Consider the following 52710-nt stretch of genomic DNA (forward strand, 5'->3'; position numbering starts at 1 on the left):
CGAAGGCGGCGGCGGTGATCTCCCCGACGCTGTGGCCCGCGACGGCACCGGGGACCGTGTCACCGAGTGCCGCGGCGGACAGCAGACCGGCGGCGACCAGCAGCGGCTGGGCCACGGCGGTGTCCCGGATGGCCTCGGCGTCGGCCTGGGTGCCGTAGTGGGCGAGGTCGAGGCCGATGGCGTCCGACCACGCGGCGATACGGTCGGCGGCACCGGGCAGTTCGAGCCAGGGAGTCAGGAAGCCGGGCGTCTGGGCGCCCTGGCCGGGAGCGACGAGTACGAGCACTCTCACACTCTCTCTTGGGGACGGCCACGGCCGCCCGTGGGGACAGGGACGAAGAACGGCAGGGGGTTTTGTGGGCCCCCGACAAAAGCCTAGGTCTGCGGATCCCCCTCGGTGAGCCGTCCCAGGATCAGCGCGATCCGCAACGTGAACGCGGAGCGTACATCAGAGGGCGACCAACCGGTGACGTCAGTCACACGTCGGAGCCGGTAGCGCACGGTGTTCGGGTGAACGAACAGCATTCGGGCGGCACCCTCGAGACTCGACGCCTGCTCCAGATAGACGCTGAGGGTTTCCAGGAGCGCGGAGCCCGCCTCCTCCAGCGGTCTGTAGATCTCCTCCACCAGCTGCGCGCGGGCGCTGGGGTCACCGGCGATCGCGCGCTCGGGGAGCAGGTCGTCCGCCAGCACCGGGCGCGGTGCGTCCTGCCAGGCAGAACACGCCTTGAGGCCCGCGGCGGCGGCCTGCGCGGAGCGGGTGGCGGCGAGCAGATCGGGCACGACGGGACCGGCGACCACGGGCCCGGCGGCGAAGGGGCCGATCAGTGACCTGGCGACGGCGAGCGGGTTGTCGCTGCCTCCGGCGATCACCACGAGCCGGTCCCCGAGCACCCCCGTGAGGACCTGGAGCTTGGCGTGCCGTGCGGCCCGCCGGATGGCCTCGACCGTCAACTCGCTGTCACCGTCGGGCGCCGTTCCCAGCACCACACACACATGTTCGGGTGAGTTCCAGCCGAGCGCCGCGGCCCGGCTGACGGCTCCCTCGTCGGCCTCGCCGCTGAGCACGGCGTTCACGACCAGCGACTCGAGCCGGGCGTCCCAGGCACCGCGTGCCTCGGCGGCCTGCGCATAGACCTGGGCGGTGGCGAAGGCGATCTCGCGGGCGTACACGAGGAGCGCCTCGCGCAGCACGGACTCGTCGCCCGGAGCGGCCACCTCGTCGATGGCGGACTCCATGACCTCGATGGTGGTCCGCACCATCTCCACGGTCTGCCGCAGAGTGATGGCGCGCGTCAGTTCGCGCGGCGCGGTGCCGAAGACGTCGGTGGAGATCGCCTGGGGCGCGTCCGGGTGCCGGAACCACTCGGTGAAGGCGGCGATGCCCGCCTGGGCCACGAGACCGATCCAGGAGCGGTTCTCCGGTGGCATGGCCCGGTACCACGGCAGCGTCTCGTCCATGCGCGCGATGGCCTGCGCGGCGAGGCTTCCGGAGGACTTCTCCAGCCGCTTCAGGGTCGCGGCGTGGGGATGGACGGAACGTACTGCGTGGTCTGCGTGGCTGGCTTCGGGTTCGGGCACGGGGACAAGACTGCCTTATCGGGCCCGGCGCGTGCGGTGGGGGTCCCGGGGGGCGGGAAGGACGGGGCTACGGTGGTTGCCGTGATGGACGTACGGCGCGCCGGCGAGCGCTACCGGGGAGGGGACCCGGTCGCCGGGATCGAGTCCCTGCACGCCTTCAGTTTCGGCCCGCACTACGACCCCGACAACCTCCGCTTCGGCGCCGTGCTCGCCTGCAACGAGGAGCGGCTCGCTCCCGGGGCGGGCTTCGACGAGCACCCGCACAGCCACACCGAGATCGTCACATGGGTGGTGGAGGGCGAGCTGACCCATCGCGACTCGACGGGTCACGCCTCGGTCGTCCGGCCCGGAGACGTCCAGCGGCTGAGTTCGGCGGGCGGTGTGCGCCATGTGGAGCGCAATGACGCCGACGTCCCGCTCGTCTTCGTCCAGATGTGGCTGGCGCCCCTGGAACCGGGCGGCGAGCCCGCGTACGAGGTGGTCCACGGCATCGCCGACTCCACGCCGTACGCGGTCCCCCAGGCGGGAGCGATGCTCCATGTACGCCGCCTCGGGCCGGGGGAGCGCACCGCGGTGCCGGACGCGGCGTACGCCTACGTCCATGTGGTGCGCGGCGAAGTGCTCCTTGGCGGAGCGGAGTTGGGGCCGGGCGACGCGGCGCGGATCACGGACGTGAAGGACATGGAGGCCGTGGGCCTGACGGAGGCGGAGCTGCTGGTCTGGGAGCTGGCCGGTTAGCCGGGCGCCTCAGCCGCGCAGTTCCGCCAGCACCGCGTCCGTGAACGGTGTCCACGCCTCGACGGCCCACGGGCCGAAGGCACGGTCCGTCAGCGCCACGCACGCCGCGCCGGCGTCCGGGTCGATCCACAGGAACGTGCCCGACTGCCCGAAGTGACCGAACGTCCGCGGCGAGGACGAACCGCCTGTCCAGTGCGGCGACTTGGAGTCCCGGATCTCGAAGCCGAGCCCCCAGTCGTTGGGGTTCTGGTGCCCGTACCCCGGCAGCACGCCCTTCGTGCCCGGGTACTGCACCGTCATCGCGTCCGCCACCGTCCGCGGGTCCAGCAGCCGGGGCGCCTGCACCTCGGCCGCGAACCGTACGAGGTCGGCGACCGTCGAGACACCGTCCTTGGCCGGGGAGCCGTCGAGGCTCGTGGAGTCCATGCCGAGCGGCTCGAGGAGGGCCTGGCGCACGTACTCGAAGAACCGGATGTCCGTCGCCTTCGCCACATGATCGCCCAGCACCTCGAACCCGGCGTTCGAGTACAGCCGCCGCTCGCCGGGTGCGGACGTGACGCGGTGTTCGTCGAACGCCAGCCCGGAGGTGTGCGCGAGGAGGTGCCGGACCGTGGCGCCGGGCGGCCCGGCGGGCTCGTCCAGCTCGACCGCCCCCTCCTCGTACGCCACGAGCACCGCGTACGCGGCGAGCGGCTTGGTGACCGACGCCAGCGGGAAGCGGTGGTCGACCGGGCCGTGCATGCCGAGCACGGTGCCGTCCGCGCGGACGACCGCCGCGGCGGCGGCGGGGACGGGCCAGTTCTCGATCAGCGCCAGACTCTGCAGGGACATGCCTCCGACACTATGCGCTTCCCAGGTGCAGCCGCATCGAGGGGTCCGGCTTGCGGACGAAGCCCAGCGAGGCGTAGAGGGGTTCGGCCTCGGCGGAGGCGTTCAGATCGACCTGGCGTACGTCCTGCGCGCGGAACCAGTCCAGCAGCGTCTCCATGCAGGCGCGTGCATAGCCCCGGCGGCGCGCGTCGGGGTCGGTGGCGACGCTGAAGACGTGCCCGACCCGCCCGTGCGGGTTGCCCAGTCGGCCGATCCGGTACTCGACGGTCCCGGCCACCAGCGCGGCCAGCGCCCCCGGCCGCTCGGGATGGTCGATCACGAATGCGACGAAACCGCCTGCCGGATCGGCGAGCCGGTGGCGCACGGTGGGCAGGGACTCCGTGTGCCAGTGTGTGGAGGTGTCGGCGGAGAAGACCGAATCGATCATCACCTGGCGCAGTCGCAGCAGCTCTTCGGCGTCCTCGGGCACGGCCCGGCGTACGAGACTCATGGCGCGCACGCTAGTGGCGCCCGGCCGGCGGGGCTCGGCATTTTCCCCTTGTTCCGCTTGCTTGGAGTGCACTCCAAGGTTTTAGCGTGGGGTTCATGACGGTGATGGAGACCTTGACCGAGGCGGCCGACAACGGGACCGACATCTGCTCCGTACCGCCCGGGAGGCATCCCCGTCCCGACGGGCAGGACAGCTACACCATCAGCGAGGTCGTCGCCTTCACCGGACTGACTGCGCACACCCTGCGCTGGTACGAGCGGATCGGGCTCATGCCCCACGTGGACCGCTCGCACACGGGCCAGCGCCGCTACTGCAACGCCGACCTGGACTGGCTCGACCTCGTCGGCAAGCTCAGGCTCACCGGTATGCCGGTGGCCGACATGGTGCGCTACGCGGAACTGGTGCGCGCCGGTGACCACACGTACGGCGAGCGCTACGAACTCCTGGAGGCGACCCGCAGGGACGTGCTCGCCCGGATCGCGGAGCTCCGGGACACGCTCGCGGTACTCGACCGCAAGATCGACTTTTATGGGGACGCCGGGCGCGCCCTCGCGTCGGAGAGGCCCCGATGACGGACAGCAGGATCGCCGAGGCGCGGCTCGGCGACGGGCCGCAGGTGGGGGTGCAGGGCCTCGGCTGCATGGGCATGAGCTGGGCCTACGGCCCCTCGGACGCCGGAGAGGCGCGTGCCGCCCTGGAACGGGCGCTGGAACTGGGCGTCACGCTTTTCGACACGGCGGACGCCTACGGCGCGGGGGAGAACGAGAAGTTCCTGTCCCCCTTCTTCCGGCGGCACCGCGACGAAGTGGTCGTCGCCACGAAGTTCGGGATCTCCTCGTCGCCGTACGAGCCGTACAAGCGGATCATCCGCAACGACCCGCAGTACATCCGCCAGTGCGTCGAGGCGAGCCTCAAGCGACTGGACGTCGAGGTGATCGACCTCTACTACATGCACCGGCGCGATGTGACGGTTCCGATCGAGGAGACCGCCGGCACCATGGCGGAGCTGGTGCGCGAGGGGAAGGTCAGGCAGCTCGGCCTGAGCGAGGTCACGGCCGGTGAACTGCGCGCGGCCCACGCCGTCCACCCGATCGCCGCCGTGCAGTCGGAGTGGTCGCTGTTCAGCCGGGACATCGAGGCGAACGTGGTGCCCGCGGCCAAGGCACTCGGCGTGACCCTGGTGCCGTACTCGCCGCTGGGGCGCGGTTTCCTCACGGGTTCCTTCTCCAACGCCGACACCGACCTCACGGACGAGGACTTCCGCCGTACGATGCCCCGCTTCACAGGGGAGAACGCGGCCGCCAATGTGGCGTTGCTGGAGCCGATCCGGGCCGTCGCCGAGGCGCACGGCGCCTCGCCCGCGCAGATCGCCCTGGCCTGGGTCCAGCAACAGGCGGGGGTGCACGGGCTCCCGGTGGTCCCGATCCCGGGCACCACCAAGCGCACACGCGTCGAGGAGAACGTGGACGCGACCCGCGTGGTGCTGACCGCAGACGAACTGGGCCTCCTGGATCCGATCGCCGCGAGGGTCGCGGGCGACCGCTACCCGGACATGACCTTCTCGTCGGCCGGCCGGGAGTAGCGGGCTCCGCGCCTCGCCACGGGCCGCGGGGCATCGTGCGGGCACGCACATCCGACCCGCGGCCCGGGACCGCCCGCGGGCGGTCCGACTAGAGCTCCGCCAGCAACTCCGCCTTCTTCATGGAGAACTCCTCGTCCGTCACGAGTCCGGCCTGGTGGAGTTCGCCCAGATGGCGGATCCGTTCGGCGATGTCCGCCGGGTCCCGCCGCGCGGCCGGCACCGCGATCGGGCCCGAGCCCGCGGCCCGCACGGCGGCGAGCACGGACGCGGCGAACGGCAACGACTCGTGCACGGGGCCGTAGCCGAGGCCGAAGACCACGGCCGCCGGATCCTGGTCCGGTTGGGCCGGTTGTGTGCCGCCGGCGGGATCACGCCGCAGCAGCCGCAGATGCCCCTCGAAGACCTCCGGGGAGCGCCACTCGACCCCGCTGAGGCCGGTGACCGGGAAACTCTGGTCGCCGGCCTTCCACTTGGCGGACGACGCGCCCGTCCAGAACCAGCGGAAGGACACCGACGTGCCGTCGAAGGACGCCTTCCCGTCGTACGCCTTGAACTGGGCGGGCGCCTTGGGCGGATCGACCAGGAACCGCTCGGCCGGCTCACCGTTCCCGCCGAGTCGCGCGCGCAACTCGTCGGCGTAGTACTCGGCGAGGGTCTCGCGGTCGGCGGGCAGAACCAGCCGGTACGGGTCGGACGACTCCTTCAGCTGTCCCGCCGCCGCCTCCATCAGCGGGTCGGCTCCGGGCCTGGGCACCGCGTGCAGGACCGTGGTCCCGCGCTTGCCCCGAGTCAGTGTGACCCCCGTGATCGCCTCCAGGGGGACACGGCGTTCACCGAGCGTCTGGAACAGCTTCGGTGTGCGGATACCCCGTTCGAAGCGGATGAGCACGGAGTCGGACTCGAACTCCCAGGCGGCATGAAATCCGGCCAGTACGTCACCCATGCGGCTCATCGTATGCGGCACGTGCTCCTCCGTCGCCTCCCCTGGCGGACCGCAATTCCTGTTTTTCTACGCGCGTCCGACCGACGCCGTGTCGGGCAGATCGGTCCGGCAGACGTCATCGTTGTGGACGCAGTCCACCGCGCGATATGCGCCGACACCGATCTCGGCGAAGTTGCGCAGGCTCTCGGTGCCGGGCGCGAAGTATCCGGCATGACCCTTCGCCCCCTGCGCCGACAGCACCCGCGCCCCGAAGGCACGGGAGACCGGGTCGGCGCCGTGGCCGATACCGCCCACCTCCAGATAGGGCACGTCCTGGATCCAGTCGTCGGCGTCCCGCATCGCCCACACCCGGGCGGCGGTCCGCAGACCGGCGGCGGTACCGGTGCGCATGCCGGGGCTGCCCGCCACCGCCAGGTCGGACACCCGGGACGGCAGGGTGTGCGCGGCGACCCCGCACACCACCGAGCCGTAGCTGTGGCAGTACAGCTGGACGGGGGCGCGGCCGGGCAGGGCGCGGACGAGGGCGTCGAGCCGGACGGCCCCCTCCTCGGCGCGCATCGCCGTCGCCGCCTCCACACCGAGGCCGCCGGGCGCGGTGTAGTCGGCCCAGGCGATCACGGCCGTACGGGTCAGGGGGGCGGCCGTCCGCTCGGCCGCGTAGAGCGCCTTGGCCATGCCGACCGGCGCCGAGTACGGGCGGAAGGTGCGCTGGAAGGTGAGCAGATCGGTGTCGACACCGGGGACGACGACGGAGATCCGCCGGGCCCGGTCCAGGTTCCCGAGGACTTCGGCCACGCGCCCCGAGCCCTCCGGATCGAAGGCCAGGATCTGCCGGTCCGTCCGCATCAGCGCCTCGAAGCGGTGCATGAGCCGCCCCGCCTCGCGCTGGCCGACGGCCGACAGCCGGTCGTCGTGCATCCGTGCGCGCTCGACCTTGCGCTGCTCGTCGAGGGCGATGCGGTTGGCCGCGTAGCGCAGACGTACCGGCGCCCCGTTCATGTTGCCGACCGCGAGCGGGAAGCGGTGGACGAGCCGGGAGCGCTGGTGGGCGCTGAGCGAGGCGAAGAAGTGCGTGATCCGGCCCGGGGACGCGTCGGCGTCCGGCAGTTCGCGTCCGGCGATCGTCCCGTGCTCCCACGCCGAGCGTGACTCCTGGAGCGGTGTGGGACCTCGGTGGTTGCGAACGGCGGTCCAGCCGGTCGTCGCGAGCATCACGAAGACAACGGCCAGAGCGAGCAGCGCGCGCCAGACGTTGAGTTGCGGGGAGGTGTCGAAGGAAGTCACTGGAAGGACACACTAGGAGAACGGGAGTGTCTCGCGTTAACCGAGTGATGCGTCTCACGTTTCTGTGACGCCAATTACGGCAAAACGGATGGGTCTTACGTCCGATCGTCACGCTGGGTCGATGAGGCACACGTCACTTGACACTCCACGTGGCCGCAGCTTCACTCCGACGGCCGTGTCCGGCCCTCGGGCGCCCGGAATTCAGTTGACGGCGGCGGGGGAGCCGTCCGTGTCGTCCGTGCGCCACTTCTCCGCCAGCGCCGGGCGCACGGCGTCCAGATGCGAGACCGTCAGCTGGTGGATCGCGGCCACGCTGATGTCCTCGCCCGTGCCCCACAGCCGCTCGGTGACGCGCATCACTCCGCCGAACACGGCCACTGCGACGCGCGGTCGGGGGTCCGTGTCCACGTCGAGGCCCTCGCGTTCGGCGATCACGCGTGCGATCTCCTCCTCCACCTCGGCCGAACGGCGCAGGTGGGTGGCGAACAGGGCGGGCGTCGACTCGATCAACTGGTAGGTGCGCAGGTGGAGTTCGACCGGGACGATCCGCTCGATGGTCTCACCGATGTCGTCCCAGCCCTGCAGCACCGCCTGTCGCAGCGCCTCCAGCGGGGCCTCGTCCCGGGGGCGCGCGCGCACCGCGTCGACGAAGTGCGACGCGGCGACGGAGTGGGTGAAGAAGACCGCCTCCTCCTTTCCGGCGTAGTAGCGGAAGAAGGTGCGCTGGGAGACGTCCACGGCCGCGGTGATCTCGTCGACCGTCGTGCGTTCGTACCCCTGGGTGAGGAACAGCTCCAGAGCGGCGCGAAGCAGCGCGTCGCGGATGCGTTGTTTCTTGCGCTCACGCAATCCTGGTCGCGACGCCGTCTCCATCGGTCCTCTTTCTGGTCGTACGGCCCGGTTGGGTCAAGCCGCGAGTAGCGTGACAGTTACCGACTTGTGAATTGGTTTGTCAATTGTCAGCGGCTGTCACTAACCTCCACCATATGACTAGTCAGACCACCGTCCATGCGACGGAACCGGGGGACAAAACGGCCGGGGCGCCGACGGTCCCGGCGGAGCGGGCGCCGGACCGCGGGCTGCGCGGGCACCCGTGGTTCACCCTGATCACCGTGGCGGTCGGCGTCATGATGGTGGCCCTCGACGGCACCATCGTGGCCATCGCGAACCCGGCCATCGCCAAGGACCTCGGCGCCAGCTTCTCCGACGTCCAGTGGATCACCAACGCGTACTTCCTCGCCCTCGCGGTCACCCTGATCACCGCGGGCAAGCTCGGTGACCGCTTCGGTCACCGGCAGACCTTCCTGATCGGCGTGGTCGGCTTCGCGGCCGCCTCCGGTGCGATCGGCCTGTCCGACAGCATCGCCCTCGTCGTGACCTTCCGTGTCTTCCAGGGCCTGTTCGGCGCGCTGCTGATGCCCGCCGCGCTCGGTCTGCTGCGGGCCACCTTCCCGGCCGAGAAGCTGAACATGGCGATCGGTATCTGGGGCATGGTCATCGGCGCCTCCACCGCGGGCGGCCCGATCCTCGGCGGGCTGCTCGTCCAGCACGTCAGCTGGCAGTCGGTCTTCTTCATCAACGTGCCCGTCGGCGCGCTCGCGCTCGTCCTCGGCCTGCTGATCCTCACCGACCACCGTGCGAAGAACGCGCCGCGCTCCTTCGACCTGCTCGGTATCTCCCTGCTGTCCGGCGCCATGTTCTGCCTGGTCTGGGCGCTCATCAAGGCGCCGGCCTGGGGCTGGGGCGACGGCAAGACCTGGCTGTTCATCGGCGCGTCCGTGCTGGGCTTCGTCCTCTTCTCCGTGTGGGAGAAGCGGGTGAAGGAGCCGCTGATCCCGCTGGGGCTGTTCCGCTCGGTGCCGCTGTCCGCGGGTGTCGTGCTCATGGTCCTCATGGCGATCGCCTTCATGGGCGGCCTGTTCTTCGTCACCTTCTACCTGCAGAACGTGCACGGCATGAGCCCGGTCGACGCGGGTATGCACCTGCTTCCGCTGACCGGCATGATGATCGTCGGCTCCCCGCTCGCGGGTGCCGCGATCACCAAGCTGGGCCCGCGTATCCCGCTGGCGGGCGGCATGGCCGCCACCGCGATCGCGATGTACGGGATGTCGACGCTGGAGGCGGGCACGGGCAGCGGCGTCATGTCGATCTGGTTCGCGCTGCTCGGTCTCGGTCTCGCGCCCGTCATGGTCGGCGCCACCGAGGTCATCGTCGGCAATGCGCCCATGGAGCTGTCCGGCGTCGCCGGCGGACTGCAGCAGGCCGCGATGCAGATCGGCGGCAGCCTCGGCACCGCGGTGCTGGGCGCCGTGATGGCCTCCAAGGTCGACAACGACCTCGCGGGCAACTGGACCGACGCCGGACTTCCGCCGCTGACCGGGTCGCAGCTCGACCAGGCATCCGAGGCGGTGCAGGTGGGCGTGGCCCCGGTGACCCCGGACACCCCGGCCGCCGTCGTCCAGAAGATCACCGCGGTCGCGCACGACACGTTCATCTCCGGCATGAGCCTGGCCTGTCTGGTCGCCGCGGGTGTCGCGACGGTCGCGGTACTGGTCGCGCTGCTCACCAAGCGCGGCGAGAACGCCGATGCGGGCGCGGGGGCCGCGCACATCTGACCCGGATCCGAGCGCGTTCGTCCGCCGGGGCGAAAGCGCTCGGATTCCTCACAGCCGGCGGACACCGCAGGTCGCAGTGGGTCCGTCCGCCGCCGTGCGACCGGGAGGCCGGACGGACCGCGGCGTGCTGTCCAAGGGAGCCGCGTGTGGGAAGGACTTGCCGCGGGAAACCGGGGTACCCGCTCATCACGCCCGAACTGACCGATGAGTTCAGGGAGTTGATGATGGCGGGCTTCGGAAACGGCACGCGCAGGTACCCCCGCTCACGCGGCCGGACGTGGTCGCGGACCGGGCCGGATCGCGCGACGCTCGGGATCATAGGTGTCATCTGCGCGGTCGCGGGCTTCTTCGCCCTCGGCATCGTCCTGGGACCGGTCGCGGTCGTGTGCGGATGGCTCGCGATGGGCCGCAACTGGACGGGCAGCCGCTCGATTCCGGCTCTGGTGGCCCTGGTCCTCGGCGCGATCGACACACTGCTGGCGATCGTCTGGCTGGCCGGAACCGCGACCACCGGGAACGGACTGCTCTGATCCTGGAGAGCGAGCGCCGGGCCCCGGCCACGGCCGGGGCCCCGTCCCCGCGGGGGCGAGCGGGCGCGGCACGGACGGACCGGACGACGCGGCCACCTTGCCCGAAGCGCCCGTACCGCTTCGGTGAGCGCCTCGATCGCCGCCGTGGCGGCGGTGTTCGCGATCACCGCACCGAGCGGCGTGATGCCCGGGAGCATCAGGCCCGGGGCGAGCATCCGCCGGAGGCCGTGGTCGGTGCGTGATCGCCGTGGCCCACGGTCGTCATCCTGGTGAACGACCAGTACACCGCGTCGCCGGCGTCTCGATGTTCCTGTGTGCGAGTCCCGCTCCACCGAGACCACGGCCGGCGACCCGGACATCGGCGAGGGGCGGCACCACGGCGCACAGGTCGAGCCAGTGGGTGCGGACGAACTCCTTGCGGTACGGGCTGATCGCGAGGCGCACGCGATGGTCCGCGGCGGACGCTTCCCCCACCACCAGCTCGGTGACCGTGCACGCGACCGGCTCGCCGAGCTGTGCGCTGAGCGGCACGGCGTAGGGGACGGCGAGCGCCGGCGCGAGCGCCGGCGCGAGCGCCGGCAGTGGCCGCCGGATGTGCCGCTCGCAACGGGTCCGCATCGTACGGAACGCGCAAGGGCGGCGAGGCCGTCGGCCTCGCCGCCCATCGGCCACCGCGGCCGGGCGATGCGGGGGGTTACGCGTCGCCGCCCGCCGCTCCCGGGTCGGCCGCCGTCACGTCGAGCAGCTGGTAGCGGTCGATCGCCTGCTTGAGCACCGAGCGGTCGATCTTGCCCGACCCGGCCAGCTCGGCGAGGACCGCCACCACGATCGACTGCGCGTCGATGTGGAAGAAGCGGCGGGCCGCGCCCCGCGTGTCCGCGAAGCCGAAGCCGTCCGCGCCCAGCGACTGGTAGGAGCCGGGCACCCAGCGTGCGATCTGGTCGGGAACGGATCGCATCCAGTCGGACACGGCCACGAACGGACCCTCGGCACTGCTGAGCTTCTGTGTCACGTACGGCACCCGCTGCTCTTCCTCGGGGTGCAGCAGATTGTGCTTCTCGCAGTCCACGGCCTCGCGCCGCAGTTCGTTCCACGAGGTCGCCGACCAGACGTCCGCACGGACGTTCCAGTCCTCGGCGAGGAGCTGCTGCGCCTCCAGCGCCCAGGGCACGGAGACGCCGGAGGCCATGATCTGCGCCCGGACGGTGCCCGAGGTGCCCTCGGAGATCCGGTGGATGCCCTTGAGAATGCCCTCGACGTCCACGCCGGCGGGCTCGGCCGGCTGCCGGATCGGCTCGTTGTAGACGGTGAGGTAGTAGAAGACGTCCTCGCCGTGCGGGTGCTCGGGCGAGGAGCCGTACATCCGCCGCAGACCGTCCTGCACGATGTGGGCGATCTCGTACGCGTAGGCCGGGTCGTAGGCCACGCACCCCGGGTTGGTCGAGGCCAGGAGCTGCGAGTGGCCGTCCGCGTGCTGGAGGCCCTCGCCGGTCAGAGTCGTACGGCCCGCGGTCGCGCCCAGCGCGAAACCGCGCGAGAGCTGGTCGGCCATCTGCCAGAACTGATCGCCGGTGCGCTGGAAACCGAACATCGAGTAGAAGACGTACACCGGGATCAGCGGCTCGCCGTGCGTGGCGTAGGCCGAGCCGGCCGCGATCAGCGACGCCGTGCAGCCCGCCTCGGAGATGCCGTCGTGCAGCATCTGGCCGGTCGGGGACTCCTTGTAGGCGAGCAGCAGGTCGCGGTCGACCGATTCGTACTGCTGGCCGAGCGGGTTGTAGATTTTCGCGCTCGGGAAGAACGAGTCCATGCCGAAGGTGCGGTACTCGTCGGGGGCGATCAGCACGAACCGCCGGCCGATCTCCTTGTCCCGCATGAGGTCCTTCAGCAGCCTCACGAACGCCATGGTGGTGGCGATGGACTGCTGACCGGAGCCCTTCTTGACCCCCGCGTACGCCTTGTCGTCGGGAAGGGGCAGGGGCTTGGAGCGCACGACGCGTGTCGGGACGTACCCGCCGAGCGACTTGCGCCGGTCGTGCATGTACTGCATCTCCTCCGTGTCCCGGCCGGGGTGGTAGTACGGCGGCAGGCCGGACTCGAGGTCCTTGTCGGAGATCGGCAGGTGCAGTCGGTCGCGGAAGTGCTTGAGGTCGGCGACCGTCAGCTTCTTCATCTGGTGCGTGGCGTTGCGGCCCTCGAAGTTGGGACCCAGGGTCCAGCCCTTGACGGTCTTGGCCAGGATCACCGTGGGCTGGCCCTTGTGCTCCTTGGCCGCCTTGAACGCCGCGTAGATCTTGCGATGGTCGTGACCGCCACGGCCCAGGTGCAGGATCTGGTCGTCGGTCATGTTCTCGACCATCGCGCGCAGCCGGTGGTCGTCGCCGAAGAAGTGGTCCCGGATGTACGCGCCGGACTCCGTCGCGTACGTCTGGAACTGGCCGTCCGGCGTGGTGTTCATCTTGTTGACCAGAGTCCCGTCCCGGTCCTGCGCCAGCAGCGGGTCCCAGGTGCGGTCCCAGATCAGCTTGATCACGTTCCAGCCTGCGCCCCGGAAGACCGACTCCAGCTCCTGGATGATCTTTCCGTTGCCGCGCACCGGGCCGTCCAGGCGCTGGAGGTTGCAGTTGACGACGAAGGTCAGGTTGTCCAGGCCCTCGCGGGCGGCGATGGACAGCTGGCCCAGCGACTCCGGCTCGTCCATCTCGCCGTCGCCGAGGAAGGCCCACACGTGCGAGCGGGAGGTGTCCGCGATGTCGCGCGCGTGCATATAGCGGTTCATCCGGGCCTGGAAGATCGCGGCGATCGGGCCGAGACCCATGGAGACCGTCGGGAACTCCCAGAAGTCCGGCATCGAGCGCGGGTGCGGATAGCTGGAGAGCCCGTACGGAGCCTTCGACTTCTCCTGGCGGAACCCGTCCAGGTGACGCTCGGAGAGCCGGTCGAGGAGAAAGGCCCGCGCGTAGATGCCCGGGGAGGCGTGGCCCTGGAAGAAGACCTGGTCACCGCCGTCGCCCTCGTCCTTGCCGCGGAAGAAGTGGTTGAAGCCCACGTCGTACAGCGAGGCGGAGGAGGCGAAGGTGGCGATGTGGCCGCCGACCCCGATCCCGGGTCGCTGGGCGCGGGAGACCATGACGGCGGCGTTCCACCGTGTGGCGTTGAGGATCTTGCGCTCGATCTCCTCGTTGCCGGGGAAGAACGGCTCGCTCTTGGTGGGGATGGTGTTGACGTAGTCCGTGCTGCGCATCTCGGGCACGGCCACGCGCTTCTCGCGGGCCCGCTCGATCAGACGGAGCATCAGGTAGCGGGCCCGCTCACGGCCGCGCTGATCCACTGCGGCGTCGAGGGAGTCGAGCCACTCCTGGGTTTCCTCGGGATCGAAGTCAGGAACCTGACTAGGAAGGCCGCCAATGATGATCGGATTGCGATCGGATCCGGAAGCCACGCTGTTCCTTACCTGTCAGAGGGCCACTTTTTCCTTGTGCCTGCACCGATCCCCATCGTGTACCTCGGGGAAGGGAATCGTCATCTTTACCGTGAGGTAACCACAGTGGCGGATCGGTTCTTCGGGGACGCTCACGAGCAAAGCGACACGATACGCCCAGGCGGTGACGGGTCCCGCAAAGTCATTCGACTCTCGTACCCACAGAGGATTCCGGAATGCGCAAACCGGGCAGAACGGTGTGGTGTGGATCACCATCCGGCGCGATACCGTGCCTGGAGTTGCGGCGACACGGCCAGGATCGTCACCGTTTCGGCGGTCTGAACCGCCGGGTACTTGCGCGATCCGCCGCGCCCGTGTGGACTACGGCCAATGCTTCGCGTACGCGCGTGGCTGAGATATTCGACAAGACATGATCAGGAGGCAAGCCGTGAGCGCGACCGCGGACCACGCGGAGGAGCGGACGAACCCTGCCGCGAGGCTGGGGTTCCAGCCCGAGCAGGTGGTCCAGGAGATCGGCTACGACGACGACGTCGATCAGGAGCTCCGCGAGGCCATTGAGGAATTCATCGGCAGCCAACTCGTGGACGAGGAGTACGACGACGTCGCCGATGCTGTGGTGCTGTGGTTCCGCGACGAGGACGGCGACCTGACGGATGTGCTGGTGGACGCCACCACGTACATCGAAGAAGGCGGCTCGATCCTGCTCCTCACCCCGAAGACGGGTCGTACGGGCTACGTGGAGCCGAGCGACATCTCTGAATCCGCGACGACGGCGGGTCTGTCGGCGTCCAAGAGTGTCAGCGTGGGCAAGGACTGGAGCGGGTCCCGGCTGGTGACGCCGAAGGGGGCCAGGTCCAAGAGGTGACGCTCCGCTGGACCGGCCGGTCGCCGGGGCGGCCGTAGCGGGGGTGGTGCCCCCGGACCCCACCCCGGTCCCAACGGCCTCGTCCACGAAGTCGCCCGGGCAAGGGATCCCGAGGACGGGCTGAACACTCAGCCCGTCCTCAGGCCTGCTGTGATCGCTGCGTAGGGTGGGTCCGACTCGACCAGCCCCACCGGAAGGGAAGCAGGCCCATGGCGATCCAGGTCGGCGAGAAGGCCCCCGACTTCGAACTCAAGGACAACCACGGCAGGACCGTGAGGCTCGCCGACTTCCGTGGCGGGAAGAACGTGGTGCTGGTCTTCTACCCGTTCGCCTTCACCGGCGTCTGCGCGGGGGAGCTCGGCGCGCTGCGCGACAGCCTGCCGGCGTTCGTCAACGGCGGCACCCAGCTTCTCGCCGTCTCCAACGACTCCATCCACACCCTGCGCGTCTTCGCCGAACAGGAGGGCCTGGAGTACCCCCTGCTGTCCGACTTCTGGCCGCACGGCAACATTTCGCGCGCCTACGGCGTCTTCGACGAGGACAAGGGCTGCGCGGTGCGCGGGACCTTCATCATCGACCAGGAGGGCGTGGTGCGGTGGACCGTGGTCAACGGCCTGCCGGACGCGCGCGACCTGAACGAGTACGTGAAGGCGCTCGACACCCTGTGATTCTCGGGTCCCAAGGCCTGCGGGGTACGGGAACCCGTCACTAGGATCGACTCGTTGATCCGATGCCAACGTACTACGGGGCTCCCCGCCCCTGGACACCAATGGAGGGACTCGTGGGAGTCAGCCTCAGCAAGGGCGGCAACGTATCGCTGACCAAGGAGGCCCCGGGCCTGACCGCGGTCCTCGTCGGTCTGGGCTGGGACGTCCGCACCACGACCGGTACCGACTTCGACCTCGACGCCAGCGCACTGCTGCTGAACACGTCGGGCAAGGTCGGCAGCGACCAGAACTTCGTCTTCTTCAACAACCTCAAGAGCCCGGACGGCTCCGTCGAGCACACGGGCGACAACATCACCGGCGAGGGCGAGGGCGACGACGAGGTGATCAAGGTCAACCTCGCCTCGGTCCCGACCGACGTCGAGAAGATCGTCTTCCCGGTGTCGATCTACGACGCCGAGAACCGCCAGCAGTCCTTCGGCCAGGTCCGCAACGCGTTCATCCGTGTCGTCAACCAGGCGAACCAGCAGGAGATCGCGCGGTACGACCTGAGCGAGGACGCCTCCACCGAGACCGCCATGGTCTTCGGTGAGCTGTACCGCCACGGGGCGGAGTGGAAGTTCCGCGCCATCGGTCAGGGTTACGCCTCGGGCCTGCGCGGTATCGCGCAGGACTTCGGCGTCAACGTCTGAGCAGTCTGAACCGCACGTCCGGCGTCGCACGGTTTGAGTGCGGCGCCGGACGCGCAGGACAAGCAGAGCAGCACCATCTCGGGGAGGACCAGCATCATGGGTGTCACGCTCGCCAAGGGAGGCAACGTCTCCCTCTCCAAGGCCGCACCGAATCTCACGCAGGTGATGATCGGGCTCGGCTGGGACGCGCGCTCGACCACCGGAGCCCCCTTCGACCTCGACGCCAGCGCGCTGCTGTGCAGTGGCGGCCGGGTCCTCGGTGACGAGTGGTTCGTCTTCTACAACCAGCTCAAGAGCCCGGACGGGTCGGTGGAGCACACCGGGGACAACCTCACCGGTGAGGGCGAGGGTGACGACGAGTCGATCCTGATCGACCTGTCCAAGGTCCCGGCCCAGTGCGACAAGATCGTCTTCCCGGTCTCGATCCATCTGGCCGACGACCGCGGCCAGACGTTCGGCCAGGTCAGCAATGCCTTCATCCGTGTGGTCAACCAGGCCGACGGTCAGGAGCTCGCCCGTTACGACCTGAGCGAGGACGCCTCCACGGAGACCGCGATGATCTTCGGCGAGGTCTACCGCTATGGCGCCGAGTGGAAGTTCAGGGCGGTGGGACAGGGGTACGCATCCGGTCTGCGCGGAATCGCTCTAGACTTCGGAGTCAACGTTTCGTAAAGCCGGGTACGGCGACGGGGGAGTCCCGTACAGATTCGGATTGGGTAGCCAGTGCTTCTGAAAACCTTCGGCTGGTCGTTCGTGGTCACCGCGGTCGGCCTGGTCCTTGCGGTCCTCTACGGGGGGTGGACCGCCTTCGGCATCGTGGCGATCCTGTCCGTCCTCGAGATCTCGCTGTCCTTCGACAACGCGGTGGTCAACGCCGGAATCCTGAAGAAGATGAGTGCCTTCTGGCAGAAGATCTTCCTCACGGTCGGTGTGCTGATCGCCGTCTTCGGTATGCGGCTGGTCTTCCCCGTCGTGATCGTCGCCGTCACGGCGAAGAAGAGCCCGATCGACGCGGTGAACCTGGCGCTGACCGACAAGGACCAGTACCAGCAGCTCGTCACCGACGCCCACCCGGCGATCGCCGCCTTCGGTGGGATGTTCCTTCTGATGATCTTCCTGGACTTCATCTTCGAGGACCGGGACATCCAGTGGCTGCGCTGGATCGAGCGCCCGCTCGCCAAGCTCGGCAAGGTCGACATGCTGTCGGTCTGCATCGCGCTGATCGTCCTGCTGATCGCCTCCATGACCTTCGCGACCCACGCCCACCAGCACGGCGGCGCGCACATCGACAAGGGCCAGACGGTTCTGATCTCCGGCATCGCCGGTCTGATCACGTACATGATCGTCGGCGGTCTCTCCGGTTTCTTCGAGGACAGGCTCGAGGACGAGGAGGAGCGGGAGAGCGAGGCGGAGGAAGAGGCCGCGCGCAGCGGCAAGGGCCGCTCGGCGGTCCTGCTCGCCGGCAAGGCCGCGTTCTTCATGTTCCTCTACCTGGAGGTCCTGGACGCGTCCTTCTCGTTCGACGGTGTGATCGGCGCCTTCGCCATCACCAACGACATCATCCTGATGGCGCTCGGCCTCGGCATCGGCGCGATGTACGTCCGGTCGCTGACCGTCTACCTGGTCCGTCAGGGCACCCTCGACGACTACGTCTACCTGGAGCACGGCGCGCACTACGCGATCGGCGCGCTGGCGGTGATCCTCATGGTCACCATCCAGTACCAGATCAACGAGGTGATCACCGGTCTCGTCGGTGTCCTCCTCATCGGCTGGTCCTTCTGGTCCTCGGTGCGCCGCAACCGCGCGCTTGCCGCGGCCGAGGGAAAAGCGGAGGCACCGGACGCGAAGACTGAGGTCTCGTCCGGGGTGTAGGGGCGCGCGTTCCTCCCTTCACGCGGCCCGGTCGGCCTTCGGGGCGTACGAGTCCCTCGGGCTCATGCTCGCTCGCCCGTCAGTGACGGTTCGCGGGTGTGGACCGGGCCCAGGTGAGGAACGCTCTGTGCGGGGCGGCAGCGAGGACACGTCCTCGGCGGCCGCCCCGCGGCTGTTGAATCGGGTAGGGACAGGGGGCGGGCATGGGCTTCTGGGACGGCGTGTGGCGCGGGCGCGCGACGGAGTTCGACTCGGGGAGCGCGGCGAGCAATGCGATCGAGCTGACCAAACGGCACCAGCGGGTCTCGCTCACCAAGCAGGGCGCGGCCACCGGGAACCTGCGCATCAACCTGTCGTGGCGGATGCGGACCTCGGACATCGGCGGTCCCGAGCGGGGCAGCCTGCTGCGGCACCCGTTCCGTATGTTCACCCCCGAGGTCGTGCAGGCGCACACCCAGAGCATGGTCAACGTCGACCTCGACCTCGGTTGCATGTACGAGCTGGCCGACGGCACCAAGGGTGTGGTGCAGCCGCTGGGCAGCTTCTTCGGGGAGCTCAACGACCCGCCGTACATCAAGCTGAGCGGTGACGACCGGTTCGGTTCCGGCTCCGGTGAGACGATCTTCGTCAACCTCGATCACCGGGACGACTTCAAACGGCTGCTGATCTTCGTCTACATCTACGACCAGACGCCCGCGTTCGACCGTACGCACGCCGTGGTCACGCTCTATCCCAGCAACGGCCCGCGTATCGAGATCGGCCTGGACGAACGCCACCCGCAGGCCCGCTCCTGCGCGGTCGTCCTGATAGAGAACATCAAGGGCGAGATCGTCGTGCGCCGCGAGGTGAAGTTCGTGTACGGCTTCCAGGCCGAACTCGACCGGCTCTACGGCTGGGGTCTGCAGTGGGGCCGGGGCTACAAGACGAAGGCGTAGCCCGCTACCGCCCGATGAACTGCGGCCCCTGCGGCGGGAGCGTGAAGTTCGGGTCCAGGGCCGGTGCCGGGGTGGGCGGATAGCCGTAGGCGGGCGCCGTCGCCGGGGCCGTCTGCGTCTGCGGATATCCGTAGGCGGACGGGCCGGCCGGCTGGGGATAGCCGTAGGCCGGCTGGGGCTGCGTCGTCACCGGCTCCGCCGGGTAGCCGTAGGCCGGCTGCTGCGGTACCGGCTGCTCCGGGGGCAGCGGCACCGAGATCTCGGCGACGGCCGGGACCGCTCCGGTCTCGGCGGGTGCCTCCGACTCGTCCACCGAGATGCCGAAGTCGTTCGCGAGGCCCTTCAGCCCGTTCAGATAGCCCTCGCCGAGCGCCCGGAACTTCCAGGCGTCGCCGCGCCGGTACAGCTCCCCGCAGATCAGGGCCGTCTCGGCGCCGGTCTCCGGCTTGATGTCGAAGTACGCCAGTGGCTCTCCGTCGGCGGCCGCCGCGTCGTACAGGAGGATGCTCAGCGAGCGCACCTGGTCGAAGGTGACGTCGTCCGCGGAGGCGACCAGCAGGACCCGGCCCACGCCGGGCTCGACGCCCGCCAGGTCCGTCTGGATCGTCTCGGTCAGCCGGTCCGCCTCCCGCTTCTTCCCGAGCAGCCGGACCTTGCCCGAGGGGTGCCGGGGCTGGTTGTAGAAGACGAAGTCCTCGTCGGACCGCACCCGCCCTTCGGGGCCGAGGAGCAGCGCCGAGGCGTCCACTTCGGGAGCGCCCTGTCCCGCTGCCCAGCGCAGCACCGCCCGTACCGCCGTGACCTCGAGCGGTACGTTCGACCCCTTCAGCATCGCGTGCGTCATGGCGTCATCCTGCCTTCCCCGTCAAGGTCACGACAACGCGGGGGTGGACCCGCGCCGCTGCGCCGATGTACCACGGACACAGCCGAGTTACCTGAACTTCATGCCCAACGGGAACCCATGACATGGAGTTCTACGTAGTATTACCGGCCACCACTTTTCGGGCAGTCCAGCACCACGGGGGAGTCTCATGCGTCATTTCGGGCATATCGCCCCTGAGGAGCGGCGGCGGCTCTTCCATCGGGAGCCCGCCGTCTTCACCGCCGACGCCCCGGCGCGTGTACTCGCGGTGGCCCTCGGCGCCACGCTCTACAGCCCCGCGACCCGCCCGCAGCTCGCCGACGACGTGGTCAAGCAGGCGGGCCGGGGCGTCGTGTCCATGGTGCTGTGCCTCGAGGACTCCATCGACGACGCGGACGTCGTGGACGCCGAGGAGAATCTGGTCCGGCAGTTCACCGACCTCGCCGGGCGCCCGGACGTGGAGCTGCCGCTGCTCTTCATCCGGGTCCGTGTCCCCGAGCAGATCCCTGACCTGGTGGCCCGGCTCGGTCCGGCGGTCCGGCTGCTGTCCGGGTTCGTGCTGCCGAAGTTCACCGAGGAGCGGGGCGTCCCGTTCCTGGAGGCCCTGACCGGGGCCGTGGCGGCGAGCGGGCGCAGGCTGTTCGCCATGCCCGTCCTCGAGTCGCCCTCCCTGCTCTACCTGGAGACGCGCCGGGAGACGCTGGAGGGCATCTTCCGCACCGTCGACAAGTACCGCGACCGGGTCCTCGCGCTGCGCCTCGGCGTCACCGACTTCTGCTCCTCGTACGGCCTGCGCCGCGCGCCGGACATGACCGCGTACGACGTCCAGATCGTGGCCTCCGTGATCGCCGACGTCGTCAATGTTCTCGGGCGGGCCGACGGCACCGGATTCACGGTGACCGGGCCCGTGTGGGAGTACTTCAGGGCACAGGAGCGCATGTTCAAGCCGCAGCTGCGGCGCAGCCCCTTCCTGGAGGGGGAGGTCGAGGAACTGCGTGAGACGCTCATCGAGCACGACCTGGACGGGCTGCTGCGCGAGATCTCCCTCGACCGTGCCAACGGACTGCTCGGCAAGACCTGCATCCACCCCTCGCACGTGATGCCCGTACACGCACTGTCGGTCGTCAGTCACGAGGAGTTCAGCGACGCCCAGGACATCATGCGGCCCGAGCGGCTCGGCGGCGGAGTGCTGCGCTCCGCGTACACGAACAAGATGAACGAGGTGAAGCCGCACCGCGCCTGGGCGGAGCGCACGCTCCAGCGCGCCGAGGTCTTCGGTGTGGCGGGCGAGGACATCGGCTTTGTGGAGCTGCTGGCCGCCGGGCTTCCCGGCTGACGCCGGCACCGACCGAGATGGAACCGAGGAAGAACGTGGTCTGGTCCGGGACGTGGGTCGCCGAGCGGCTCGGCGTGGAGCTGGTCGGCGACGAACGGCTGACCGATCTGCTGGGTCTCGCACTGCGGCGCAACCCCAAACGGGCGCATCTGCTCGTCTCCAACGTGCTGGGCAAGCACGTTCCGCAGTCACCGGCCGTCGTCTACAGCCATGGGTTCGCGCTCGGCCGCCGGGTGCGGGAGCTGCTGGGCGGCGACGGCGGGGGCCGGTACGGCTCGGGCGGACGCGGCGCGGTGGTCCTCGGCTACGCGGAGACGGCCACCGGGCTCGGTCACGCCGTCGCGGACGGGCTCGGCCTCGCCCCCTACCTCCACTCCACCCGCCGGCCCGTCGAGGGTGTCGCCCCGGCCGGCGGTTTCGAGGAGTCGCATTCCCACGCCACCTCGCACCTGCTGCTCCCGGAGGATCCGGCGCTGCTGGCCGGCGACGGTCCGCTGGTCCTGGTCGACGACGAGTTCTCGACCGGCAACACGGTCATGAACACGATCCGCGACCTGCACGAGCGGTTCCCGCGCGACCGGTACGTCGTCGTCGCGCTGGTCGACATGCGCTCGACCGAGGATCTGGGGCGGCTGGAGGGCTTCGCCCGGGAGATCGGCGCCCGAGTGGACCTCGTGGCGGCGGTCTCGGGCACCGTGCGGCTGCCGGAGGGGGTGCTGGAGAAGGGCCAGGCACTGGTCGCTGAGCACGAGAGCGCCGTGAGCGCCGCGCGCTGTGCGGAGCCGGGCACCGCGGCCGGTGAGACATCAGGACACAGGGCCGACGCGCCCGGCCGCATCACCCGGGTGAGTCTCGGCTGGCCCGGCGGTCTGCCCGACGGCGGGCGCCACGGCTTCACCCCCGAGCACCGGGCCCGTCTGGAGCGTGCGCTGCCCGCCATGGCGGCGCGGCTGGCCGAGGCGATTCCCGGCGCTGCCCGACGTGTCCTCGTGCTCGGCTTCGAGGAGCTGATGTACGCGCCGCTGCGCCTGGCCCGGGAGCTTGAACAGGTCGCCTCCGCCGAGGTCCGCTTCTCCACGACCACCCGTTCGCCCGTCCTCGCCGTGGACGACCCCGGCTATGCGATACGCAGCCGGATCGCCTTCCCCGCCCACGACGACCCGGCCGACGGCCCCGGTGAGCGCTACGCCTACAACGTGGCGGGTGCCGGCTTCGACGCCGTCGTCGCCGTCGTGGACTCCGTGGCCGACACACCCGGACTGCACGCCCCCGGCGGCCTCCTGTACCGGCTCGCCGCCCACACCCCGCACGTCCTGCTCGCGGTCGTGCCCAGCTATGTCCCCGCGTCCCGGCACGTCCCCGAAAGGCCCGCCATGCTGCCCGAGCCACTCCGTGGCCCCGCCTTCTCCTCGTACGCGCCCGACGAGGTCGGCTGGCTGCTCCAGGACCTCTCGGACGTCACCCTGGAGGCGCCGACCGAGGAACGTGAGGAGGCGATCCAGAGCGGTGGCGCGCACTACGCCGAGTCGCTGCCGGTGGAGTACCAGCCGAGCGAGCAGTACCAGGAGCTGTTCCACGCGGCACTCGAGACGTCCGCCGCCCGTATCGCGCAGGCGGTCGGCGTGGTCACCGAGACCGTCCTCGCCGAACGGTCCCCGCGTCCGGTCCTCGTCTCGCTGGCCCGCGCCGGAACCCCCGTGGGCGTCCTGATGCGCCGCTGGGCGAGGCACCGCCACGGCCTCGACGTGCAGCACTACGCGGTGTCCATCGTGCGCGGACGCGGTATCGACGCCAACGCCCTGCGGTACCTGGCCGACCGGCACGACCCGGCCGACGTCGTCTTCGTCGACGGCTGGACCGGCAAGGGCGCCATCACCCGGGAACTCGCCGAGGCGATCCGGGAGTTCGAGGAGTCCGACGGCATCACCGGCTTCGATCCGGAGATCGCGGTGCTCGCGGACCCGGGCTCCTGCGTACGGACCTTCGGCACGCGCGAGGACTTCCTCATCCCGTCCGCCTGCCTCAACTCCACGGTCTCCGGGCTGATATCCCGCACGGTGCTGCGCGCCGACCTGGTCGGCCCGCACGACTACCACGGCGCGAAGTTCTACCGCGAGCTCGCCGGAGCGGACGTCTCGGACGCCTTCCTCGACACCGTCTCGGCCTGCTTCACGGAGGTCGAGGACGCGGTCGACGCACAGACCAAGGAGCTGCTCTCCGGTGACCGCGCGCCGACCTGGGAGGGCTGGGCGGCGGTGGAACGCATCAGCGAGGAGTACGGCATCCACGACGTGAACCTCGTCAAGCCCGGCGTCGGCGAGACCACGCGGGTGCTGCTGCGCCGGGTGCCCTGGAAGATACTGGCGCGATCCGGGGCGGGCGCCGACCTCGACCATGTGCGGCTGCTGGCCGAGCAGCGGGGCGTGCCGGTCGAGCTGGTCGACGAACTGCCCTACACCTGCGTGGGACTGATCCATCCCAGGTACACCCGGGGCGCGACCGGCGCCGACGGCAAGGCGGTGACGGTATGACCCCCGTTCTGGTCGCCAGCGACCTCGACCGTACGCTCATCTACTCGTCCGCGGCGCTCGCACTGACCATGCCGGACGCGCGGGCGCCCCGGCTGCTGTGCGTCGAGGTGCACGAGAGCAGGCCGCTGTCGTACATGACCGAGAGCGCGGCCGCACTGCTCACCGACCTCGGCGACCGCGCGGTGTTCGTGCCGACCACCACCCGCACCCGCAAGCAGTACCAGCGCATCAACCTGCCCGGCCCGGCCCCGACGTACGCGATCTGCGCGAACGGCGGCCATCTGCTCGTCGACGGTGTCGCCGACCCCGAGTGGCACGCCGCGGTCGTCGCCCGGCTCGCCGAGGAGTGCGCGCCGCTCGAGGAGGTGCGGGAGCACCTGGCGGCCACCGCGGACCCGGCGTGGGTGCGCAAGCACCGGGTCGCCGAGGACCTCTTCGCCTACCTCGTGGTGGAGCGCGAGCTGCTGCCCGAGGAGTGGGTGAAGGAACTGGCCGTGTGGGCCGAGAACCGCGGCTGGACGGTGTCCCTGCAGGGCCGCAAGATCTACGCCGTGCCGAAGCCGCTCACCAAGAGCGCCGCCGTGCGGGAGGTCGCCCGCCGTACCGGGGCCGCGCTCACCCTCGCCGCCGGGGACTCCCTGCTGGATGCGGACCTGCTGTTCGCCGCCGACCGCGGCTGGCGCCCGGGCCACGGCGAGCTCGCCGACGCCGACTGGACGGCACCGGGCATCACCGCCCTGCCGGAGCGGGGCGTGCTGGCCGGTGAGCGGATCCTGCGGGAGTTCCTGAAGGAGGCGCGCCAGGCCTGACCCGTCCCGGTCCGGCACGACCCGCCCCCTTTCGGTAACCCCGGGATACGGTGGAGGGGAGCCCGAAGCGCTCAGGATCTCGGGGGCGGGCCGGAGGAGGACCGGGTGGCCAAGGGGAACGGGACGCCGCTGACGGACGAGCTCTACGCCTACATGCTCGGCCACAACCCACCACTGGACCCCGTGCAGCGGATGCTGGTCGAGGTCACGCACACCCGACTGCCACTGGTGGCGGGCAAGCAGGTCGCCGAGGAGCAGGGGCCGCTTCTGGCCTTTCTGGTGCGGCTGACCGGGGCGCGGCGGGTCGTCGAGATCGGGACCTTCACCGGGCTGTCGGCGCTGTCCATGGCGCAGGCGCTGCCCCCCGACGGAACCCTGCTGACATGCGACGTCTCCGAGGAGTGGACGGAGCACGCGCGGGCGGCATGGGCGAAGGCGGGGGTGTCCGACCGGATCGAGCTGCGTATCGCGCCCGCGGTCGACACATTGCGGGCGCTGCCCGCCGAGCCGCACATCGACATGGCGTTCATCGACGCGGACAAGGACAACTACGTCGCCTACTGGGACGAGTTGGTGCCGCGCATGCGTCCGGGCGGTCTGCTCGTGGCGGACAACGTCTTCTACCACGGCGGCGTGACGGACCCGGGCGCGTCCGGACTCGCCGCCGCCATCAGGGACTTCAACGACCATGTGACGGCGGACGAGCGGGTCGACAGCGTGATGGTGCCGGTGGCGGACGGACTGACCCTGGCGCGTCGGCGCTGAGCGGGTGCTCAGCCGCAGCAGCCACCGCCGCAGCATCCGCCGCCCGCGCCGCCGCCCGCCCGGGGAGCCGGCGCCGGTGCCGACGCGCTGCCGCCCACCGCGACGGTCGACAGAAGCTTCACCGTGTCGTCGTGACCGGACGGGCACGTGGCAGGGGCGGACGACTCCGCCATCGGACGGCTCAGTTCGAACGTGTCGCCGCAGCTGCGGCAGCGGTACTCATAGCGTGGCATGGGCACAGGCTAACCGGCGGCCACCGGCGATCCCAGGACATCGCAAGGCCGGAAGCACTCCCGGTACATGCCACGACGACGTCGAAAGGTACTGAAGAGTGTTCGACGACCACGGGCGAGAACCGGGAACGGGCGATCGCAGGGCACGGGTCCGGGCGGTACGCCGTCGGCTGGCACAGGAGGGACCGCCCCGGACTCGGGGCGGTGCGGCGGACTTCGAGACGATCTCGGTGCCCGAGCACGCATGCGACCGGCTGCGCGACCTGCTGATCGCCGAGGGGGCGCAGACGGTCGTCGAGATCGGTCTCGCCTACGCCGGCTCCGCGCTCGCGATCGGTGAGGCGCTGGTCACGATCGACCCGCCGCGTCCCCGGCACATCATCGTCGACCCGTACCAGGACCGTGACTGGTCCCGTGCCGGCTGGGATCTGCTGTGCTCCGCCGGACTGGACCCGATCGCCTCCCTTCTGTCCACTCCGTCGTCGATCGCGCTTCCGCGGCTCCTCACCGAAGGCCTCGTCGCCGACGCGGCCTTCGTGGACGGCAGCCACCGGTTCCACGAGGTGTTCGTCGATCTCTACTTCCTGCGCAAGATCGTCAGACCCGGCGGGCTGATCGTCCTCGACGACGTCTGGTCACCCTCGGTGCGGACCGCCCTGCGCTACTACGAGCGCAACCTCGGCTGGACGGTGGTTCCCGACGCCTTCCCGCGTGAGCCGGGGGCTCCGACGGCGGCCGTCGACGATCCTCGGGCCGAACCGGCGCCTCGCTGCACGGCTGTTCGCCTGCCCGACCCCTCGTTCGAGCCGCCCTTCGAGGAGTTCCGGACGTTCTGATCCCCCTGACCGCAAGAACGCAGGGGTGCCCAAGGGCCCGGTGAGGTCGCCCCCGACGGGGCGTGGGCGACCCGAGTGTCTTCTTGACATCTCCGTACTCTCCATGAGTTGGCCACTTCTCTGCCACTCCTGACCCGGTAGATCACATAGGCCGCTGATAATTTATAGAAGCCGCGAGGAGCCGCAACGTCGTGAGGGGGGGCTCGCAGCCGCATGTGTGGCAGCTGCATCTACCCGCGCGCGCAAGACCGAGTGCGGAGGGAGACGCAGTGGTGACCGAGGCACGGCAGCGAACAGAGGGCCGGCATCCACAAACGCGTGCGGGCGAGAGGGCTCACCGTGACTAGCGGGAACGGCGACCGTCCCCAGGATCCCGAGGTGACGCCCGAGCAGCCGCGGGAGCGCCGCCCGGAGGGCGAGGCCGGGACGGGGAAGTCCTTCGATCCCGACACCACCATGCAGTTGAAGGCCGGGGTGCCCCTTCCCTCGGACACCACCGGGCAGTTGAAGGCCGGGGTGCCTCTGCCTGCGGACACCACCATGAAGTTGAAGGCCGGGGTACCCCTTCCCCCGGAAGCCACCGAGCAGTTGAAGACCGCGGAGTCCGCGGACCCGGACGACGTCGTGCCGGTGAAGCCCGACGTCACCATGCAACTGCGCATACCCAGACCGAAGTTGGGTCCTCGACGCAGTGCCCGTCAGAAAGCCGCCCCACCCCCGCTGCTCGCCCGGGTCAAGGCCCGACTCGAACCCCACGCCCGCAGGCTTGCGCCCTACGTCCGCAGGCTCAGGCCGGTCTACCCCCGGCCGGGCCGGACCGGGTGGCGGCGCTGGATGCCCTCCTGGCGCCAGTGGCTGGGGGCCGTACTGGCGTCCGTCGGCATGAGCGGGGTCTTCCTCGCCGTGGCGTACGCCGCCACGGACATACCGCAGAACCTCAACACGTACGCCACCCAGCAGGACAACGTCTACTTCTGGTCAGACGGCACGCCGATGGCCCGCACCGGCTGGGTGCAGCGCCAGGCCATGCCGCTGAAGGACATACCGGAGCAGGTCCGTTGGGCGGTCCTCGCGGCCGAGAACGAGAGCTTCTACTCGGACCCCGGCATCTCCCTCTCGGGTCTCACCCGCGCCCTGTGGCGCACGGTCGGCGAGGGGGACACCGAGGGCGGTTCGACCATCACCCAGCAGTATGTGAAGAACGTCTATCTGACCCAGAACCAGACGGTGAGCCGCAAGTTCACCGAGGCGATGATCGCACTCAAGCTCGACAACAGGATGAGCAAGGACAAGATCCTCGAGGGATACCTCAACACCAGCTGGTTCGGCCGCGGCACCTACGGCATCCAGCGGGCCGCCCAGGCCTACTACGGCAAGGACGTCAGCCAACTCGACGCGGGTGAGGCCGCCTTCCTCGCCTCCCTGCTGAAGGGGGCGGGCCTGTTCGACCCCACTCTGAGCAAGGCGAACCACGAGCGGGCCGTGGAACGCTGGTCCTGGATCCTCGACCGGATGGTCGAGATCGGCAAGCTGTCACCGTCGGAGCGCGCGAAGTACCGGACCTTCCCCGAGCCGCTCAAGCAGAACCCGCTCTACAACACGGGCAAGCAGAGCGACTACCTCGTCGAACTGGCCTCCCAGTACGTCAAGAAGTCAGGGCACGTCTCGGACAAGCAGTTCGACCTGGGCGGCTACCAGATCTACACGACCTTCGACCGCAAACGCGAGGAGGCGCTCACCGACGCGGTGACCAAGGCCCGGGGCCAGGGCCGGAAGGACCACCCCGACTCGGCGAAGGCAGCCCACTACGGCGCGGCATCGGTCGCCGAGGACGGGCGCATCCTCGCGGTCTACGGCGGCCCCGACCACCGCACCCAGGGGTACAACGAGTCCAACGCGACCACTGTGCAGGCCGGTTCGGCCTTCCTGCCGTTCGTCTATGCCGCCGGCCTGGAGCACGGTGTCTACAAGGCCAGGAACGGTCCGGCCACCCCGGTCACCCCCGAGTCGCTCTACAACGGTGACGACGGCGTTCCCGTCACCACGCCCGAGGGACCGTACTGGGACCGCAGCGGCAAGAAGGTCGCCGCCCACAACGACGGCAACAAGTCCTACGGGCAGATCGGTCTGGGGCAGGCACTCGCCCTGTCCGTCAACACCCCGTTCATGCAACTGGGCATGGACACAGGGCTGAACAAGGTCCGCGACACCGCGGAGGCGGCCGGGCTGCTCGCCTCCAGCATGGGACCGCAGGTGCCCGCACTGTCCACGGGCACCGCCACGCCCAGCGCGATCCGGATGGCCAGCGGATACAGCACGTTCGCCGCGGACGGTACGCACACCGAGCCCTACTCGGTGCGCCGTGTGACCCGCAACGGTTCCAAGGTCGCACTCGAAGTGCCCGCGTCCCGGCGGGCGTTCGGCTCCACGGTGGCCCGCCAGGTGACCGAGGCGCTGACGGAATCCTTCCGCACCGCTCATCCGGACGCGGCCCCCGCCACCGCCCAGGTGGCCGGCAAGGCCGGAACCACGTACGACGACACGGCGTCCTGGTACGTCGGGACGGCCGCGTCCGTGTCGACGGCGGTCGTGGTCTACCGGATCGACCTGTCCAAGAGCCTCGAACCGCTGGAACTCGACGGGCTCGCCGGCACCACGGCCGGCAGCGTCCCCTACGGCATCTGGTCGAAAGCCATGAGTCCACTCGGCTGACGACGGCGCCGAGACACCACCCCCCACCTCCTCCCGGAACGAGCCGCCCGTGACGAAGAAGAACGGCCATCGCCGCCGCCCGGCACGCCCCACCCGCACCAACAACCGCCGCAACATCACCCTGGCGGCCCTTCTCGCCGTAGCGTCCGTGACGGTGACCTTCCTGGCAGTGGCCCGGCACGACGACACGGCGCCGACCGCCTCCGCGGGCAGCGAGCGGAAGGACGACAAGGCCACAGCCAAGCCGAGCGCGACGCCCGAGTGGGACGGCCGGACACAGGTCATCGGCGACGGCTCGACCTCCTACACCGGACCGCAGAAAGGTTCGCTGAAGCCGAAGCCGCTCAAGCCCGGTGAGAAGCCACCCCAGTTCGTGGTCTTCTCCTGGGACGGCGCGCTGGAGGGAAGCGACCATCTCTTCTCGCACTACCGGGAGTTGGCCAAGGAGTACAACGCCCACATGACCTTCTTCCTCACGGGCATCTACCTGCTGCCCAAGGACAAGAAGGATCTCTACCACCCGCCGCAGCACGAGACGGGCGACGCTGCCATCGACTACGCCACCGACGAGCACATACGCACCACGGTGGAGCAACTGCGCCAGGCGTACAACGACGGCAACGAGATCGGCACCCACTTCAACGGGCACTTCTGCGGCGCCAAGGGCGGCGGCGACTGGAGCGTCGACGAGTGGAAGAGCGAGATCGACCAGTTCTACTCCTTCGTCGAGAACTGGAAGACCAACACCGGTAACAAGGACGTTCCCGCGCTGCCCTTCGACTTCAAGAAGGAGGTCACCGGCGGACGGGCCCCCTGCCTGGAGGGCCAGCCGAACCTGCTGAAGGCCATGAAGGGCTACGGCTGGCGCTACGACGCGAGCTCCCCGGGCGACTTCCAGATATGGCCGGCGAAGAAGAAGGGCATCTGGGACTTCCCGCTGCAGATGCTCCCGTACGAGGGCGGCAAGTACCAAGGCCTGTCCATGGACTTCAACTTCCTCTACAACCAGTCGGCCGGCGAGACGCAGGGCGACGCGTCGAAGTACGCCGAGTGGGAGCAGATGACCGTCGACTCGTACATGGCCGGTTTCGACCGCGTCTACTACGGCAGCCGGGCCCCCCTGTTCGTCGGCAACCACTTCGAGGACTGGAACGGCAGCATCTACATGAAGGCCATCGACCAAATGGTCAAGAACGTGTGCACCAAGAAGGGCGTCCAGTGCGTCTCGTTCAAGGAACTGGCCGACTGGCTCGACGTGCAGAAGCCGGAGACGCTGGAGCGTCTGCGCAGCCTGGACCCGGCGCAGTCGCCGGACTGGTCGACGGTGGTCAAGTGACGTCTGGAGCAGCCCGGTTCCACTTGTGCGTCCCCTCTTCACAACCGTCACACAGCCCGTGCGAAGATGCCGTCGCCCGGTAGGTGTACCGGCGTAGAGGGGAACATCATTGAAATCAAGAAGACTGAGCCGTAAGCGGAGCCGCACGACCGTCATCACCGCGGCGGCCGCCTCGGTGGTCGCCGGAGTCGCCTTGCTGCCCAACTGGAGCGCGGGCGCGGCGGTCACGGACGACCCGAAGGTGGACCCGGCGACCAGGGCCACCTTCCAGCGGCTGGCCGACGCGGTCTTCACGGACCGCACCCAGGCCCTGGTGGACGACGCCGAAGGCGGAAAGAAGGGGCACCGGCTGACGTCCGGATTCTCGGGCAAGGTGCGCCTGTCCGGAACGCAGTCCCGCGACGAGAACATGGCGCTCACGAAGCTGAGCGTCCGTAAGGCCCGTCTCGCGCAGCTGGGGGAGAAGTACAGCGGGGCCACCACCAGCGTCAAGCTGGACGCCACGCAGGTGAAGGGCCGGCACGCCACGGTCGCCGTCACCGAGACCACGACCTTGACGTACGAGAAGGTCAAGGGCAGCGAGCCGAAGACCACCGGCTTCCAGGCCCACCACGAGCTGACGTTCAAGGCCGGTCGTGACGGCGACTGGCAGCTGACCGGCATCCGTGACACCGACGACGGCTACCTGGCCGTGAACCAGGTCGCCAAGCCGGCCGTTGCGGCTCCGGCCACCGCCGCCGACGACGGCCCGCCGGAGGCGGCCCGTTCGGCCACGACGCGGCCCGCGCCGGCCAAGCCGAAGAACCTCTCCGCCACCGGCTACGACTACAAGGCCATGGCCGCGTACGCGCAGAAGTACTGGAGCAAGTACAACCCGGACTACCCGGACTTCAACGGACAGGGCGCCGGCGGGGATTGCACCAACTTCGTCAGCCAGTCCCTGAAGGCGGGCGGCTGGAAGCATGTGCCCGGCTACACGTCGGACTTCCACAAGTGGTTCGGCAACTCCGAGATCCAGTCCGACTCGTTCATCGGGGTCAACGAGTTCTCGTGGTTCGCCCTGTCCTCCAAGCGGGTCACCAGCCTGGCCAACGTCTACCAGATGGACGTGGGCGACGTGCTGCAGATGGACTTCGACAAGGACGGGTCCAAGGACCACTCCATGATCGTCACCTCCCGCAACTCGCAGGGCGTGCCGTATGTGACGTACCACTCCACCAACACCTACAACAGGTCGGTGGCGAGCATCATCGCGTCGTACCCGAGCGCCGCGTACTACGCGTACCGCACCTGAGCCGTCGCTCGAGTGCCGCCGAGCGGCCCTGCGCCCGGGCGCAGGGCCGTCCGGTTCCCGCACCGCCCCGTGCGGTGCGCGGATAGCGCGCAGCCGCCGCCGTGGGCGCCGCACCCCGAGCTACGACGCTCCCGCGCCGCGTTCGTCCCGGATACTGCCGACCACCCGTGCGACCGTCCGACGCACCGCCTCGGTCTCGGTCAGGAAGTGCCAGTAGTCCGGGTGGCGGCCCTCCAGCGACGCGACCGCCCGGTCCAGGCGGGCCACGGAGTCGTCGAGCGGCCGGGCGTGCCGCGGATCGGGCGTGTTGCGTCCCGTCATCGCCAGCCGCTGGGCGTCCCGGATCGCGAACCGCGTGCGCTCGATCTCCTGCTGCGGGTCCTTCTGGACGGCGTTCAGCCGCCGCAGCCGGTCACCGGCCGCGGACACGGCCTCGTCCGTCGTGTTCAGCAGCGCCCGGACGGTCGACAGCAGCGAGGTCGCGTCCGGCCAGCGCTGCGCCTCCCGGGCGGCCTGCGCCTCCTTGAGCTTCAGCTCGGCCTGCCGCACGGACTCGCCGGCCTGCTCCGGGACCTGCTGCAGGTCCTGCCAGCAGGCCGCGGCGAACCGCCGGCGCAGCTCGCTCAGCACGGGCTCGACCTGACCGGCACGCGTGGTGAGAGCCTGCGCCCGGGTCCGCAGCGAGACGAGCCGGTGATCGATCTCGGCGGCCCGCTCCGGCAGCCGCTCGGCCTGCGTACGGACGCCCTCCGCCTCCCGGGCGACACGCTCCGCGCGCTCCAGGGTCTGCGCCACGCCGTGCCGGCCCGCCCCCTGATTGAGCTTGGTCAGCTCGGGCGCGAGGGCGGCCAGCCGGGCGGCGAGGTCGTCGGCCCTGAGCCCGGAGGACCGGACGCCGTCCAGGGCGTTGCTGGCGGCGAGCAGCGCCTGGCGGGCACGCTCCACGGCCGGTGCCAGCCGGGCGAGCTGGGTCTCGGCCTTTCCGAGCAGCGGTCCGAGGCTCGCGCCGAAACGATCCAGCTCCTGCTTGACCCGGCCCAGCTCGTCCTTGGCGGCGGTGAGTTCGGTACGGGCCCGGGAGGCGGCGGAGGCCTCGAGATCGACGCGATCGAGGTCGTGCGCGTCGACGGCCTGGATGTACCGCTGACTGGCCTCGTCGATACGCCGCCCAAGCGCCTCGAAGTCGGTGATCGCGCGCCGGGCGGCGGGGGAGTCGTCCACGGCGCCGATGGTCTCGATCGAGATCCTGAGATCGCGCTGGGCGGTGTCGAGCTCGTAGAAGGCGGCCGCGGCGGCGTCCTTGGCGGCCTGAGCCTCGGCCCGCTGTCCCTCGGACCGCCCGCCGAACCACCGCCGTGTCCCGCCCCCGGCGAAGGCGGCAGGCAGGACGAGCGCGACGACGAGAGGCAGGGCGAGGACGGCGAGGGTGTCACGGACGGCCGCGCGGCTACGGGAGCCGGCCGAGGCACGGACGGAGGCCGCACCGGCGCCGCGGGATGCGCCCCGGTGTTCCCGGCCGTCGGACGGCGCAACCGGGGTGGTCGTGCGGCCGGGCGGAACGCTCGGCGATCGATGGCGCGCGCATGGCGCAAACGGCGTACACGGCTGTGGTGGTGTCGCCGTCACATCCCTCTCCCGTGCTGTCATCCGCCCTGCCCGGTGTCATTCTCCCACCGGTTGAGGACGAACACACGGGGCGTACGGTTCGTGATGCGCTGCGACCCCTACCACTTCTTTGCCCGGCCGGTGGTCTACCCCGCCGTCCGCACCGTGACCGACCCGTCCCGGGTCCGTGCGTCGACCACGTGTGAGCTGGCCGGATCCCTGGGGACCGAGACATGGACGGAGCCGTCCCCGGTGCGGGTGGTGACCCGGTAGGTCTCGTGCGGCAGCGTGATGGTGACCGAGCCGTCCTCGCTGCTCGACTCGACGAGATCGGGCACGGCCCCCAGTTCGAGATGGACCGAGCCGTCCCGCGTCGCGGCGTGCACGCGCCGTGAGCCCACCCCCGTCGCCCGCACCGACCCGTCACCGCTGTCCAGCGTGAGCGGCCCCGTGGAGTCGCTCACCCGCACCGAACCGTCCTGGGTCCGGATGGTCAGCGCCTCCTCGAAGCCCTGTGCCCGCACGCTGCCGTCACCGTCCTCGACCTTGACGGCCACCCCGCGCGGCACCTCGATCCGGTGCCGCGCGGAACAGTCGGCGACCAGACCGGAGCACTTCAGCCGCAGCACCAGCCGGTCGTCCTTCATGGCCCAGGTCACCCGGGGATCCCCACCGACCACGACCGTCCCCTGGAACCACCGGGTGACCCGGACCTCGTGCACATCGGCCGGGACGATCTCCAGCGCCGAGTCGTCGGAGTCGACGGTGAGCGTACGGCCGTGCAGCGCGAAGGAGCGGTGGTCGGGGTGCCGGTCGTCCCGGGCGTCGTTGCCGCAGGCCGCGACCGTGGCGGCGACCGCGACGGCCCCGGCGACGGCGATCAACCGAGTGCGCCCGATCCGGCCTGACCGACCGGTGTGCGTCGTCGTACGAGCCATGACAGTGTCCCCCTGAGAGCCTGAAGTGCGGAAGCGGAGTGTTCTTCGACCGTACGGACCGGCGGCCCCCGGGAGGATGGAGCGGACTCCCCGGTCCGAGGTGGGGTTAACCCCCTGCAGGCGTTCCGCCGAGTTCCCGGTCACGCGCGTTTGCGGGGTATCCCCTGGATCGATGTAGGCTGTCGACTCGTCCTGGGCGCGTAGCTCAGCGGTAGAGCGCCGCCCTTACAAGGCGGATGTCGGCGGTTCGAAACCGTCCGCGCCCACCAGTCTCAGGACACGACTAAGGCCCAGGTCAACCGGTGCGAAGCCGGAGACCTGGGCCTTGATCTTTCTCGGCGACTTTTCGCCGCCGTGCCACTCACGTGCCAGATGGTCCGCGCGGAGGCCGCTTCACCTTCCGGATCTGACCGTCCACGTAGTCGGCGATCTCGTGATCGCGCCCGTTGACGAGGTGCTGATAGACCAGCGCGGCCCGCACCGACGAGTGGCCCATCCGTTGCATCAACTCGCGGGTGGTGGCGCCGCCGGTCGCGGCGAGGGTGTTCCCGGTGTGCCGGAGATCGTGGAAGTGGACGTCACCGAGACCGGTCGCGGTGAGCGCGCGGAGCCAGATCCGCCGGAAGTTGTTCCGCCGCAGGACACCGCCGCGGGCCCCGACGAAGACGAGCCCGGTGCGGCCGGCTTCCGCGTGCTCCGCCAGGTGGTGCGCTAACTCGGGCACGAGCGAGGCCGGGAACGCCACGGTGCGGACGCCGGCCGCGCTCTTGGGCGCCTTGACCGTGAGGCCGTCCGTCCGGGTCTCGGAGTACGAGCGACGGACGGAGACGGTACGGGCCTCCAGGTCGATGTCCCGGCGCTGGAGAGCGGCCAGCTCACCGAAGCGGAGCGCGGCGAACGCGGCCAGGAGCACCAGGGCGCGGCAGTGAGGCGGGACCGCGTCGGCGAGCCGGTACACCTCGGGTACAGAGAGGAACGGCCGCTCGGTGTGGGTGACCGTGCCCGCGCCCTTGACCCGGCACGGATTCCGTTCGATCAGCCCGTCATCCACGGCCGTGTTCATGATTGCCCGGAGGACTTGGTACGCCTTGGAGACGGTGGCCGGCCCGACTCCCGCGTCGAGGAGTTCGGTACGCCAGCGTCGTACCTGCGGCGTGGTGATCTCCCGCAGGGGGACCGCGCGGAACGTCGGCAGGATGTGCCGGTTGAGCACGCCCGCGTTGCGTTCCCGAGTGGTGGCCGCGTAGTCACGATCCTTGAACCAGGAGATCGCGAAGTCACTGAACGCGATCTTGACGTCGGGGTTCGTCCAGTCACCGTCGAGGATCTTGGCCTCTTGCTTGACGAGCCAGCGGTCCGCATCGGTCTGCGTTGCGAAGGTCGTGTCAGCCGTCCGCATCAGACCGTCCGGACCCCGGTAGCGGGCCTGGAAGCGGCCAGAGGGCAGCTTGCGCACGGAGCCGAAGCGGCGACGGCGCCCCTTGGAGTTCGCCATCAGGCCACCGCCTTCAGGCGCGAGGGGCGGACCGTGATCGGCTCCACCGTGTGCTCCGTGATGTAGGCGTCCACGGCACTCTCCGGGATGCGGACGTGACGGCCGACCTTCACGAAGGTGATGCGCCGCTCGGCTATCAGCCGGCGGGGGAAGCGCGCCGAGGTGCCGAGCAGTTCGGCGACTTGTTCGACGCTGAGGTACCGGTCCTTCATACGGCGGCTCCTTCCAGGGCGAGTTGGTCGCGTAAGGCGTCGCGGGCTGTCTCCCGGTTGCTCTGGAGGTCTCGCGCGATCGTCGCGGCGAGGACGGATTCACCTGGGGTGTGGCCGTGGCCGGCGTACTGCCAGTCGACCAGGGCAAGGACGGTGTCCGGCTCTCGGTCGTCGAGACCGAGGACGGAAGCCTCCTGGGCGGCCCGGTAGTCGGCGCGTTCCTGGCGGAGGGCGCCGAGAGTGGTGGAGTACGTGCGCGACTTGGACGAGAAGTGCCCGCGGAAGCCGAGCATGTGGGCCCAGGCCCAGAGGCGCCGGTCCGGATACAGGCTGTCCAGGTCGCGGCACGCGGTGATGAGCCGCCGGGTGTGGTCGGGCACCTGGTGCCGGTCGAGTTCGGAGAGTTCACCGACGCGGCGGTCCAACGTGCCGGTGTTCTCAGCGGCCTTGGTGGCGTACTTGGCCACGTACGAGGCCACGGCCTGTTCGGTGATGTCGGAGCCGTCGCCGAATGCCTTGACCGGGCGGACGTCGAGCTGTCGGCCCCAACGGAACGTCCGGGCGGGTTGGTCGTCGGCGGCCGGGACCGAGACGGACGTGTACGCGTGTGTGGCGGCGGCGTGTATCGCGTCGGTGAGGAGGCCGACCGTGGCCCAGACGGGCGGCGGTGTTCCGGGTCCCTCGGGGCCGTCGAGGCGTACGACGACGTGGAAGTGCAGGGCACCGCGCTTCTGGAACTCGGCCACCTTGCCGTACGAGACGCGCAGGTGGTCGGAGAGCTCCCGGCGTGCCAGGCCGCCGCGGGCGGCGAGTTCACGGCGGAGTCGCGTCGTGAAGCGCTGCCAGAGCTGTCCGGCGTGGTTGTTGAACAGGACGGCGCCCGCGTAGTCGTAGGCCTCGGGGTCGAGCGCCGTGCCCAGCTCAGAGGCGTCGGACGCGTGCGGGTTGCCGCAGCGGCAGGAGCCGTCGTGATCAGGTCGGTTGTGAACCGGGCCGAACGAGGGGGCGGTGAGCGTGGCGAAGACGCGCGGGTGGTCGCGGACGGCGGCGGAGATGTCCCGGCGGTCGTCCCCGGCCAGGCCGGCACGGATCAGGTGATAGGTGTCGCCCGCGTAGGTCCAGGCGCAGGAGGGGCAGCGGGAGGCACGGCGGTTGCCGCAGGCGAGGCGGAGGCGACCGCCCGGCTCGTTCTCGGTGGAGTAGTGGTGCAGGGTGTCGCCGGTGGTCCTGTCCTTGTGGAGGACCCAGCCCGTGAGGTGGATCGGGTCGGAGCAGCCGCCGGTGCGGCGGATCTGGTCCTCCCAGCGGGAGTAGTCGGAGGCCGAGGCCACCCGGAGGATGTCTCCGAGGGTGATCGTATCGAGCGGCAGGACATGAGCCTTGGGTGCCGCGGGAGAGGCCCGGTGGGCCATGCTGGGTGTTCCTTCCGGTTGCGAGATCGGACAGGGACGGCTCCCGGGCGGCGGATGCTTGGCGGTATCGAGGCCGCCCGGGGGCCGATCAGCGCCGCTTGGCGTCGGAGGCGAGCAGTGAGCGCACGACGACGGCGCAGACAGCCACAGAGGCGCCGGTGACGGCGACGGCCAGAAGCAGCGAGACGAGGACGGCGCCGACGACCAGGACCACGGCCGTGCCGCCACCGACGAGCGCGAGCGCGGCGCCGGGGGTGAGCTGGACGACCGGGCGCGACGGGGCGGGAGCGACGGACCTCGGCGGCAGGACCGGAGTGCCCGGGGTGACGGTGGTCGGCCGGACGACGGCGGGCGGGGTGACCAGGCCGGTGGGCTGGGGCATGGTCGGGAGCTTGGGTCGGAACATGGGCGGTTCGCCTTTCGCGGTTACTTGACGGCGGTGTCGATGACGGGGGCCAAGACGCTGTCGGCGAGGAGGAATCCGCCGAGGAGCAGTACGCCGATGAGCCACCAGGGCGGCCGGATGAGCTTCACGCCGAGGTAGCCGACGGCGAGGAGCGCGAGCCAGAGCGGAACCTGCACGGGGTCTCCTAGCGGACGCGGCAGCGGTGGGTACGGGCGGCGAGTTGTGCGGCGGTCTGGCTGGAGTAGTCGGCGGACCATCCGCAGCGGTCGGCGGTGCAGACGGCGGCGTGTGCGGTCCGGCCGTGCCGGTCGCGATGCGTGCCGATCTGTACGGGGCCGATCCGCATCACGGAGTGGAAGTTGTCGCGGGCGGGCATCGGGTGTCTCCTTCCTGGTCAGGCGAGGTGCGCGGCGATGGCGTCGGCGAGGTGGGGCGGAACGCCGAGGCGGGAGCGCAGGGTGTCGGTGTCGATCTGGGCCCCGGTACGGGCGCGGTACTCGTCGGCGACCTTGCGGGCGTGGTCGACGAGGACGGCGGGGACCGGCGGAGCGGGAGTCGGAGCCGGAGCCTTTGTCGGGGCCGGGGCCGGTTCAGTTGCCGGGGCAGACTCGGGCACGGCCGCTTGAGGAGGCTGGGGTTCTGCGTCCGGTTTGTCCGGGACGGTTGCCGGCGGAAGCGGCTCCGACTCCGCCGCGGACGAGTGGGCGAGGAGCGTTCCGCCGAGGAAGGCGAGCGCGGGCCATCCGGCGATGCCGAGGCGGAGCGGTGCGGGTGGGTCGGACAGGTCGAGGAATCCGGCGGTGGCGATGTTGGCGCCGAGGGAGGCGAACAGGGCGATGAGGAACCAGCACCAGGCCAGCCGGGACGGGCCCTCACTGCGCAGGCGCCGCCAGGCCGCGACCAGGAGCAGGTCGACGCTGACCGGGTAGGCCCACGCCTTCCAGCCGTTCTGACCGGCAGCGGCGGCCAGGTCGTGCAGGTGAGCGAAGGACAGGGCACCGGCGATGACGGCTTGGACCAGCACCGCGTCGATACGGAGACCGTGACGGGCTCCCATCAGGCGTCCTCACCCGGGTAGGCGGGGCCGCCGTCCGGGTCGTAGCCGGGCGGGAACGTGCCGGGCGGCGGCTCGGGCAGCGAGACGGCGAGGGACGAGCTGACCGACTCCACGAAGTCGAGATCGGCGCCGCCCACGTCGGCGTACAGGGCGAGTTGGCCGAGGAGGAGCACGGTCCGGGCGAAGTCCTCGCAGTTCGGGCACATGCCGGGTTCTCCCTTCATCAGGCGTGGCGGGGGTAGGGACTTGGCGTGAAGGCGGTCGCGCCGGCCGTTGGAGGAGGGCGAGAGATCAGGCGGTGGCCGGCGAAGGCTTGACCGAGGGCACGGGAGCGGCGACGAGACCAGTGAGAGCGGGGCGGAAGGGCTCCAGCTCGGGCAGGTCCGGCGTCCGGTCGGCGTGCCGGTTGCAGAGGTTCACGGCCTGGCGGAGCGAGGTGTGCGGGGCGCGGATGCGGTGCCAGCCGCCGCTGGAGTCGCCCGCGATGGCGATCCCGCGCATCTCGGCAGGGATCTGGATGGCGGCGAGGACTGCGTCCGGGGAGACGTCACCGAAGGCCATGTTGGCGGATGTCTCGTCGTTGACACGATGGGCGGTACGGCCGGTGAGCTGGGCGCGGAGCATGGTGATGCCCTTGCCGAGTTCGGACCCGAAGCGCTGCCCGCAGATTTCGAGGTAGATGCCGGCGGCGCGGCCGAGCTGGGCGAGGCGGACCAGTGCGGTGATGATGCGGTCCCGCCGCTTCTCCTCCTCCTTGCTTGCGTACAGGGCGAGTTCGGCCACCTCGTCGACCAGGACGACGACCGGGGTCGGACGCAGTCCGTCGGGCAGGTCCCAGATGTCGGCGGCGATCTCCGCGTCCGGCACGTCGGCGGTGATCCGCTGCTGGGCGCGGATCAGCTGATAGACGTCTCCCATCCGCGACACGAGCGCGTCGAGCAGTTCCGCGGCGGTGTCGGGGTTGTCGGCCAGCGCGGAGAACCGCCGGGCCAGCGGGAACAACTCGACCCCCTGCTTGCAGTCGATGCCGACGAGGGCGACGTCCATCGGGGCGAGCCCGGCGACCAGGTTGCGCTGGTAGACGGACTTGCCGGACTCCGTGGCGCCGAGGGTGAGGGCGTGGGGTATCGCCCGGTAGTCGCGGTAGTGCACCGAGCCGTCCTCCCGCAGCGCGACGGGGACCCGCATGGGCCGAGACTCGGACGCCGCGGGCATCTGCACCCGCTTGAGTACGTCGTAGCCGGTCATCCGCACCTCGACGACGCCGGAGCGCAGCTCACGCGAGGTCACGCCGTACATCGAGAACGAGTGCCGGAGGCGGTCCGAGGCGGCCGCGACGTCGAACGCGTCCTGACCGGGGCGGAGTTTGAGCCGCAGGACCAGGCCGGTGCGAGTTGGCCGCAGCCGCAGGATGCGCGGCGGGCGGAACTCTGGTGCGGGCCGGTTGGTGGCCCGTGCGACGGCGAGACGCCACCGTGAGGGCGGAACGGTCAGGCCGCACGCGTCCATGACCGTGCCGTACCGGACCAGGACCCGTAACGCCGCCAGTGTGACCCCGAAGGCGAACCAGTACCAGGCGGGGCGCCGCCACCGCAGGAGACCCGCGGTGACGACGACCAGCACCAGAGCGACCGTGTAACCGGTCATGATCAGGCCGCCTTGGGCTCGGTGGCCGTCCCGGCGAGCGAGGTGACCGCCACCGCACGGAAGGCGATCCCGTGCCGCTTCTGGCCGTTGAAGTCGTTCTCCCAGGGTCGGGCGATCAGGCCGGTCAGCGCGACCGGCGTGCCCATGGCCAGGTCGCCGGTGATCCCGGGCTCGGGAACGGTGATGGACAGGATCTCCACGTCTTCGTTCGCCGCGAACATCACGTCGACCGTCATGAGCTTCGAGCCGGACTCGATGTCCATGGCGATCTCGCCCGTGCGGCGGTCCTTGACCTTGGGCTGCGGGGTCTTGGCGACCATCACGACGGCGGTGGAGGTGTCGACAGGAATCTGACGCACAGCAGGTACTCCTCTACAGGTGGCGGACTCCGTCACTCATGTACATGAGTGACATGAAAAAGAGTGCATCACTCCTGTACATGAGTCAACCCGCCGCAGCAAAGAAGTCACGCCGCTCGGTGGGGAGTTGAGGCGACGCGGAGGCCGGAGGCGCCCTGACCAGCTCGACCGCACTGTCAGTGCACGCGGTTAATCTCCGGCCATGAGCATGATCGGCGAGTACGCACGCATGACCCCTGCCCAACTTGACCGCGCCATCAGTGATCCGGATTGGATTCTGGAGTGGCTGGACGAACTGATCGAGACGGAGTCGGAGGGACGGCCGGAACTGCCGGACGCGCGCACTCACGACATCGACAAGGCCTGGCATGCCCTCCACTTCCTGCTGCGGCGCATCGGCTTCCCGGTCGCAGTGGTTCGCGGTGAGCAGGAGATACCCGGCGTCGAGGACTGGGGCTACGGACCGCCCCGGTACCTCACCGTGGAACGGGTCCGCGCGGCAGCCGACGCGTTCGCCACAACTCCCAGCGCTGCTCTGACGGAGGGCGTCAGCCCCACCGACCTTGCCAAGGCAAAGATCTATCCGACCATCGTCTGGGAGCGCGGCGAGTCATTGGAGTACGTGACGGACCACTACGAAGCGCTCGGCCAGTTCTTCCAGGCGGCAGCAAGCGCTGGAGACGCCATGCTCGTCTGGCTCGACTAGCCCAGCCCTCTCCGCTGCCCCAATGGCTTCCAGTTGAGCTCTTCAGTCGGCCGCGGGGATGCGGTACTCGAAAACGAACTGGTCAGCGGCCATGAGCGTGTCGCACACCTCGACCACGAGACCCGCGGTCGTACGGGCTTCCCGGATCAGATGCACCACGGGCGCACCCGGGCTCAACGCCAGCTCCGAGGCTTCCGACTTCGAGGCCGGCCGCGCTTGCAGCGTCTCGACGTACTCCGCGAACTCATGCCCGTGGTTTTCGAGTCGGGCATAGATGCCACCACCGCCGGGGTTCTCGGCGAACAGCTCTGGGATGTCCTTCACGACGTCCCAGGGGAGGTAGGAGGTGGCGACCTCGACGGGCGTGCCGTTCCGGAAGTAGAGACGCCGACGTGCCAGCACCTGTGCGCCGGCGGGCACGCCGAGGCGTCGAGCGGCATCCTCGGGTGCGTCCATGGGCCCTATGTACAGGACGCTGACCTTGGCGGTGGCGCCGGACTGGGCGGACTCCGCGAGGTAGGCCGCCTGACCGCCCTGCCGGAGCGAACGCCGGAATCGGTCGGAGGACCGGTGCCGCACCGGAGGCCGGTCCTTCACGATCGAGCCCTTGCCGTGCCGAGTCTCGACCAGGCCGCTCGCCCGCACCTCGACCATGGCCTTACGGATCGTGCCGCCGGACACGCCGTAGCGGTCGACCAGCTCGGATTCGCTCGGCACCATGTCACCGGGCTTCATGATCCCCGCCCGGATCTGCTGCACGATCTCTTCCGCGATCTGCACGTACCGAGGCCCGGAAGCGCCCCCTCCAGCAGCAGTTCCCATAGTCCTTCCCTGCCTCCTAAGCTCCTCTACATGAGTCAACCACAGGTAGCGACAGCGCCTCCCCTGCACTCCGTGTCCGTAGCGGGAGTAGTGGTGCGTGAGGACGGCCGCCTCCTGGCGATCCGCCGCGCCGACAACGGCACCTGGGAGCTCCCGGGCGGCATCCTCGAACTCGACGAGACCCCGGAAGCCGGCGTCGCCCGCGAGGTCCTGGAGGAGACGGGCATCCACGTCGAGGTGGGCGAACTCACCGGCGTCTACAAGAACATGGCCCGCGGCGTCGTCGCCCTGGTCTTCCGCTGCAAGCCGTCAGGCGGCACCGAACGGACCTCGGCTGAGTCCACGGCAGTCTCGTGGCTCACGCCTGACGAGGTCAACGAGTGGATGTCGGAAGCCTTCGCTATCAGGCTGTTGGACGCCTTGGACGACAACGGACCTCATGTGCGGAGCCACGACGGCAGACAGCTGCTCACCCCATGACAGAGGCGAGCAACCCTCGTAAGCAGCCGAGGCAACTCGCCGAGCTGTCCAACGTCCACGAGTTCCTCGACCAGGTACGCCTTCGCCCCGGCATGTGGCTGCGAGGCAACTCCCTGGAGCACCTGAACTCCATGCTGATCGGCTACCGAGCCGCGATGGCCGTGCACGGCATCGCCGAAGACTTCGACTTCTGGAGCCCCGGCTCGCAAGGACCTTTCGCGGAGTGGCTCTGGCTACGGCTCGGGCGTCACAGCGCTCTTGGATGGGCAACCGAGATCGAACGCGAGGCACAGACGGCCGGCACTCCGGCAGTCGAGCTGTTCTTCGCCCTCTTCGACGAGTACCGACGAGAGCGCCAGCTGCCTGAGGGATAAGACTTTCCCTACTTCATCAAGCCCCGGCTGCGCTCCGCTCCGCCGGGCGCGCTACCGGCTCCGCTGCGGGCGACGCTCCTGCCTTCGGCCCGCTCCGCCCGCGCTGCGCCGACGCGCGCCCACATGTGGATAGGGCCGGTGGCCATGAGTCGATCACCGCATAGAGCGGGTTACGGTCAAGACGATGCCTCCGGCGGGGGATCGGCCGGCACCGGGATGGAGGGGGCGCCGTTCCCGACCGCGGGTCCGTAGTGGCGTGTGCGGGGAGCTCCCATCCCGTCCACCGCCGACCCAGGCAGAGCCGAGCAGACGCGGCCCAGGGCGTCAAGGTCGTTCGTACAGTGGCGCGCTCCACCTTGACGCCCTGAACCACGCCCGCTCCACGGTGTGTGGGTCGACGGCGGACGGGATGGGAGCTGAGGTAGGTGGTGGCTTAGGGATGTCTCTTTGGTGGGCCTACGGACGCCACTCCTGGCGGTAATGGGGGTGCTCAGCGTACGACTGCGCGAGCACCTTGAGCGCGTACGCGAGACCTGCGTGGCGCGCATCCGCCGGTTCCATTACCTCGTAGTCCCTGGCCAGCATGTCGACAAGGTCGAGCATCGGCAGGTGGCTGTCGAGGAGGGCTTCGCCGCCAAAGCGGTGGGCCACCTCGGCATAGGCGTGGTTGTCCGCCAAGTTGCGGTCCCGAAGGAACTTCACGAGGTCGTCCATGGGTTCATCTTCGCGCACTGGCAGGGGCGGCAGAGAGATACGCGTGCCCCCTGCGTGCCCGTTACGGGGGGAAACGGCGGGGAACCGCAGGGAATGACGGGCCCAGCCACGCGCCATCCCAGGTCGGGAACCCGGCTGGTCAGCCCCGATCCGCATACGCGATCTTCCAAACTAGGGCTTCAGATATCAGGGCGCCACCGCTGCTTCCCGATGCCGGGCGCTACGGCTGGGCAGCGAACTGGTGCCACTCATGAGTGCACCCACCGGCGCAGTACAGCGCCCGCCTGCGAGCATCAGCCATGCTGAACAAGGCAACGAGCAGGCGGAGCGACTTGGTGAGTTCATATGCCGGGAGTCCCGCCATGCCAAGGTTCCACCGCGTGAGCATGACGGCCGGCGTGTGAGTGGGGCGAATCCCAGATCGCTCAATGCTCTCTGGAACGTCGTCCTCCCTCGCACGAGCCTGCCCGCAGAAGTACACCAGGCTCTGTATCGCCCTGCGTTGCTCTTCCTCCACGAGGCCCTCGAACCATTCGATGCCCTCAGCCATAGGTCTGAGTCCTTGCGCGAGTTCGTTGAGGGTCACCTCGTGTGCCTGCACCACAGCCTCCAGCCCTCACCTCACCAGGTGGGCCGATGGTATGCCCGCGACCCGCGCGGTTCTACGTGCTCTCCGTGCCCCATCCGTGCCCGATCGCACGGGGAAACACGGGGAACACCGGGCGGTCACGGTGCCTGGACATGCCGACGGCCCCCGACCGAGTTTCCTGGTCAGGGGCCGTTCACCTGCGCGGTGGGTGTGGGATTTGAACCCACGGTGACTCGCGCCACGACGGTTTTCAAGACCGTGGACTAGGCATGGGGTGGCGCCGGACGCTCGCACCCAAGGAGGTCGAGCCAACGATCGAAGTACTGAGCCTCGGCTTCTCGGTCACCCTCGACGGTCAGCCACTCACGGGCGGCGGAGATCATGTGAGCCTCGGCCTGATCCGTTTCCGCAGGCCGAAGCTCGACCCAATCGGTCAGCTCGCCCCAGATACTTGCGAGCCAGTAAAGCGCTTCATCACCAGCGTTCACCGGCAACCCAGAAGCAAGGCCCAAGAGCTCCGACGCCGACTCGTACGGCGAAGCATCGCTAGCCAGCATGGCTGCGATACACGCCCTGACCGCTGCGCGAAAGACCTCCGAGTCGCTCATGACGTAGAGCGTAGGGGACGCGATTTGAACGTCAGGCCACGCAAAAGGCCGTACAGCAGCTAAGTACAGCAACCGTGCCAACCGCTGCCGTCCCAGAGCGGCCTTGACGAACCTCTCGACCAGCCGAGCAGCCCTCAGCGACCATCGCGCCCATAGTTCGCATCGAGGGGGCAGCTTGACGGAGCCGGGGCGCCACTTCTTCGGGTACTGGTTAGCTCCGTGCAGTCTCTGTGGATCTGGGGCAGCTGTAGCGCCCGAAGGCCGCCGAGGTCCAGGACCTCGTTTTCGAAGCCGTGGGCGGTAACTGCGTTGAAGCCGGTGAACAGTGTTGAGATCTCAGTCGTCGGCTGGCAGGTCAAGTCGCGCTAGCCACTTCGGATCGTCCATATCCTTGAGCGCCTGCTCCGACAGCCGGGCGAGTCCCGCACCACGCCCCCGGGCGAAGCATGCGGGGGCCTCGCACCGGGCGTGCTCCTTGGCAGCAGCCCGAGCGGCATCCTCGCTGTCGTACCGCGTCAGGTTGCGCCGCTCGTAGCCCTCCTGCGAGTCGGCGGAAGCCTGTCCGGCTTCAAGGGCCCTGCAACCCTCCCAGCCGTGGTACTTGTCACCCTCGTCGCTCACCCAGAAATCTGGCATGCCGGGGAGTCTGCCACAGCGGAGTTCGTGCTCGTAGTTCGCATCGAGAAGGTCACAGCGCAGGGCCCCGTGCCACTCTCGTGCCCGAACGAGTGGGGACTCACAGGGAATCAGGGTGCGCAGGGGGACGCGCCGCCGAATCTACCCAAGGCAGTGAACCCGCAGGTCAGGCCTGTGACCACCTCACCTCGCTCCTAAAGCGGGTGTCGGCCAGGGAGGCCGGGGCGGTACAGCAGCGAAGTACAGCAACCACAGCGACCGCCTCCACCCGGCACTGGCCCTCAGCACCCGTCAGGCGGCCTGTATGACCGTCGATGCCCGATCTTTGTAAAGCTACGGATCAGAAGGTCAGCGTGCCGGGCGAGCAGTCGCGCTTACTCAGGCGCCTGCTCGCCATGGCTACTCAGAAGGTCCGCAGCAGCCAGGCGCGTGTCCCGTTCGATGGCCGCACGCTCATCCGGCCAGTCTTCCCAGTTGCTCCACAGCCCGCAGAAAAGGTCGACCAGTTCGATCGCGGTATCCGTTCGTTCCAGATGGCAGGCGCACCAATAGATCTCACTGCTTGCCTCGTAGTGGGTCAGGGAGCCGCTCAACATCCCCCGCGCCGCATCGAATATTCGCTCCCACCAGGCGTCCGAGACCCCGGGAACGGGACGGCCCAGTTCAGCCATGGCTTGCACGAAGAGATCCCGGATGTCGGCCGGCGGGTCCCGTCGAGAGAGGCCTGCCAACTCGACCAACGCAGGGCTGTCCAGGCCATCAGCCACCGCCAGTGCGGCAATCATCGGCAGGTCCTCGGTGGCCTGCTCTCCGAGAGCCATGTTCACCGCTGCACGACCTAGGCGATCCATGGGGGCACGCTAGCGCCCGCTTCGATACGGCTGCCAAGAGGTTTCTGGGCAGGGCGCCCATCCGCGAGTCCCAGGGCCCTCCGTCTCAGTTCCCGTCTCATTCAGGCCCGTTCACGACGGTTCAGACAGGACCCGGAGCCGTCTCCACAGCGGCGATCAACCGTTCATGAACCCAGGCGAACGAGCCCATACGACACTCACCGCACCACCAACACAGTTGGAAAGCGTGCACCCCATCCACCATTGGCTTGGCCGACAACCGGTGTGCCGCAGGCTCTGTCGATCGGGCCACCGCTGAAACGACGTGGTCCCGTGCGATAGCGGTAGTCAAGGATTGCAGCCATGACCTTGATCAATGTTCAGGGAGCAGCCGCGGCCGGACCCTATCGCTGTCCTTGCTGCGGCTTCATCACCTTGGCCGAGCGTGGAGCGTACGAGATCTGCCATGTCTGCTTCTGGGAGGACGACGGCCAGGACGAGCACGACGCGGACGAGATCCGGGGTGGTGCGAACGGCGGGCTCAGCCTCCGAGAGGCCCGCCGGAACTTCCAGGAGGTCGGTGCTTGCGACATGCGCTTCACACGGTCCGTGCGTGCCCCGCTGCCCCACGAGCATCCCGAGAGCGGCGCACCCTACGGAACAGGGATCATCCGCGCCCGACCCTGAGCCCCGACCACTCGCCAGTCGCCGCCGCTCCACAAGCGCACCAGATCAGGCGGGGAACAGCGGGGAATCACGGTGAAAGCGACCCGGCCCGAGAGGCCGTGATCTGAACTTTCGCCCAGGTCAGTGGCCGAACCAACCGCAAGTGCTCTCAGCTTCCCAAGCTGATAGCTCAGCAACGATGCTCACGGACCCGTCGATTCGGCTTCTGAGGTTCAAGGGCGGCAGCGTGGCCAAGGCCGATGGGGTGCGGCAAGACATACGCGCGCGTGGTCGGTCGGCGCACTCGCCGTCGTGGCTAACTTTCGTTGGCTGAGGTTCATGCGGCCCACTCGGGGAGGCGTCCGGCATCAGTGCACCGCCGCCGCATTGGCCGGGCTCCGCGCAACGCAGCGGGGAGGGGAACCCTGGCACGTTGTCGGGTTCCCCTCCCGGCTGGAAAGGTCGTGACGGGCGGGCGGCGAGCGTTCGCGCCCAGTTGTTCAGGCGTCGTGCGAGTCGGTCACCGTCAAGAGGTCACCGCGGCTTGTCGCAACGCGGAGGACGTCCCGCAGGGAGCCGGCCAATTCGTGTGCCAGTCGGCGGATGTCCTCCGGGTTCACGTCCTGGTCTTCGAGCGCTTCGCGGGCGTGCTCCAGCAGCTCGGCCGCCGAGCCGAGTTGGACCGACTCGATGCCGTCGGCCAGGCGGGACATGAAGCCGTCCCGGTCGTCGGTGCTCAGGTAGCAGGGCTTGCCCTCCGGTCCCGCCCAGGGGAGCAGCCGCAGTTCGTTCGGCGCCGTCATCCTTGCGTCTGCCTCTCATCGTTCGTGGGGTGCGTGGTGAAGACCGCGTCAATCCGGTCACCTGGGAACACCAGGAGCGCGGCTTCGACGGTTCGGACGGTGGCGTCGGTCGCTACGCGGGTGATCGCGAGGACGGACGGGGTCGAGCCCATCCGAAGGGCCGATGCTTCGTCCGGCGTCGGCGGGCGGGCGCACACGGTCTCCCGGATGTCCGCCGGCGGGGGACCGAGGACGCCGAATCTCGTGATCGGCCCCCTGCCCGGGGAGTCGTGATCGACCACGCCCGTCGGTGCCAGGTCATCTGGGATGTAGATGCGAGCCAGCCCGTGCGGCGTGCCTCCTTGGAGGCTCAGGCAGGAGAACTCAGCGAGCGGGCTGCCCGTCGGTACCTTCAGCAAGGTCGTCAGGTGTCCCTCAGCCCGCACGGTGGCGCTGCGGACGGTGACGCGGAGGGAAGTCTCGGCAGCAGTCCACGGGTCCAGGGTGCCCCAGCCACCGACGTACACGATCTTTCGATGGGGGCGGCGGGCGAAGTTGCCCTTGCCGTGAATCTTGTCGACGAGCCCTTCGCGCTGGAGCACCGCGAGGGCGTGCCGCAGGGTCACCGTACTGACGCTGTAGCGATCGGCGAGCGTGGCTTCGGACGGCAGGCGTTCGCCGGCCTGGATGCGACCGGTGATGATCTGCTGCCGAAGGTCGTCGGCGATCTCGTGGTGGCGGGGCGGCATGGACGAGGTCACCGCCTTCGCATCGTTCGTAGGGCGGCGAGCCGGGTCCGCGCGTGGATGGTCAGCAACTCGCCGGACTCGAAGAGGAGTTGCTTTGGGCCCTGGGAGAGTTGGAACAGATCCTGCACTCGGTAGGCACGGCCGCCGAGTTGGATGACGTCGCCCCGCCGCACCGTGGTCGAGGTGACCTCGATGTGAGAGACCAGCGCACCGCCGGGAAACCGTTCGTTCATCGCGCCACCTCCGCTGGAGTGGACTGCACGCCCTCCGCGTGACACGAGCAGCCACACGCCTCGTAGACCACGGGCAGGTCGGACGGCGTCGAGGCCGGAGAGGATTCCGCGCAGGCGAGGTGCGTGCCGATACAGCAGGCCACCGACCGATAAGGCGCCAAGGCGTCCATGATGTGCGGTGGCAGTCGACGGGGAGGCATCAGCGAACCCCCACGAGGGCCGACCAGGCGGCCGCGGGCAGGTGGGGAGAGACGAGCACCGGACGTGACCGCCGCCGCGTCTCCCAGGCCAGGACGTACGGGCGGACGAGGGCGACTTCGTTGCCGCTCAGCGGCGGAACATCGTGCGGACCGACGACGCAGGCGGGGTCCGGAACGACGGTCGCCGCGTCAGTCGTCATAGGAGACGTGACGGCGGACGTTAAGGGGCGTCGGTGCCTGCCCCTGGAGGAGTTCCGCACCCTGGTGAGGAAGAGGGCGCGGCGGATACGGTTGAGCACGCTGATCAGCTCCTATCGCTGATGGCCCGGTCCCCCGACATCGCCCGTCGTGGGGACCGTTCTGCGTACGACCGCCCAGAGGGTGCGGCCGTTCAAGCTGGTGGCGAGAAGGCCGAACCGGTCGGCCGCGGCCACCACGTCCAGGGCCTCCCGCCATAAGTCGGCGGAGAGGCCGACCGGCACCTCCGCTTCGACCGAGGTGTGACGTCCGTGTTCCTCCACTCGCGCGGGAAGTCCGAGGGCGGACAGCCGGGCGGCGATGGCCGCCGCGCTAACTCCCGAAGCGGGCACAGGGCAGCCTCCGTCACGAACGATCACTTTAAGTGAAGCTAGTTAACTAGATTAGAGCTAGTGGACTAGATTTTCCATATGTCTGAGCAGCCGCCCTATCTGCGCATCGCCGACGAACTCCGGCGCCGGATCGCGGACCACGTCTGGGAGCCGGGCGACCGCCTGCCCTCCCGCGCCCAGATCGGCCAGGAGTGCGGCGTGGGCGAGAACGTGGTGCGCCGGGCGCAGGAGTTGCTCATCTCCCGCGGAGTGTTGGAGGGACGTGCCGGGTCTGGGACCTACGTCGCCGAGCCCCGGCAGCGGGTGCGGGTTGTACGGTCGTCGGCGCGGGAACAGCCCGCCGAGTCGCCCTTCCGGACCGACATGCGAGCCGTGGGCAGGCAAGGCGATTGGGAGAGCCGGACCGATGCCAAGGTGCCGGCGCCTGCCGACATCGCTGCGCGACTCGGGATCTCCGAGGGCGAGCCGTGCGTCCGGACGACGTACGAATACCTAGCGGACGGCAAGCCGGTTCAGCTCTCGACGAGTTGGGAGCCCTACGACCTCACCGCGGGCACTCTCGTCGTCCTCCCCGAGGGAGGTCCTCACGCGGGGATTGGCGTCGTGAACCGCATGGCCGCTATCGGAGTCACCATCAGCCATGCCGTGGAGCAGCCGGAACCCCGGACAGCCACCGCCGAGGAAGCGTCCCTACTCGGAATCCAGAAGGCCGGACTCGTGACGCACATCCGACGGACGTACTACAGCGACCAGGGGCGCCCCGTGGAGACGGCGGACATCGTCGTGCCCGTCGCCCACTGCGAGATCGTCTACGAGATCCCGATCAATCGCTGAGCGGAAACGCACAGGCGCGAGTCTCGTCGTGACATGCATGATGACCGGCGTGGGAATCGATGTGGAACTGCACTCCGCCCGGCCGGCACGCAACTGGAAGAAGGCTCGCACGACGTTCCTGCGGGGGTGCTACGACCCCGCAGACGCGTTGGCCGATGCGTTGGGGTCGCTTCACTATCTCGGGGTCCCCGGGCGACTCACCGCGGTCGACCTCTACGGGGACACGGTGATGAACGAGCAGGAGGCCGCAGCCGCCCTCACCGAGGTGCCCGGTCTGATGGAGCAGTGCACGGACGAGCGGCAGCGCGCAGCGTTGGATGATCTCGCTGCGGTGCTTCAGGAGTGCGCCTCCACTCCGGGCAGTTACGTGTGGTTCGCGGGCGACTGAGGTGCAGGAACCGGCGCTGATCTCCGTGCCCCCGGCGTGCCCCATCCGTGCCCGATCGAGCGGGAAACCAAGGGGAACAGGGGTGTCCCACGGGCACCGAAGACGGCAACGGCTCCCGACCATGCGTACTGGTCAGGGGCCTTCTACCTGCGGTGGGTGTGGGATTTGAACCCACGGTGACATCGCTGCCACGACGGTTTTCAAGATCGTGCGCTGCAGTTCGAGGCGAGTGGGGTGTTCAGTCACCAGAGAAGACAGGGACGATCACTGCTGCGATCGCAGAGAGCAGGCCCGCTACGGCCAGGAAAGCGTTGAACTTCTCTTTCGCGGTCGGGAAAACGGCGCGGCTCACGTCCCCGACCTTGCTCCGCAGCACGATCATCTTGAGCTTTTGCCAACGATGTTGGCGGTTCCGGCACCCCATCAGTACGCCGTAGGCATTGTTCCGGCAGTACGTCCGGCCATCCCGATTGACTGCTCCGCACCAGACCGGCACTTGGAAGGAGGAATAGGCGAAGACTGCGATGGACAAGACGGCGACAATTGGAAGGGCCCATTGCTGGGTCCAGGCGACTATGAGTGCTGCAACCGCGATGTATCCCCAGTACAGGCGCATGGCTTTCCCCATGAGAGCGCAGCGTATCGACATATGCGCAGGTCAAGCAGCAGCTAGAACCAGACAGAGTTCCCACCATGGCGCGTACGTCCCTCTTGACTGCCGATGCCTCTGGCGACGCTCTCGCAACCAGGCCTCGGAGCTGCAGGGGCGCAGACCGCCAAGATCCCCGACAACACCCAGGGCTAGAAGTAGTAGGCGCCCGCGAGCAAGCTCCCTACCCGGCGAATGAGACCATCCATAAGTGGCGGACGCGCAGCTACCCAGAGGCTGGACTCTTCAGCAGATTCGTGATGTATCAGGGGACCGAGAAGCTGTCGCCCTGGATCTTGATCGGCCAGTGAAGTGGGTCAGCGTCGGACAGGAGCACGCGATGCCACGCCCAGAGATCGTTCTCGGGTTCCACAGTCTGTGTCTCGTGAAGCCTGTCGATGACGACGACTGGTACATGGGCAGCCTGTATGACGATGGCAGCATCGACTGCTGGGAAGCCTACGGCGACTTGTACGAGGCGCTACGTGGCCTCTAGACCCTTGCGCCATAGCTCCGCGTGCGAAGCGCACTGAGTGTCTAACTGTGTGACAACCACGGCGCACAACCGCGAACAACCGTGGACCTCAGCGGACCGTTAGCGCAGGTAGCGGACGGAGCAGCCCAAGGGCAGCGAGCATCCCAAGTTGCTTCGGGACGAAGCAGTCTCCGTGCCACTGCCGTGCCACATCGTGCGGTCAGCCACGGTCAACGACGGCTCATGGCAGTCGAGATGCGCTGGTCACCTGAGTGACCGTTACATCCAGACTGACCTGGGCGCCATCGCCATCGACCATGACCGCCCTTACAAGGCCGGCGTCTGCTGGCGCCCGCGGCTCGGATGTACGGGGCGGGAGATCAACTGTCGGAGCCTGGTGGGAGGGTGCCGCCATGCAGAACGCACTCTTCGACTTGCCGGAGACACCCCCGGAGCATGCCGTGATCGCTCGCTT

The 52710-nt window shown here is 69.3% G+C and carries 63 protein-coding genes and 1 tRNA gene (2 of these 64 cut by a window edge); 28 read left to right on the top strand and 36 right to left on the bottom strand.

Annotation, left to right across the window (positions count from 1 at the left end):
• Together ACSHXN_RS27865 and fasR are read right to left on the bottom strand one after the other, a co-directional pair.
• Positions 1–286, bottom strand: the 5' end (the start) of a protein-coding gene (locus ACSHXN_RS27865) for an ACP S-malonyltransferase (RefSeq protein ID WP_355134950.1). Its footprint begins 629 nt before the window's first position; the window shows 286 of its 915 coding nt (coding positions 1–286); its start codon is at positions 284–286; its stop codon lies off the left edge, out of view.
• 89 nt (positions 287–375) lie between these two features.
• Complete coding sequence (gene fasR / locus ACSHXN_RS27870; RefSeq protein WP_355134948.1) at positions 376–1581, bottom strand: fatty acid biosynthesis transcriptional regulator FasR; 1206 nt, start codon at positions 1579–1581, stop codon at positions 376–378.
• Between the two features lie 84 nt (positions 1582–1665).
• Between fasR and ACSHXN_RS27875 the strand changes: the two genes are divergently transcribed.
• Complete coding sequence (locus ACSHXN_RS27875) at positions 1666–2319, top strand: pirin family protein (RefSeq protein ID WP_355135108.1); 654 nt, start codon at positions 1666–1668, stop codon at positions 2317–2319.
• Positions 2320–2328: 9 nt separating this feature from the next.
• On the opposite strand, the gene ACSHXN_RS27880 is transcribed toward ACSHXN_RS27875, so the two are convergent.
• Both ACSHXN_RS27880 and ACSHXN_RS27885 read right to left on the bottom strand, forming a co-directional pair.
• Positions 2329–3150: a serine hydrolase domain-containing protein gene (locus ACSHXN_RS27880; RefSeq protein ID WP_438304010.1), complete on the bottom strand. Its 822-nt coding sequence runs from the start codon at positions 3148–3150 to the stop codon at positions 2329–2331.
• Positions 3151–3160: 10 nt separating this feature from the next.
• Positions 3161–3640: a GNAT family N-acetyltransferase gene (locus ACSHXN_RS27885; protein WP_438304012.1), complete on the bottom strand. Its 480-nt coding sequence runs from the start codon at positions 3638–3640 to the stop codon at positions 3161–3163.
• Positions 3641–3735: 95 nt separating this feature from the next.
• Here ACSHXN_RS27885 and ACSHXN_RS27890 point away from each other — a divergent pair, with 95 nt between their 5' ends.
• Both ACSHXN_RS27890 and ACSHXN_RS27895 read left to right on the top strand, forming a co-directional pair.
• Positions 3736–4212, top strand: a complete 477-nt coding sequence (locus ACSHXN_RS27890; RefSeq protein ID WP_059131409.1) for a MerR family transcriptional regulator — start codon at positions 3736–3738, stop codon at positions 4210–4212.
• A complete protein-coding gene (locus ACSHXN_RS27895) occupies positions 4209–5222 on the top strand; it encodes an aldo/keto reductase (RefSeq protein ID WP_438304014.1) in 1014 nt (337 codons plus the stop codon). Before ACSHXN_RS27890 ends, ACSHXN_RS27895 begins: the two co-directional genes overlap by 4 nt.
• Before the next feature lie 88 nt (positions 5223–5310).
• Here ACSHXN_RS27895 and ACSHXN_RS27900 read toward each other — a convergent pair whose 3' ends face one another.
• The 3 genes from ACSHXN_RS27900 to ACSHXN_RS27910 all read right to left on the bottom strand — a co-directional run bounded on the left by ACSHXN_RS27900 (position 5311) and on the right by ACSHXN_RS27910 (position 8322).
• The gene (locus ACSHXN_RS27900; protein WP_383353835.1) at positions 5311–6165 is read right to left on the bottom strand and encodes a DUF4429 domain-containing protein; all 855 of its coding nucleotides are present in this window, start codon (positions 6163–6165) and stop codon (positions 5311–5313) included.
• A gap of 66 nt (positions 6166–6231) precedes the next feature.
• Positions 6232–7449 carry an alpha/beta hydrolase gene (locus tag ACSHXN_RS27905; RefSeq protein ID WP_383353837.1) on the bottom strand — a complete coding sequence of 406 codons (1218 nt, stop codon included), beginning with the start codon at positions 7447–7449 and terminating at the stop codon, positions 6232–6234.
• 201 nt (positions 7450–7650) lie between these two features.
• Positions 7651–8322 carry a TetR family transcriptional regulator gene (locus tag ACSHXN_RS27910; protein WP_355134936.1) on the bottom strand — a complete coding sequence of 224 codons (672 nt, stop codon included), beginning with the start codon at positions 8320–8322 and terminating at the stop codon, positions 7651–7653.
• 113 nt (positions 8323–8435) lie between these two features.
• On the opposite strand from ACSHXN_RS27910, the gene ACSHXN_RS27915 reads away from it, so the two are divergent.
• Together ACSHXN_RS27915 and ACSHXN_RS27920 are read left to right on the top strand one after the other, a co-directional pair.
• Entirely contained in the window at positions 8436–10064 is a 1629-nt protein-coding gene (locus ACSHXN_RS27915) for an MFS transporter (RefSeq protein ID WP_356112876.1), read from the top strand.
• Positions 10065–10285: 221 nt separating this feature from the next.
• Complete coding sequence (locus tag ACSHXN_RS27920; protein ID WP_355135106.1) at positions 10286–10594, top strand: small hydrophobic protein; 309 nt, start codon at positions 10286–10288, stop codon at positions 10592–10594.
• 196 nt (positions 10595–10790) lie between these two features.
• Here ACSHXN_RS27920 and ACSHXN_RS27925 read toward each other — a convergent pair whose 3' ends face one another.
• The 3 genes from ACSHXN_RS27925 to aceE form a co-directional block, all read right to left on the bottom strand.
• On the bottom strand, positions 10791–10880 hold the full coding sequence (locus tag ACSHXN_RS27925; RefSeq protein WP_438304017.1) for an ion channel: 90 nt from the start codon (positions 10878–10880) through the stop codon (positions 10791–10793).
• Positions 10856–11212: a hypothetical protein gene (locus ACSHXN_RS27930; RefSeq protein WP_438304019.1), complete on the bottom strand. Its 357-nt coding sequence runs from the start codon at positions 11210–11212 to the stop codon at positions 10856–10858. The genes ACSHXN_RS27925 and ACSHXN_RS27930 overlap by 25 nt, the downstream gene beginning before the upstream one ends.
• A 76-nt stretch (positions 11213–11288) precedes the next feature.
• Entirely contained in the window at positions 11289–14036 is a 2748-nt protein-coding gene (aceE, locus tag ACSHXN_RS27935) for a pyruvate dehydrogenase (acetyl-transferring), homodimeric type (RefSeq protein WP_356112872.1), read from the bottom strand.
• Positions 14037–14463: 427 nt separating this feature from the next.
• Here aceE and ACSHXN_RS27940 point away from each other — a divergent pair, with 427 nt between their 5' ends.
• The 6 genes from ACSHXN_RS27940 (at position 14464) to ACSHXN_RS27965 (ending at position 19065) form a co-directional block, all read left to right on the top strand.
• Positions 14464–14901, top strand: coding sequence for a DUF3052 domain-containing protein (locus tag ACSHXN_RS27940; protein ID WP_355134926.1), 438 nt, complete (start codon positions 14464–14466; stop codon positions 14899–14901).
• Between the two features lie 209 nt (positions 14902–15110).
• Complete coding sequence (locus ACSHXN_RS27945) at positions 15111–15569, top strand: peroxiredoxin (protein WP_355134924.1); 459 nt, start codon at positions 15111–15113, stop codon at positions 15567–15569.
• Positions 15570–15682: 113 nt separating this feature from the next.
• The gene (locus ACSHXN_RS27950) at positions 15683–16258 is read left to right on the top strand and encodes a TerD family protein (protein WP_355134922.1); all 576 of its coding nucleotides are present in this window, start codon (positions 15683–15685) and stop codon (positions 16256–16258) included.
• Between the two features lie 96 nt (positions 16259–16354).
• A complete protein-coding gene (locus tag ACSHXN_RS27955) occupies positions 16355–16930 on the top strand; it encodes a TerD family protein (RefSeq protein ID WP_345547361.1) in 576 nt (191 codons plus the stop codon).
• A 51-nt stretch (positions 16931–16981) separates the two neighbouring features.
• Positions 16982–18130 carry a DUF475 domain-containing protein gene (locus ACSHXN_RS27960; RefSeq protein WP_355134920.1) on the top strand — a complete coding sequence of 383 codons (1149 nt, stop codon included), beginning with the start codon at positions 16982–16984 and terminating at the stop codon, positions 18128–18130.
• A gap of 203 nt (positions 18131–18333) precedes the next feature.
• Positions 18334–19065, top strand: coding sequence for a TerD family protein (locus ACSHXN_RS27965; protein ID WP_355800762.1), 732 nt, complete (start codon positions 18334–18336; stop codon positions 19063–19065).
• 4 nt (positions 19066–19069) lie between these two features.
• Here the strand turns inward: ACSHXN_RS27965 and ACSHXN_RS27970 are convergent, their stop codons facing one another.
• Positions 19070–19909: a TerD family protein gene (locus tag ACSHXN_RS27970; protein ID WP_355800760.1), complete on the bottom strand. Its 840-nt coding sequence runs from the start codon at positions 19907–19909 to the stop codon at positions 19070–19072.
• Between the two features lie 187 nt (positions 19910–20096).
• Between ACSHXN_RS27970 and ACSHXN_RS27975 the strand changes: the two genes are divergently transcribed.
• The 4 genes from ACSHXN_RS27975 to ACSHXN_RS27990 all read left to right on the top strand — a co-directional run bounded on the left by ACSHXN_RS27975 (position 20097) and on the right by ACSHXN_RS27990 (position 25368).
• Entirely contained in the window at positions 20097–21263 is a 1167-nt protein-coding gene (locus ACSHXN_RS27975) for an HpcH/HpaI aldolase/citrate lyase family protein (RefSeq protein ID WP_355134914.1), read from the top strand.
• A 17-nt stretch (positions 21264–21280) separates the two neighbouring features.
• Positions 21281–23794 carry a phosphoribosyltransferase gene (locus tag ACSHXN_RS27980; RefSeq protein ID WP_438304025.1) on the top strand — a complete coding sequence of 838 codons (2514 nt, stop codon included), beginning with the start codon at positions 21281–21283 and terminating at the stop codon, positions 23792–23794.
• Complete coding sequence (locus ACSHXN_RS27985; RefSeq protein ID WP_383353853.1) at positions 23791–24603, top strand: HAD family hydrolase; 813 nt, start codon at positions 23791–23793, stop codon at positions 24601–24603. The genes ACSHXN_RS27980 and ACSHXN_RS27985 overlap by 4 nt, the downstream gene beginning before the upstream one ends.
• Before the next feature lie 105 nt (positions 24604–24708).
• The gene (locus ACSHXN_RS27990; RefSeq protein WP_355134908.1) at positions 24709–25368 is read left to right on the top strand and encodes an O-methyltransferase; all 660 of its coding nucleotides are present in this window, start codon (positions 24709–24711) and stop codon (positions 25366–25368) included.
• 8 nt (positions 25369–25376) lie between these two features.
• Here the strand turns inward: ACSHXN_RS27990 and ACSHXN_RS27995 are convergent, their stop codons facing one another.
• Positions 25377–25601 carry an FmdB family zinc ribbon protein gene (locus tag ACSHXN_RS27995; RefSeq protein ID WP_331267255.1) on the bottom strand — a complete coding sequence of 75 codons (225 nt, stop codon included), beginning with the start codon at positions 25599–25601 and terminating at the stop codon, positions 25377–25379.
• A gap of 98 nt (positions 25602–25699) precedes the next feature.
• Here ACSHXN_RS27995 and ACSHXN_RS28000 point away from each other — a divergent pair, with 98 nt between their 5' ends.
• The 4 genes from ACSHXN_RS28000 to ACSHXN_RS28015 all read left to right on the top strand — a co-directional run bounded on the left by ACSHXN_RS28000 (position 25700) and on the right by ACSHXN_RS28015 (position 31779).
• Positions 25700–26437 carry a class I SAM-dependent methyltransferase gene (locus ACSHXN_RS28000; protein WP_355134906.1) on the top strand — a complete coding sequence of 246 codons (738 nt, stop codon included), beginning with the start codon at positions 25700–25702 and terminating at the stop codon, positions 26435–26437.
• 648 nt (positions 26438–27085) lie between these two features.
• Positions 27086–29149, top strand: a complete 2064-nt coding sequence (locus tag ACSHXN_RS28005) for a transglycosylase domain-containing protein (protein WP_438306506.1) — start codon at positions 27086–27088, stop codon at positions 29147–29149.
• Between the two features lie 115 nt (positions 29150–29264).
• Complete coding sequence (locus tag ACSHXN_RS28010) at positions 29265–30485, top strand: hypothetical protein (protein WP_438306507.1); 1221 nt, start codon at positions 29265–29267, stop codon at positions 30483–30485.
• A 175-nt stretch (positions 30486–30660) separates the two neighbouring features.
• Positions 30661–31779, top strand: coding sequence for an amidase domain-containing protein (locus ACSHXN_RS28015; protein WP_355135102.1), 1119 nt, complete (start codon positions 30661–30663; stop codon positions 31777–31779).
• Between the two features lie 120 nt (positions 31780–31899).
• Here the strand turns inward: ACSHXN_RS28015 and ACSHXN_RS28020 are convergent, their stop codons facing one another.
• A complete protein-coding gene (locus ACSHXN_RS28020; protein WP_356295205.1) occupies positions 31900–33405 on the bottom strand; it encodes a hypothetical protein in 1506 nt (501 codons plus the stop codon).
• Positions 33406–33530: 125 nt separating this feature from the next.
• Positions 33531–34322 carry a DUF4097 family beta strand repeat-containing protein gene (locus ACSHXN_RS28025; RefSeq protein WP_356295208.1) on the bottom strand — a complete coding sequence of 264 codons (792 nt, stop codon included), beginning with the start codon at positions 34320–34322 and terminating at the stop codon, positions 33531–33533.
• Positions 34323–34516: 194 nt separating this feature from the next.
• Here ACSHXN_RS28025 and ACSHXN_RS28030 point away from each other — a divergent pair.
• A tRNA-Val gene (locus ACSHXN_RS28030) sits at positions 34517–34591 on the top strand.
• 92 nt (positions 34592–34683) lie between these two features.
• Here the strand turns inward: ACSHXN_RS28030 and ACSHXN_RS28035 are convergent.
• The 10 genes from ACSHXN_RS28035 to ACSHXN_RS28080 form a co-directional block, all read right to left on the bottom strand.
• Entirely contained in the window at positions 34684–35817 is a 1134-nt protein-coding gene (locus tag ACSHXN_RS28035) for a tyrosine-type recombinase/integrase (RefSeq protein ID WP_438304028.1), read from the bottom strand.
• Positions 35817–36029 carry a helix-turn-helix domain-containing protein gene (locus ACSHXN_RS28040; protein WP_438304030.1) on the bottom strand — a complete coding sequence of 71 codons (213 nt, stop codon included), beginning with the start codon at positions 36027–36029 and terminating at the stop codon, positions 35817–35819. The genes ACSHXN_RS28035 and ACSHXN_RS28040 overlap by 1 nt, the downstream gene beginning before the upstream one ends.
• Complete coding sequence (repSA, locus tag ACSHXN_RS28045) at positions 36026–37441, bottom strand: replication initiator protein RepSA (RefSeq protein WP_438304032.1); 1416 nt, start codon at positions 37439–37441, stop codon at positions 36026–36028. The genes ACSHXN_RS28040 and repSA overlap by 4 nt, the downstream gene beginning before the upstream one ends.
• Positions 37442–37529: 88 nt before the next feature.
• Positions 37530–37847, bottom strand: a complete 318-nt coding sequence (locus ACSHXN_RS28050; RefSeq protein ID WP_438304034.1) for a SpdD-like protein — start codon at positions 37845–37847, stop codon at positions 37530–37532.
• Between the two features lie 20 nt (positions 37848–37867).
• Positions 37868–38023 (bottom strand): hypothetical protein, encoded by a 156-nt coding sequence (locus ACSHXN_RS28055; RefSeq protein ID WP_438304036.1) that lies wholly within the window; start codon positions 38021–38023, stop codon positions 37868–37870.
• Between the two features lie 8 nt (positions 38024–38031).
• Complete coding sequence (locus tag ACSHXN_RS28060; protein ID WP_329526415.1) at positions 38032–38223, bottom strand: mobile element transfer protein; 192 nt, start codon at positions 38221–38223, stop codon at positions 38032–38034.
• Between the two features lie 18 nt (positions 38224–38241).
• The gene (locus ACSHXN_RS28065) at positions 38242–38904 is read right to left on the bottom strand and encodes a DUF2637 domain-containing protein (RefSeq protein WP_438304038.1); all 663 of its coding nucleotides are present in this window, start codon (positions 38902–38904) and stop codon (positions 38242–38244) included.
• Positions 38904–39110, bottom strand: a complete 207-nt coding sequence (locus tag ACSHXN_RS28070; RefSeq protein ID WP_438304040.1) for a hypothetical protein — start codon at positions 39108–39110, stop codon at positions 38904–38906. Before ACSHXN_RS28070 ends, ACSHXN_RS28065 begins: the two co-directional genes overlap by 1 nt.
• An 85-nt stretch (positions 39111–39195) precedes the next feature.
• Positions 39196–40551, bottom strand: a complete 1356-nt coding sequence (locus ACSHXN_RS28075; RefSeq protein WP_438304043.1) for an FtsK/SpoIIIE domain-containing protein — start codon at positions 40549–40551, stop codon at positions 39196–39198.
• Positions 40552–40553: 2 nt separating this feature from the next.
• Entirely contained in the window at positions 40554–40910 is a 357-nt protein-coding gene (locus tag ACSHXN_RS28080; protein ID WP_438304045.1) for an SCO3933 family regulatory protein, read from the bottom strand.
• A 202-nt stretch (positions 40911–41112) separates the two neighbouring features.
• Between ACSHXN_RS28080 and ACSHXN_RS28085 the strand changes: the two genes are divergently transcribed.
• Positions 41113–41616 (top strand): YfbM family protein, encoded by a 504-nt coding sequence (locus ACSHXN_RS28085; protein WP_438304047.1) that lies wholly within the window; start codon positions 41113–41115, stop codon positions 41614–41616.
• A 42-nt stretch (positions 41617–41658) separates the two neighbouring features.
• Here ACSHXN_RS28085 and ACSHXN_RS28090 read toward each other — a convergent pair whose 3' ends face one another.
• Entirely contained in the window at positions 41659–42438 is a 780-nt protein-coding gene (locus ACSHXN_RS28090) for a GntR family transcriptional regulator (protein ID WP_438304049.1), read from the bottom strand.
• A 30-nt stretch (positions 42439–42468) separates the two neighbouring features.
• Between ACSHXN_RS28090 and ACSHXN_RS28095 the strand changes: the two genes are divergently transcribed.
• Both ACSHXN_RS28095 and ACSHXN_RS28100 read left to right on the top strand, forming a co-directional pair.
• Positions 42469–42918: an NUDIX hydrolase gene (locus ACSHXN_RS28095; protein WP_438304051.1), complete on the top strand. Its 450-nt coding sequence runs from the start codon at positions 42469–42471 to the stop codon at positions 42916–42918.
• Positions 42915–43292, top strand: a complete 378-nt coding sequence (locus ACSHXN_RS28100; protein WP_438304054.1) for a hypothetical protein — start codon at positions 42915–42917, stop codon at positions 43290–43292. The genes ACSHXN_RS28095 and ACSHXN_RS28100 overlap by 4 nt, the downstream gene beginning before the upstream one ends.
• Positions 43293–43748: 456 nt before the next feature.
• On the opposite strand, the gene ACSHXN_RS28105 is transcribed toward ACSHXN_RS28100, so the two are convergent.
• The 5 genes from ACSHXN_RS28105 to ACSHXN_RS28125 form a co-directional block, all read right to left on the bottom strand.
• Positions 43749–44006, bottom strand: coding sequence for a DUF6221 family protein (locus ACSHXN_RS28105; RefSeq protein WP_438304056.1), 258 nt, complete (start codon positions 44004–44006; stop codon positions 43749–43751).
• 220 nt (positions 44007–44226) lie between these two features.
• Positions 44227–44610, bottom strand: coding sequence for a DUF5958 family protein (locus ACSHXN_RS28110; RefSeq protein ID WP_438304059.1), 384 nt, complete (start codon positions 44608–44610; stop codon positions 44227–44229).
• A gap of 248 nt (positions 44611–44858) precedes the next feature.
• Complete coding sequence (locus ACSHXN_RS28115) at positions 44859–45203, bottom strand: hypothetical protein (protein WP_438304061.1); 345 nt, start codon at positions 45201–45203, stop codon at positions 44859–44861.
• Between the two features lie 336 nt (positions 45204–45539).
• Positions 45540–45839 (bottom strand): hypothetical protein, encoded by a 300-nt coding sequence (locus tag ACSHXN_RS28120; RefSeq protein ID WP_438304064.1) that lies wholly within the window; start codon positions 45837–45839, stop codon positions 45540–45542.
• A gap of 374 nt (positions 45840–46213) precedes the next feature.
• The gene (locus ACSHXN_RS28125; RefSeq protein ID WP_438304066.1) at positions 46214–46690 is read right to left on the bottom strand and encodes a hypothetical protein; all 477 of its coding nucleotides are present in this window, start codon (positions 46688–46690) and stop codon (positions 46214–46216) included.
• Between the two features lie 342 nt (positions 46691–47032).
• On the opposite strand from ACSHXN_RS28125, the gene ACSHXN_RS28130 reads away from it, so the two are divergent.
• Positions 47033–47356, top strand: a complete 324-nt coding sequence (locus tag ACSHXN_RS28130; RefSeq protein WP_438304068.1) for a CPCC family cysteine-rich protein — start codon at positions 47033–47035, stop codon at positions 47354–47356.
• 479 nt (positions 47357–47835) lie between these two features.
• Here ACSHXN_RS28130 and ACSHXN_RS28135 read toward each other — a convergent pair whose 3' ends face one another.
• The 5 genes from ACSHXN_RS28135 to ACSHXN_RS28155 all read right to left on the bottom strand — a co-directional run bounded on the left by ACSHXN_RS28135 (position 47836) and on the right by ACSHXN_RS28155 (position 49889).
• Complete coding sequence (locus tag ACSHXN_RS28135) at positions 47836–48138, bottom strand: hypothetical protein (protein WP_438304070.1); 303 nt, start codon at positions 48136–48138, stop codon at positions 47836–47838.
• Positions 48135–48866, bottom strand: coding sequence for a GntR family transcriptional regulator (locus ACSHXN_RS28140; protein WP_438306508.1), 732 nt, complete (start codon positions 48864–48866; stop codon positions 48135–48137). The genes ACSHXN_RS28135 and ACSHXN_RS28140 overlap by 4 nt, the downstream gene beginning before the upstream one ends.
• An 8-nt stretch (positions 48867–48874) precedes the next feature.
• Positions 48875–49099: a hypothetical protein gene (locus ACSHXN_RS28145; RefSeq protein WP_438304072.1), complete on the bottom strand. Its 225-nt coding sequence runs from the start codon at positions 49097–49099 to the stop codon at positions 48875–48877.
• Positions 49100–49298: 199 nt separating this feature from the next.
• The gene (locus ACSHXN_RS28150; protein WP_438304074.1) at positions 49299–49499 is read right to left on the bottom strand and encodes a hypothetical protein; all 201 of its coding nucleotides are present in this window, start codon (positions 49497–49499) and stop codon (positions 49299–49301) included.
• A 111-nt stretch (positions 49500–49610) separates the two neighbouring features.
• Complete coding sequence (locus ACSHXN_RS28155; protein ID WP_365588550.1) at positions 49611–49889, bottom strand: hypothetical protein; 279 nt, start codon at positions 49887–49889, stop codon at positions 49611–49613.
• A gap of 78 nt (positions 49890–49967) precedes the next feature.
• Between ACSHXN_RS28155 and ACSHXN_RS28160 the strand changes: the two genes are divergently transcribed.
• Positions 49968–50723 carry a GntR family transcriptional regulator gene (locus tag ACSHXN_RS28160; RefSeq protein WP_438304076.1) on the top strand — a complete coding sequence of 252 codons (756 nt, stop codon included), beginning with the start codon at positions 49968–49970 and terminating at the stop codon, positions 50721–50723.
• 40 nt (positions 50724–50763) lie between these two features.
• Complete coding sequence (locus ACSHXN_RS28165) at positions 50764–51111, top strand: hypothetical protein (RefSeq protein WP_365588553.1); 348 nt, start codon at positions 50764–50766, stop codon at positions 51109–51111.
• A gap of 238 nt (positions 51112–51349) precedes the next feature.
• Here the strand turns inward: ACSHXN_RS28165 and ACSHXN_RS28170 are convergent, their stop codons facing one another.
• Entirely contained in the window at positions 51350–51739 is a 390-nt protein-coding gene (locus tag ACSHXN_RS28170; protein WP_438304078.1) for a hypothetical protein, read from the bottom strand.
• A 232-nt stretch (positions 51740–51971) separates the two neighbouring features.
• On the opposite strand from ACSHXN_RS28170, the gene ACSHXN_RS28175 reads away from it, so the two are divergent.
• Together ACSHXN_RS28175 and ACSHXN_RS28180 are read left to right on the top strand one after the other, a co-directional pair.
• The gene (locus tag ACSHXN_RS28175; protein ID WP_438304080.1) at positions 51972–52256 is read left to right on the top strand and encodes a hypothetical protein; all 285 of its coding nucleotides are present in this window, start codon (positions 51972–51974) and stop codon (positions 52254–52256) included.
• Between the two features lie 392 nt (positions 52257–52648).
• On the top strand, positions 52649–52710 hold the beginning of the coding sequence (locus ACSHXN_RS28180) for a hypothetical protein (protein ID WP_355132090.1). It continues 283 nt past the right edge of the window; 62 of the gene's 345 nt are visible here — the first part of the coding sequence; the start codon lies at positions 52649–52651; its stop codon lies beyond the right edge, outside the window.

Origin of the sequence: Streptomyces sp. HUAS TT11 (genome assembly GCF_051553595.1) — a bacterium.
In the GTDB taxonomy this organism is placed as follows: Bacteria; Actinomycetota; Actinomycetes; order Streptomycetales; family Streptomycetaceae; genus Streptomyces.

Excerpts from the sequence above, each read along its gene's own strand:
- ACSHXN_RS27875 (WP_355135108.1), top strand. The coding sequence starts at position 1,666 with ATGGACGTACGGCGCGCCGGCGAGCGCTACCGGGGAGGGGACCCGGTC.
- ACSHXN_RS27880 (WP_438304010.1), bottom strand. The coding sequence starts at position 3,150 with ATGTCCCTGCAGAGTCTGGCGCTGATCGAGAACTGGCCCGTCCCCGCC.
- ACSHXN_RS27885 (WP_438304012.1), bottom strand. The coding sequence starts at position 3,640 with ATGAGTCTCGTACGCCGGGCCGTGCCCGAGGACGCCGAAGAGCTGCTG.
- ACSHXN_RS27890 (WP_059131409.1), top strand. The coding sequence starts at position 3,736 with ATGACGGTGATGGAGACCTTGACCGAGGCGGCCGACAACGGGACCGAC.
- ACSHXN_RS27895 (WP_438304014.1), top strand. The coding sequence starts at position 4,209 with ATGACGGACAGCAGGATCGCCGAGGCGCGGCTCGGCGACGGGCCGCAG.
- ACSHXN_RS27900 (WP_383353835.1), bottom strand. The coding sequence starts at position 6,165 with ATGGGTGACGTACTGGCCGGATTTCATGCCGCCTGGGAGTTCGAGTCC.
- ACSHXN_RS27910 (WP_355134936.1), bottom strand. The coding sequence starts at position 8,322 with ATGGAGACGGCGTCGCGACCAGGATTGCGTGAGCGCAAGAAACAACGC.
- ACSHXN_RS27915 (WP_356112876.1), top strand. The coding sequence starts at position 8,436 with ATGACTAGTCAGACCACCGTCCATGCGACGGAACCGGGGGACAAAACG.
- ACSHXN_RS27920 (WP_355135106.1), top strand. The coding sequence starts at position 10,286 with ATGATGGCGGGCTTCGGAAACGGCACGCGCAGGTACCCCCGCTCACGC.
- ACSHXN_RS27930 (WP_438304019.1), bottom strand. The coding sequence starts at position 11,212 with ATGCGGACCCGTTGCGAGCGGCACATCCGGCGGCCACTGCCGGCGCTC.
- ACSHXN_RS27945 (WP_355134924.1), top strand. The coding sequence starts at position 15,111 with ATGGCGATCCAGGTCGGCGAGAAGGCCCCCGACTTCGAACTCAAGGAC.
- ACSHXN_RS27955 (WP_345547361.1), top strand. The coding sequence starts at position 16,355 with ATGGGTGTCACGCTCGCCAAGGGAGGCAACGTCTCCCTCTCCAAGGCC.
- ACSHXN_RS27965 (WP_355800762.1), top strand. The coding sequence starts at position 18,334 with ATGGGCTTCTGGGACGGCGTGTGGCGCGGGCGCGCGACGGAGTTCGAC.
- ACSHXN_RS27970 (WP_355800760.1), bottom strand. The coding sequence starts at position 19,909 with ATGACGCACGCGATGCTGAAGGGGTCGAACGTACCGCTCGAGGTCACG.
- ACSHXN_RS27975 (WP_355134914.1), top strand. The coding sequence starts at position 20,097 with ATGCGTCATTTCGGGCATATCGCCCCTGAGGAGCGGCGGCGGCTCTTC.
- ACSHXN_RS27980 (WP_438304025.1), top strand. The coding sequence starts at position 21,281 with ATGGAACCGAGGAAGAACGTGGTCTGGTCCGGGACGTGGGTCGCCGAG.
- ACSHXN_RS27985 (WP_383353853.1), top strand. The coding sequence starts at position 23,791 with ATGACCCCCGTTCTGGTCGCCAGCGACCTCGACCGTACGCTCATCTAC.
- ACSHXN_RS27995 (WP_331267255.1), bottom strand. The coding sequence starts at position 25,601 with ATGCCACGCTATGAGTACCGCTGCCGCAGCTGCGGCGACACGTTCGAA.
- ACSHXN_RS28005 (WP_438306506.1), top strand. The coding sequence starts at position 27,086 with ATGCAACTGCGCATACCCAGACCGAAGTTGGGTCCTCGACGCAGTGCC.
- ACSHXN_RS28025 (WP_356295208.1), bottom strand. The coding sequence starts at position 34,322 with ATGGCTCGTACGACGACGCACACCGGTCGGTCAGGCCGGATCGGGCGC.
- ACSHXN_RS28035 (WP_438304028.1), bottom strand. The coding sequence starts at position 35,817 with ATGGCGAACTCCAAGGGGCGCCGTCGCCGCTTCGGCTCCGTGCGCAAG.
- ACSHXN_RS28040 (WP_438304030.1), bottom strand. The coding sequence starts at position 36,029 with ATGAAGGACCGGTACCTCAGCGTCGAACAAGTCGCCGAACTGCTCGGC.
- repSA (WP_438304032.1), bottom strand. The coding sequence starts at position 37,441 with ATGGCCCACCGGGCCTCTCCCGCGGCACCCAAGGCTCATGTCCTGCCG.
- ACSHXN_RS28050 (WP_438304034.1), bottom strand. The coding sequence starts at position 37,847 with ATGTTCCGACCCAAGCTCCCGACCATGCCCCAGCCCACCGGCCTGGTC.
- ACSHXN_RS28060 (WP_329526415.1), bottom strand. The coding sequence starts at position 38,223 with ATGCCCGCCCGCGACAACTTCCACTCCGTGATGCGGATCGGCCCCGTA.
- ACSHXN_RS28065 (WP_438304038.1), bottom strand. The coding sequence starts at position 38,904 with ATGGGAGCCCGTCACGGTCTCCGTATCGACGCGGTGCTGGTCCAAGCC.
- ACSHXN_RS28070 (WP_438304040.1), bottom strand. The coding sequence starts at position 39,110 with ATGTGCCCGAACTGCGAGGACTTCGCCCGGACCGTGCTCCTCCTCGGC.
- ACSHXN_RS28075 (WP_438304043.1), bottom strand. The coding sequence starts at position 40,551 with ATGACCGGTTACACGGTCGCTCTGGTGCTGGTCGTCGTCACCGCGGGT.
- ACSHXN_RS28085 (WP_438304047.1), top strand. The coding sequence starts at position 41,113 with ATGAGCATGATCGGCGAGTACGCACGCATGACCCCTGCCCAACTTGAC.
- ACSHXN_RS28090 (WP_438304049.1), bottom strand. The coding sequence starts at position 42,438 with ATGGGAACTGCTGCTGGAGGGGGCGCTTCCGGGCCTCGGTACGTGCAG.
- ACSHXN_RS28095 (WP_438304051.1), top strand. The coding sequence starts at position 42,469 with ATGAGTCAACCACAGGTAGCGACAGCGCCTCCCCTGCACTCCGTGTCC.
- ACSHXN_RS28100 (WP_438304054.1), top strand. The coding sequence starts at position 42,915 with ATGACAGAGGCGAGCAACCCTCGTAAGCAGCCGAGGCAACTCGCCGAG.
- ACSHXN_RS28105 (WP_438304056.1), bottom strand. The coding sequence starts at position 44,006 with ATGGACGACCTCGTGAAGTTCCTTCGGGACCGCAACTTGGCGGACAAC.
- ACSHXN_RS28115 (WP_438304061.1), bottom strand. The coding sequence starts at position 45,203 with ATGAGCGACTCGGAGGTCTTTCGCGCAGCGGTCAGGGCGTGTATCGCA.
- ACSHXN_RS28120 (WP_438304064.1), bottom strand. The coding sequence starts at position 45,839 with ATGCCAGATTTCTGGGTGAGCGACGAGGGTGACAAGTACCACGGCTGG.
- ACSHXN_RS28125 (WP_438304066.1), bottom strand. The coding sequence starts at position 46,690 with ATGGATCGCCTAGGTCGTGCAGCGGTGAACATGGCTCTCGGAGAGCAG.
- ACSHXN_RS28130 (WP_438304068.1), top strand. The coding sequence starts at position 47,033 with ATGACCTTGATCAATGTTCAGGGAGCAGCCGCGGCCGGACCCTATCGC.
- ACSHXN_RS28135 (WP_438304070.1), bottom strand. The coding sequence starts at position 48,138 with ATGACGGCGCCGAACGAACTGCGGCTGCTCCCCTGGGCGGGACCGGAG.
- ACSHXN_RS28140 (WP_438306508.1), bottom strand. The coding sequence starts at position 48,866 with ATGCCGCCCCGCCACCACGAGATCGCCGACGACCTTCGGCAGCAGATC.
- ACSHXN_RS28145 (WP_438304072.1), bottom strand. The coding sequence starts at position 49,099 with ATGAACGAACGGTTTCCCGGCGGTGCGCTGGTCTCTCACATCGAGGTC.
- ACSHXN_RS28150 (WP_438304074.1), bottom strand. The coding sequence starts at position 49,499 with ATGACGACTGACGCGGCGACCGTCGTTCCGGACCCCGCCTGCGTCGTC.
- ACSHXN_RS28160 (WP_438304076.1), top strand. The coding sequence starts at position 49,968 with ATGTCTGAGCAGCCGCCCTATCTGCGCATCGCCGACGAACTCCGGCGC.
- ACSHXN_RS28165 (WP_365588553.1), top strand. The coding sequence starts at position 50,764 with ATGACCGGCGTGGGAATCGATGTGGAACTGCACTCCGCCCGGCCGGCA.
- ACSHXN_RS28170 (WP_438304078.1), bottom strand. The coding sequence starts at position 51,739 with ATGGGGAAAGCCATGCGCCTGTACTGGGGATACATCGCGGTTGCAGCA.